Source organism: Streptomyces sp. LMG1-1-1.1 (assembly GCF_040815545.1).
GTDB lineage: Bacteria > Actinomycetota > Actinomycetes > Streptomycetales > Streptomycetaceae > Streptomyces.
Genome location: NZ_JBFPNH010000032.1, coordinates 288,358 through 344,943, shown reverse-complemented (window position 1 = coordinate 344,943; position 56,586 = coordinate 288,358). Strand labels below are relative to the sequence as shown.

The following is a 56,586-nucleotide window of genomic DNA, read 5'->3' as shown; positions in this document are numbered from 1 at the left end:
GGCCCTGGCGCTGCGGTCGGATCGTCTGGACCGCCTCCTCGCGCGGGGCCTCGCCGCACACGAGGGGTCCGGGGCGATCCTCGCCGACTTCCTGAAGACGCTGCTCTCGTACGGCCCGGGCTGTCGTCCGGAGGAGCTGAACGGGATGGGTTCCGTCGCGCTCGAACTGGCCACCGCGTTCCTCGCGCGGCAGCTCGGTGACCCCGGCGAGGCGCCTGGCGAGGCCCGTGCGCAGGAGGCAATGCAGCGGATCCACCGCTTCATCGAGAACAATCTCGGCGACCCCGGACTGACTCCCCAGATGATCGCCGACCGGCACAACATGTCCCTGCGGCATCTGTACAACCTCTACGCCGACCAGCCTCTGACCATCGCGGCCCACATCCGCCGAAGGCGGCTGGAGCGCGCCCATGCCGACCTCGCCTGCGGAGAGCTGAGCAGCCGGCCCGTTCAAGTGATCGCGGCTCGCTGGGGTTTCCCCAGCCCCACCGGTTTCAGCCGGGCGTTCCGCGAGGTCTACGGGATCACCCCTACCGAACACCGCACGCTCTCCCTGGCGGAGCAGCCGCACGCAGGGGACGGAAACCCTGCACGCCACGCACACCACCACGGACTGCGCGGGCCTACATTCTCCGCTGGAGACGGCGTCACAGTGTGAACGGAGCCACGGGACGACAATCCGGCAAGGCGCGTCGATCTCTCCGCGCGCCATCGGCAGTGGCAGCGGCCTGTGACAGCCGAGTCTCCATGCCTCCCGCCTTCCGCGAGGAGGTATCCGAGATCCGTCCTGATGGGGGATGTATGAGCTTGCGCAAGAAGGTTGCCACCACGGTCGGGGCCGCCGCCCTGGCCTTCGCCGGTGTGATGGGTTCCGCGGGTCAGTCGGTCGCCGCGTCGAACGGCCAGCAGATCCACTTCCACGACACCAGCACCGTCGTCTACTCCATCCGCATCGAGGGCTACAACCAGAACGGCGCCTCGGTGTCGGGCTGCTTCGTCACGCCGAGCAGGGACACCTGGATCAGCGGCTGGTGGTGGAAGGGGGAGGTCAGAGTCACCTTCTACAGGAACAACTCCTGCTCCTTCGCCACGTATTACGACGACGCGATCGTGTGGGTCCCCACCGAGCAGAGCGGCGACTGGACGAGCGTCTACTCCTGACCGCCCCGTAGCGCGGCCGCGCCGAGCGGGTGGGCACGGGGGAGGTATCGGGGGAACCCGCCGACCCGGCCGTACGGGGCCCGGCGCGGGCGTGCGGCCTGGCTGTCGGTTTCGCCGGGACGGCGTAGGCATACCGTACCGACGCAGGAGGTCGCGGACGGGTCCGTTGCTCACGGGCCTTGTCCGCGGCGACCCTCTCGGACTTCCGGCGGTCTGCCCGGCCCGAGATCCCCCGTGAACGCGGCTACGCACCGGGTGGAGAATCTCGTCGATCGATGTGCCGGGGGTGACGCTCCCTCTGGCACCCCACCCGTCGAATCGGTCAGCCAGAAGCGTCGCGCGGCGGCTTGAGGCTGCTGAACGCGGCCCCGGCGACCAGGACCGCGACGCCGGCCAGGAGGGCGGCCGTGCTGGCTGCCGGGTGCAGGACGACAGCCCACGGCTGCGCGATGCCGCCGCCGCTCTTCCATCCTCCGACGGCGAGGACCAGCGGCACGGCGGTGACGGCCGGGGCTGCGATCCGCGCTCCGGTGAGCGGGTTGAGGATGAGTGCCAGGCCGAGGTAGAAGGCGGTGTTCCGGCCGATCGACAGGGCCACCGGCTCGGCGCCCGCGAAGTGTCCGAGGGCGGCCATGCTCAGCGCGAGGGTCGCGCAGCCGACGGCGAGGGTGGTGTCGAAGCGGTGGACCGCCCGCACGGCGACCGATTCGGTGGCGCCCCGGGCACGGCCGGTGAAGGCGAGCCACGTCACGGCGGGGACGACGGTGATCAGCGCCGCGAGAAGGAAGTGCCCGGCCCCGCCCACCATCGCGGGTACAGGGATGAGGCTCTGTCCGAATGCCAGGCCCGCGCCGGCCGTCACAGCGGTGACGGCGGCGAGGGTGGGCACGGCACGGGATACGGCCCACCAGTTCACCGGCCCGCTCCTTCAGGGTTCAGGGTCGGCTTCTGGTCGCAGCCGGTGAGTGCGGCGCGGTTCTTGTCGTACCAGGCACGCTGACGATCCGAGGGCAGCGTGAGGACCATCCCGGCGAGTCTGGCGTCGTCGGGGGAGACCCGGCCAGGGACCGGTGCCGGAGGGGTATGGGTGGCGATGCCGGTCAGCCATGCGGTGAGCGGTCCCCGTGCGGGGAACGCCGGGTACCTGTGACTGATTCGGGCGCACGTGGGGATGGGGGGCAGCAGGGTGTTGGCGAGGTTGACGGAGATGTCCTGCTCGCGGACCTGCCCCCTGCCTCCGAAGCCGGCCTGTCCGGGCCTGAGGACACGGTTCTGGGTGAGGGAGGACGGCACGGGAAGGCCGGCGTCCTTCAGTCGTCCGCTGTAGGTGCGGGTGGTCGCGGCGATCCGGGCGCGTCCCGGAGTCTCGGGCCACAGGCACACTTCCGGGACGCCGGCGCCGTCGCAGACCAAAGCGTCGGGGTCCCGGTCGAGGACCGGGTCGTAGTCCATGTGCACGACCAGGAAGCCCGAGGCGACGGACGCGGCGACCAGGACGGTCACGGGCTTCCAGAGGCTGGACCGGGCGATCGCGAGGAGGCACGCGGTGATGATCCCGCCGGCGAACAGGAGCGGGGCCCACACGGCCATGGGGTCGATGACAGAGCCGACCGAGCAGCAGCTGTCGTAGGCGCCGGCCACGAGGTGGCGGGGCCACGGGGTGTCCCAGGATCCGGGGAACGCGGTCAGGGCGAACCCGGCGACCATCGCCAACGGTGCGGCCGCGAGCTGCGGAAGACGCCCGCCCAGGAGGTACCCGGCCAGCGTGGCGGCCGCCATCAGCAGCGCGTACACCACGAACATGCCCAGGTGGGAGAACGACGGAAGCGTTCCCGCGGCCGAGACCGCGACACCGACCGCGAGGAGCATCCCGACGACGCCCATGGCCCACACCGGGACCAGAAGCGGCAGCGCGATGGCGAGGCGGCCGCGGGAGGGAGCCTGCCCGAAGATGTCGCCCCGGCGGAGGCGTGCGCTCTCCCACGCGCCGCTCGCCGCGCACGCGGCCGCGGCGAACGGGATCGTGTAGGAGGCGTTGCCGAGGACGGACGGGCCGTAACCGGGGACGGTGCCCATGGTGATCGGCTCCGACAGGAGCAGCAGGACGTAGGCGGCGAGGAAGACGAGCATGAGTCCGGCGGACGACGACCGCAGGAGGGTGGTGGTACGCATCGGTCAGATCTCCCGTCCGACGAGTGTCGCGTAGGCGGCTTCGGCCTGCTCGCGCCCGCCTGTGGTGGACGGTGCGAGGGCGTGGAAGTCGGCGGGGCTGCCCTGGAACGAGATCTCGCCGTGGGCGAGGACGGCCACCTGCGTGTACAGGTCGGCGAGGTCTTCGGTCTGGTGCGTGGAGACGACCACCTGCACGCTGCCGGCGAGGTCGTCGACGAGCTTTCGGAACACCAGGCGCTGCGTGGGGTCGAGGCCGGCGGTCGGCTCGTCCATCAAGATCAGTTCACTGCGGTGGGTCAGAGCCCCCGCGATTCCCATGCGGCGGAGCTGCCCGCCGGACACCTGGTTGCTCTTTCGCCCGGCGAGGCGGGTGAGGTCGACGCGGCGCAGCGCGTCCTCGGACGCTCTCCACGCCGCGTCTTTCGGCATGCCCTTGAGCCAACCCGTGTAGGCGACCTGCTCGCGCACGGTCAACCCGGGCATGGGATCGATCCGTTGGGGGATCCACGCCACGCGTGCGCGGTAGGCGGCCTGACGGCGGCCCTTCGCCGTGGCTCCGTCGAAGGTGACCGAACCGGAGGCGGGGGTCAGGTGCGAGGCGGCGATGCCCATCAGCGTGGACTTGCCGGCTCCGTTCGGCCCGAGGAGGACCGTGGCCTGCTCGTCGATCCGGAGACTGAACTCCTGGAAAACGGGTGTCTTGCGCCGGTATCGGAACGAAACGTGATCAAAAACCAGAGTCATGGACGGATGCGCAATCCGCCACCCCCCTGCCGGCGGGATGGCTTTGGTCGTGGGACAGTGGACGGGAGAGGGTCCCGGTGCTGAATCCACCGGGACCCTCGTACTGCTAGTTCGACGACCGCACTACCAGGCGACCTTCACGTAGTCGACGGAGATGAACGTGCCGCTGGACACGTCCGTCAGCGCGAAGTAGTAGTTGCCCGCGTCGTCCGGGTCGCCGTAGTCCACCCACCCGCAGTAGTTCGTCCGGGTCCCCTTGGAGCGGTCCGGGGCGCCGGAGACGTCCTTCCACAGCTGCAGCGACGCGAAGTTGAACCCGTCACCGCCGTCCGCCTCGCAGCCCTGGAAGTAGATGCCGGTGTAGTCCCAGGTGTTGTTGTTGTCCCACCAGCGACGCGACTCGTTACCGGCCCGCCAGGAGTTGATGTACGACTCGAACTGGCCCTCTGCCGCGTGCGCCGGAACCACCGACACCGTACCCAGCAGCGCGGCGCCTGCCATCGCGCCGGCCCATGCCTTCAAACCGATCTTCACTTGATTCCTCTTCTTTGTGTGGTGCCACCCCCACCGGGCGGCACTCTCGTGGGTCGGAAGCCGACCCCTGATCCGGCCTGCGACTACCAGGCGACCTTGACGTAGTCGATGTTGATGTAGTCGCCGTTACCGACGTCCGCCAGCGCGAAGTAGTAGTTGCCCGGGTCGTCCGGGTCGCCGTAGTCGACCCACCCGCAGTAGTTGTCACGGGTGCCCTTGCTGCGGTCCGGAGCGCCGGAGACGTCCTTCCACAGGCGCAGCGACGCGTAGTCGTAGCCCCGGTAGTCGTCGTCCGACCGGCAGCCCTGGAAGTAGATGCCGGTGTAGTCCCAGGTGTCGTTGTTGTCCCACCAGCGCCGGGACTCCGTCGGAGCCGTCCACCACGAGATGTGGGACTCGAACTGGCCTTCCGCGGTGACGCCCGCGTCCGCCGGCGTGATGCCGCCGATCCCGAGGAGCGCGACCCCTGCCATCAGGCCGGCCGCTTTCTTGCGTCGGGTGCTCATCAGATCCTCCTTTCCCTGCTCGTCCGCCCCGAGTGAGGGCATTCCGGAGGGTGGAGACGTTGTGCCTTGCCTCCCCCCTGAGGCGCCCCGAACGCTAACTGTCGAGCACCCCGTTTTGTAAAGGGGATTCTTCTCTGGCTCAAATGAAACCCTCCCTTTCCCTCCCCGCTCGAGACAGATCGTTTCCACAGTCCACCGCCCGGTTCACCGCTCGCCGACTCGCCGCAGTGTTGGCCGAGAACCGTCGCTTCACCGGGGAGAGTCCGCAATCAGCGGCGCTTGCCGAAAGGATGCGTGACGGCCACAGAGTGGGCTTGACCAGCGGATAGGTGAGAACCTGGACAGCTGGTACGGCGCGCTGGGGGGGTGTACGGAGGGCGGGTCGAACCCTGCACGGAATATGGAGTGGTCGTGCATTGGTCGCACATTGCGGCCACCTGCCGAGGGTGTCTAATCGAGTTCCGGCCCGTCAGAAGCGGTGCGCCACGCCCAGGACCGCATTCCTGCAATCAGGTCTGCTTCCGGTCCACGCAATCGGCGCCTTGGTGAGGCGATCGACATCTCACCCATGCGCCCGATGCGGGTGAAAAGCAAGTTCGATCGTCCATATGAGGAGAACCTTCGTGCGCCTGAACGCCGTCAAATCCGTCCGCCGCGTGCTGAGTGCCGCCGGCGGTGCCCTGCTCATCTCGATGGCCCTGCCCGCCTCACCCGCCACCGCCGCCGACCTGTCCGAGTGGTACTGGCTGGCCAACTGGAACAGCGCCAAGTGCCTGGAGGTGGGCGGCTGGTCCACCGCCAACGGAGCCGGCGTCAACCAGTGGGCCTGCCACGACGGAAACAACCAGAAGTGGCTCGGGGTCCCCCACGGCGAGGGGAGACTGATCTACAACGCCCACAGCGGCAAGTGCCTTGAGGTCAAGGGCTGGTCCACCGCCAACGGCGCCCAGATCGGCCAGTGGGACTGCCACGGCGGCGCCAACCAGCAGTGGAAGACCGACGTCCTGGGCGAAGGCGTCCTCCGCCTGATCAACGTGAACAGTGGCAAGTGCCTGGAGATCGGCGGCTGGCGCACCGACGACGGCGCCCCGGCCACCCAGTGGGACTGCCACGGCGGCGACAACCAGGTCTGGGCCTGATCGGCTAGACACCCCCCCTAGCCCACCAGCATCCAGGAGAACACCATGCGACCCCTCACAGCCAAGACCCTCCGCCGTGTCCTGAGCGCCGCCGGTGGAGCCCTGCTCGTCTCCCTCGCCCTGCCCGCGTCCCCCGCCTCCGCCGTGGACCTGTCCCAGTGGGGCAGGATGGTCAACCTCAACAGCAACGCGTGCCTGGAAGTGGGTGGCTGGTCCACCGACAACGGCGCCGGTGTCAACCAGTGGGCCTGCCACGACGGGAACAACCAACTGTGGGCCGTGGTCCCGTACGGCGCGGGGAACCTCGTCTACAACGCCCACAGCGGCAAGTGCCTTGAGGTCAAGGGCTGGTCCACCGCCAACGGCGCCCAGATCGGCCAGTGGGACTGCCACGGCGGCGCCAACCAGCAGTGGACCGTGTCCACGAGCAACCACCACTTCTCCCTGGTCAACGTGAACAGCGGCAAGTGCCTGGAGATCGGCGGCTGGCGCACCGACAACGGCGCCCCCGCAACCCAGTGGGACTGCCACTGGGGCGAGAACCAGCGCTGGTCCTAGGGGAGAACATCGTGCGATTCATGACAGCCAAGACCCTCCGCCGCGCCTTGAGCGCCGCCGGTGGAGCCCTGCTCATCTCCCTCGCCCTGCCCGCGTCCCCCGCTGCGGCCGTCGACCTGTCCCGGTGGGCCCCGATATCCAGCCTCGACAGCGGCAAGTGCCTGGAAGTGGGCGGCTGGTCCACCGCGAACGGCGCGGGCGTCAACCAGTGGGACTGCCACCCGGGTGCCAACCAGGAATGGACCGGGACCCCGTACGGGAGCGGATACCTCATCTACAACCGGCACAGCGGAAAGTGCCTCGAGGTCAAGGGTTGGTCCAGAGATAACGGCGCCGCCATCGGTCAGTGGGACTGCCATGGCGGTGTGAACCAGCAGTGGATGGTGCGCTACCCGGGAGAGAACTGGGTGACCCTGGTCAACGTGAACAGCGGCAAGTGCCTGGAGATCGGCGACTGACGCAAGGACAACGGCGCCCCTGCCACCCAGTGGGACTGCCACGGGGGCGAAAACCAGTACTGGCACTGACCAGCTCGTGCACGGCGAACGGTGAGATGTTGAGGACCCCGGCGGCCCGGTGCTGACCCGCAGCGGGCCGCCGGACCCGGTTCTCGCTCAGCCCACCGCGGTCTTCGACCGGCCCAGCACCCCCGGCTCTCCGTCCCGCCGTACACGAGCGCCGTCGGCCCGTCGGCCCGTCGGCCTCGGTCCTGGTGGCCGCCGTCGCCGGGAACTATCCCGGCGCTGCCGGCGGCCGGGGCGCCGCCTGCAGACGCCTTTCGTTCCGCCTGAGTTCTCTTCGATCTTGACTGACATTTCAGTCAGGTGTCACAGTGTGCCGCACACCCGCTTCCGGCACACCGGAGAAAGGAAGGGACACCATGCGTGTGACCAGGCCCGCGTGTCAGGGGGCGGCATGCCTCTGACGCCCACGGAGCGCGACCGGCTGCTGCTCTTCACGGCGGCCCAGCTCGCGCGGACACGCCTGGAGCGTGGGCTGCGGCTCAATGTGCCGGAGGCGACCGCGCTGATCGCCGACACGGTGTGCGAGGCCGCGCGCGACGGCCTCCACCTCGCGGAGGCGCTCGACCGCGGCCGTGGTGTCCTGGGCCCGGACGACGTGCTCCCCGGCGTCACCGACATCGTGACCGAGATCCAGGTCGAGGCCGTGTTCGAGGACGGCACCCGGCTTGCGGTCATCAGCGCGCCGTTCGGCGACGTGGAGCACGATGACGGCGCCCCCGGGGCCGTCCTGCCCCACACCGACGTGCTGCCGGAGCCGGAGCCGGAGGTCAGGCTGTGGGTCCGCAACGCGGCCGCGGTGCCGGTGAGCGTGACCTCGCACTTCCACTTCTTCGAGGCGAACCCCCGCCTCGACTTCGACCGCGCCGCCGCTTACGGCATGCGGCTCGCGGCCCCGGCCGGGTCGTCCACCCGGTTCGACCCCGGCGCCGTCGTCGAGGTCGGGCTCGTCCCGATGGGCGGGAACCGGATCGCGATCGGTTTCGCGGGCCTGGTCGACGGGCCGCTGGACGCGCCCGGCGCGAAGTCCGAAGCCCTGCGGCGCGCCGCCGCCTGCGGCTACCTGGGAGCGAAGGGGGCGGAGCGATGAGCAAGCCCACGAGACACGGTGACCACTGCGCGCCCGGCGAGAGCCGGCACATCGACCCGCAGGAGTACGCCACCGTGCACGGCCCCCGCGCGGGGGACCGGGTCCGCCTCGGCGACTCCGGGCTCGTCGTCCGGGTGGAGTCGGACTCGCAGGCGTACGGGGACGAGTTCCTGGCCGGGTTCGGCAAGACGGCCCGCGACGGCATGCACCTGAAGGCCGCGGCCGTCCGCGAGACCTGCGACGTCGTGATCACGAACGCCCTGGTGATCGACGCCGTGCTCGGCATCCGCAAGGTGTCCATCGGTATCCGCGAGGGCCGCATCCACGCGATCGGACGGGCCGGCAACCCCGACACCCTCGACGGCGTCGACGTCGTCGTCGGCACCGGCACCACGATGATCCCGGGCGAGGGCCTCATCGCCACCGCCGGCGCGATCGACACCCACGTCCACCTCCTGTCGCCGCGGATCATGGAGGCCTCGCTCGCCAGCGGCGTCACCACGATCATCGGCCAGGAGATCGGCCCGAGCTGGGGCGTCGGCGTGAACTCGCCCTGGGCCCTGAAGCTCGGCTTCAACGCCTTCGACGCCTGGCCGGTGAACATCGGCTTCCTGGCCCGCGGCTCCGCCTCCGACGAGGCACCCCTGGTCGAGGCCCTCACCGAGGGCGGCGCCTGCGGTTTCAAGGTCCACGAGGACATGGGCGCCCACACCCGGGCCCTCGACACCGCCCTGCGGGTCGCCGAGGAGCACGACGTGCAGGTCGCCCTGCACAGCGACGGCCTGAACGAGTGCCTGTCGGTCGAGGACACCCTGCGCGTCCTGGAAGGCCGTACGATCCACGCCTTCCACATCGAGGGCTGCGGTGGCGGGCACGTCCCCAACGTCCTGAAGATGGCGGGTGTGCCGAACGTCATCGGCTCCTCCACCAACCCCACGCTCCCCTTCGGCCGCGACGCCATCGCCGAGCACTACGGGATGATCGTCTCCGTCCACGCGCTCAAGACGGACCTGCCCGGCGACGCCGCCATGGCGCGCGACCGGATCAGGGCCGGGACGATGGGTGCGGAGGACGTCCTGCACGACCTCGGCGCGATCGGGATCACCTCGTCCGACGCCCAGGGCATGGGAAGGGCCGGCGAGACCGTACGCCGGACCTTCGCCATGGCCGGGAAGATGAAGGCCGAGCTCGGGCCCCTGGAGGGCGACGGAGAGCACGACGACAACGCGCGCGTGCTGCGCTACATCGCCAAGCTCACCATCAACCCCGCCATCGCCCACGGCCTCGCCCACGAGATCGGCTCGATCGAGATCGGCAAGCTCGCGGACATCGTCCTGTGGCGCCCGCCGTTCTTCGGCGCCAAGCCGCAGATGGTCCTCAAGGCGGGCTTCCCGGCCTACGGCGTCACGGGCGATCCGAACGCCGCCACCGACACCTGCGAGCCCCTGGTCCTCGGCCCCCTCTTCGGTGCCCACGGCGCCGCTCCGGCCGATCTCTCGGTGGCCTTCGTCAGTCGCGCGGTGGCCGAGTCCGCTTCCTTCGGGGCGCCGCACGACAACCTGGCCACCCGGCGCAGGCGGGTCGCCGTGCGGGGGACCCGTGGCATCGGCCCGGCCGACATGCTGCACAACGCCCGCCTGGGGCAGGTCGACGTCGACCCGCGCAGCGGTCTCGTGACCCTCGACGGCGATCCGATGCGCTCCGAACCGGCGCAGCAGGTGTCACTGAGCAGGCTGTACTTCCTCTGATCCGGCCGGTCGGCCGAATCCGCAAAGCCGTGTCTGTCCTCTTGACTGAATTTTCAGTCGAGAGGAGGATGCTGTTCACACCGCGTACCCGTCCCGCGCTTCCGCCAGGCAGAGCCGGCCACCGCCGACGGGTACTTCTGGCGAAACGAAGAGAGACCCGTGATGACTGCATTCCGTATGCCTGCCGAGTGGTCCGCGCACGAGGGGTGCCTGATGGCCTGGCCCGTACGGGAGGACCTGTGGGACAGCGTCCTGGAGGAGGTCAAGGAGGAGTACGCGAACGTCGCCCGCGCGATCAACGCGTTCGAGACCGTCACCATGGTCGCCCCGCCCGGCCACGGCGACGAGGGCCGGGCGAAGTGCGGTGACGGGATCACCGTCGTGGAGATCCCGCAGGACGACTCCTGGTTCCGCGACTCCGCCCCGATCTTCGTGCTCGACGCGGACGGCAACCGCGCCGGAGTGGACTTCCGCTTCAACGCCTGGGGGCGCAAGCACAGCCCGTACGACTCCGACGACCGGATCAGCGCCCTGATCCTGGAGCACCTCGGCGTCGAGCGCATCGCCTCCGACATGATCCTTGAGGGCGGGGCGATCACGGTCGACGGCGAGGGCACCCTGATCACCACCGAGCAGTGCCTGCTCCACCCCAACCGGAACCCCGGGATGAACCGGGACGAGATCGAGACGGAACTGAAATCCCAGCTCGGCGTCGAGAAGGTTGTCTGGCTTCCGTACGGCGGTCTGCTCGACACCGAGACCGACGGGCACGTCGACGGCGTCTGCGCCTTCGCCGCTCCCGGCAAGGTCGTGGTCTCGCTGCCCGACGACCCCGCGCACGCCGACTACGCCCGGATGCGAGCCAACCGCGCGGTGCTCGAGGCCTCCACCGACGCGCAGGGACGGCCGTTCGAGATCGTCGACGTCCCGCAGACGGTGTTCGTCGACATCGCCGGCGGCGAGGTCGAGGTGTCGTACCTCAACTACTACGTGGCCAACGGCGGCGTCGTCGTGCCCGTGGCAGGCCTGCCCCGGGACGACGAGGCCCTCGCGGTCATCGCAGCGGCGTACCCCGGCCGGAAGGTCGTCGGGGTGCGGGCGCCCGGCATCGCCTACGGCGGCGGCGGGGTCCACTGCATCACGCAGCAGATCCCCGCGGTCCACACCACCGCCTGACGAGAACGGAACGCCCCCGGAGGGCCGCACCGGCGGCCCTCCGGCCCCCGCACCCCTGACGGACATCACGGAAAGAGAGCGCGACGATGACCCCATCCCTGCCCTTCGGCAGCAGACGCCCCCGCAGCAGGCGCGGACGGATCGCCGTGACGACGGCCGCCCTCACCTCCCTCCTGGCCCTCGCGGCCTGCTCCGGCCCCCCGAAGGACACGGGCGTCACCGGAGGCGAGGTCAAGCTCTCCGCCTCGACACCCCCGGCCCGCGGCGAGATCGACTCCTTCAGCTGGGCCGTCTACGCCGAGCCGCCCACCCTCGACTACACGCTCGCGTTCGACTACCCGCAGAACACGATCCTGTCGAACGTGTGCGAGAGCCTGATGCGCTGGACGCCGGGCCTCACCCTGGAGCCCGGTCTCGCCGAGAAGGCGTCGAACCCGGACCCCACCACCTGGGTCTACGACCTGCGCTCCGGCGTGCGCTTCCACGACGGCAGGACGATGTCCGCCGACGACGTGGTCTACAGCTTCGGCCGGCAGACGGATCCGAACAACGCCGCCGCCTGGGCGCAGACCTTCCAGAACGTCGCCTCCCTACGCAAGACCGGCCCCCTCCAGGTCACCGTCAAGCTCAAGAAGCCCGACTCCCAGTTCCCCCAGTACATGGCGACCGCCGCGGGCGTCGTCGCCTCCAAGGCGGGCGTCGAGGCGGCCGGCAAGAACTACGGCACCACCGGCGACCTCGCCTGCACCGGCCCGTACAAGCTCGGCACCTGGAGCAAGGGCCAGTCGATCGAACTCGACCGCTTCGACGGCTACTGGGGCACCAGGGCCAAGGCGAAGAAGGCCGTCTTCCGGGTCCTCACCGACCCCTCGGCCCGCACCAACGCCATGCTCAGCGGCGACGTCGACGGCGGCTACCTGATCCCCACCGAGAGCTACGGCCGCCTCCGCGACAGCGGCGTCGGCACCCTCTTCTTCGGCGAGGGCCTCAGCACGGTCAACGTCAACATCACCGACATGAAGGGCCCGCTCGGCGACCTCCGGGTCCGCAAGGCCCTGTCCCTCGCCCTCGACCGGTCCGGGTTCGTCAAGGCCGGACTCGGCGGCGCCGGCACCGCCACCTCCTCGCTCACCACCCGCGCCGCCTGGGCCGGAGCCTCCGAGCCGACCCTCAAGACCGCCTTCGACACGCTGCCGCCCACCGCCCAGGACATCGAGAAGGCCAAGGCCCTGATCAAGGAGGCCGGCGCCACCGGCAGGACTCTGACGGTCGCCACCAGCTCCATCGGCCAGGACGTCTCCCTCCTCGCGACCGCCGTCCAGGCCGCCGGGACCCAGATCGGGCTGAAGATCAACCTCAAGACCGTCGCGCCCAACGCGTTCACGGCGCTCTTCACCGACCCCGAGGCGCGCGAGGGCATCGACATGTTCCCGCTCACCTACTACGACTCGATCACCGACCCGCTGGACCTGCTGCAGAACTTCAAGACCGGCGCCTACATGAACTTCGCCGGCTACAGCGACAAGGAGTACGACTCCCTCGTCGAGCGGGCCACCGCCGTCTACCCGCACGACGAGCGGCTGAAGATCGAGGCCGAACTGCAGAAGCGGGCGGCCGAGCAGCTGCTCTGGATCCCGGTCGCCGAGTGGCCCACCGCGGTCTTCCTCAACAAGAAGATCACCGGAGCCCCCACCACCATCGCGTACATGTACTACCCGTGGGCCGCCGACGTCGGCGCGGCCGAGGCCGGAGCCACGCGGTGAACTTCCTGAGATTCGCCGCACGCCGGGTGGCGGAGATGGCCGCCACCCTGCTCGCAGCGTCGTTCGTCGTCTTCGGCGCCATGTACCTGGCGCCGGGCAACCCGGCCAGCTTCCTGCTCTCCGGACGCTCCGCCTCGCCTGAGGCCCTCGCCGCGATCAACGCCCAGTACCACCTGAACGACCCGTTCTTCGTCCGGTACCTCAGCTGGCTCGGCGACATCCTGCAGGGCGACTTCGGGCGCTCCCTCACCTACCGCACCGACGTCTCCCGGATCCTGGCCGACCGCCTCCCGACCACACTCCTGCTCGTCGTGATGGCGCTGGTCGTGGTCGTCGTGATCGGCCTGGTCCTGGGCTGGGTCGCCGCCGTCCGCGGCGGCGGCACCGACTCCACCATCCTCGTCGGGACCACGTTCGCCGTCGGCACCCCGTCCTTCGTCGCGGCCGTCCTCCTCCAGGGTCTCTTCGCCGTCAACCTCGGCTGGTTCCCCAGCAGCGGCTCCGGCGACGGCTTCCTCGACAAGGTCTGGCACCTCACCCTCCCGGCCATCGCCCTCGCGCTCTACCTGATCGGCATGCTCGCCCGGGTCACCCGGTCCGCCATGCTCGAAGCCCTCGACAGCGAGCACGTCACCGTCGCCCGCAGCCGGGGCGTCCCCGAGCGCCAGGTCATCAGCCGCCACGTGTTCCGCAACTCGCTGGGCACCGTCCTCACCACCGGCGGACTGATCGTCTCCACCCTCCTGGTCTGCACGATCCTCGTGGAGACCGCCTTCAGCATCGGCGGCGTCGGCCAGCTCCTCGAGCTGTCCACCACGACCAAGGACTTCCCGACCGTCCAGGCCATCTCCTTGATCATCGTCGCTCTCTTCATGACCGTGAACCTGATCGTCGACCTGGTGCTGCCCCTGGTCGACCCGCGGATCACCCTCGGATCGAGGAGTTCCTCCGTATGACCGCCGTCCTGACCCGCCGGCCCGGACTCGCGAAGATCCGCACCGCCCGGTCCCCGCTGTACCTGGTCTGCCTCGGCCTCGTCGCGCTCGTCACCGTCGCCGCGCTCCTCGCGCCGTGGCTGGTGCCGTACGACCCCAACGCGATCGACCTCGGCAACGCCCTGGCCGCCCCCTCCCCGGAGCACCTCCTCGGTGTGGACGCCGCCGGCCGCGACACGCTGTCCCGGCTCCTCCTCGGCGCCCGCACCTCGCTCCTCGGCCCCCTCGGGGTCGTGGTCTTCTCGACCGTCGCCGGCGTCGCGGTCGGCATGGCCGCGGGCTGGCGGGGCGGCTGGCTCGACTCGGTCCTGTCCCGCAGCACCGAACTGGTCTTCGCCTTCCCCGGCATGCTCCTCGCCATCCTGATCATCTCGATCTACGGCGAAGGACTCCTCGCCCCCGTCATCGCCCTCTCGCTCGCGTACCTGCCGTACGTCAGCCGTCTCACCCGCTCCCTCGTACTGGCCGAGCGCAAGCGCCCCTACGTCAGCGCCTACCAGGTCCAGGGACACTCCGCCCTCCAGATCTGCCTGCGCCATGTCCTGCCCAACATCGCCCCCGTCGTCCTCGCCCAGTCCACCATCAACTTCGGCTACGCACTGATGGACCTCGCCGGCCTGTCGTTCCTCGGCCTCGGCGTACCCGCGCTCACCCCCGACTGGGGCCGCATGGTCTTCGACGGCCAGACGGCCATCCAGCACGGCTACCCGCTGTCCGCGATCCTGCCCTGCGTCTTCATCGTGCTCACCGTCGTCGCCTTCAACGTGGTCGGAGAACGCTGGGCCGACCGCGTCGCCAGGAGAGATCGATGAACCAACCGCACACGCTCGACGTCCAAGGGCTGCGCATCACCCTGCCCGGCACGGCCCGCCCCGTCCTCGACGGCGTCGACCTCCACGTCGGCGCCGGCGAGACCGTCGCCCTCGTCGGCGAATCCGGGTCCGGCAAGACCCTCACCTCCCGCAGCGCCCTGAACCTGCTGCCGCCCGGCGCCGTCGTCGAAGGCGCCGTCAGGGTGCGCGGCGAGGACGTGCTCACCATGAACGCCGACCAGTTGCGCGCCCTGCGCACCGGGACGGTGTCCATGATCTTCCAGGACCCCCGGGCGGCCCTCAACCCGCTGCGCCGCATCGGCGACTTCCTCGTCGAGAGCGTGACCCTGACCGGCGGCATGAGCCGGGCGGACGCCTCCGCACGCGCCGTCGAACTCCTCAGGGCCGTCGGTCTCGACGAGTCCGCCCTGCGCAAGTACCCCGGCCAGGTCTCCGGCGGCATGCTGCAGCGCGTCATGATCGCCGCCGGCCTGATGGGCGACCCGGCCCTCGTCCTCGCCGACGAACCCACCACGGCGCTCGACGTCACCACCCAGGCCGAGGTCATCGCCCTGCTGGCCGAACTCCGCGCACGCTTCGGCACCGGCCTGCTCTTCGTCACCCACGACCTCGACCTCGCCGCCGCCATCAGCGACCGCGTCTACGTCATGTACGCCGGCCGGATCGCGGAGAGCGGCCCCGCCGAGGCCCTCTTCGCGCGGCCCCGGCACCCGTACACCTCGGCCCTGCTCGCCTCCACCCCCCGGCTGGAAGCCCCGCGGGGGAGGCTCGCCGCCATCGACGGCCGGCCCCCGGACCTCCGGCAGGAACTCGTCGGCTGCCCGTTCGCCGCCCGCTGCCACCTGGCCACCGAGATCTGCGACCAGCAGGCCCCCGAGCCGCGTCCCGCACCCGGCCGACCGCACCACCAGGCCGCCTGTCACCACAGCGACCGCCTCGAAGGGAGCACCGTCGATGCCTGACAACGTCCTGGAAGCCGTCGGCCTCCACCGCGCCTACGGGAGCGTCCGCGCCGTCGACGACGTGTCCTTCACCCTCCCCGAGGGCGGATCCCTGGGCATCGTCGGCGAATCCGGATCCGGCAAGACCACCACCGCCCGGATCATCGTCGGCCTCGAACGGGCCGACACCGGAGACGTCCTCGTCCGCGGACAGGCCCGCGGCGCCCGCGGCCGCGGCCGCGCCCGCCGCCTGGCACGCGCGCGCGAGGTCCAGATGGTCTTCCAGGACCCGTACCTCTCCCTCGACCCGCGGACCAGCGTCGAGCAGGTCCTGCGCGAGACCCTGCGCCTGCACTTCCCCGACGCCGACCACGACCGGCGCGTCCGCGAGCTCCTCGACCAGGTCGGCCTGGGCACCCGCGCCGCCGACGCGCGGCCCCGCCAGCTCTCCGGCGGCCAGCGCCAGCGCGTCGCCATCGCCCGCGCCCTCGCCGTGGAACCTGCCGTCCTCGTCCTCGACGAGGCCGTCGCCGCGCTCGACGTCTCCGTGCAGGCCCAGATCCTCAACCTCCTCGCCGACATCCGCGAGGAGACCCGCATCGGCTACCTCTTCATCACGCACGACCTCGGCGTGGTCCGCTGCGTCACCGACGACGTCATCGTCATGCGCCAGGGCCGCGTCGTCGAGGCCGGCCGCACGGCCGAGGTGCTCGCCGCGCCCCAGCACCCCTACACCCGACTCCTCCTGGAGTCCGTGCCCCGCCCCGGCTGGGACCCCGAGGCCATCGCCGCCGCCCGCCGGGCGCTCTGACCACGACACGCCTCCCGCCGCGACGCGCCGCACCTCCCGTGCGCCGCACCCGCGGCGCACCGTCCCCGCGAGGGACCGCGCCCCGACGCACAGCCCTCGCGGCGCACCACCCTCTCGCGGCGCACCGCGCCCCCACGCACGGCGTTCGCGGAGGACCGCCCTCGCACCGAACTCGGCGGCGGGGACCGGGCGGCACCGACCGCGCCCGCACCACACCCCGCCTCCGCCGCCGACACCCCCACCGCGCACGTACGTTGACACAGGAGGTCAACCATGAACCATCATGTCGCCCGCCATGCGGGCCCCGGTCTGAACAGGCGCCGGTTCCTGGCGGCGGCCGGTCTGACCGCCGCCGCCGGCGCCGCCATCACGACGGCCGTCCAGAGCCGCGCCGGGGCCGCGCCGTCCGCCCGCTCCTTCCGGGTCCCGGTGGAGGACGTCCGCCACACCCGTACGTGGATGGCGTTCCCGGACAGCACCTCGATCTGGGGCGGCAAGCTGAGCGGCGTACAGGCCGACATCGCCCTGATCGCCCGCACCATCGCCCGGTACGAGCCGGTCGTCCTCTGCGCCAACCCCGGCAGCGCCGCCAAGGCGCGCACGATGTGCGGCCCCACCGTCACCGTCATCAACTCGATCCCGGTCGACGACTGCTGGATGCGCGACACGGGCCCGGTCTTCCGCCGGGACGGCTACGGCGGCCTCGACACCGTCGGCCTCAACTTCAACGGCTGGGGCGGCAAGCAGGCCCACTCCAGGGACGCCCTGGTGGCCGAGCGGATCGCCGCGCACGTGGGCGTGCCGTTCACCTACGCCGACCTGGTCGGCGAGGGCGGTGCCATCGAACAGGACGGCGCCGGCACCCTGATGGCCACCCGCAGCAGCCTCGTGAACCGCAACCGGAACCCCGGGATGTCGGAGCGCGACCTGGAGCGGGCGATGTGCGACGCGTACGGCGCGTCCAAGGTCATCTGGTTCGACGGCGTCTACGGCCAGGACATCACCGACGACCACGTCGACGCGACCTCGCGCTTCCTCTCGCCCGGCGAGGCCCTCGTCCAGATGCCCGTCGCCGGCGACAACGACGCCTACGCCCGCGACGCCCGGAAGCAGTACGACAGGCTCTCGGTCTCGACGACCGCCTCCGGTCGCACGATGGACGTGATGCGCCTCCAGGGCCCGGACTACAACAAGATCCGCTCCACCAACCGGGACTTCCTCGCCTCGTACGCGAACTTCTACCTCTGCAACGACGCGGTGATCTCGGCCCAGTTCGGCGACAAGAGGGCCGACGAGGCCGCGCGGGCGACCCTGTCCCGCCTGTACCCCGACCGGTACATCGAGCAGATCAACATCGACCGTCTCGGCACGGGCGGCGGGGGCATCCACTGCGTCACCCAGCAGCAGCCCGTCGCCTGAGCCGACATGACTGAAAGTTTCGTCAGTGAGTTCCGTCTCGGCCATTGACTGAAATTTGAGTCAGTCCCTAATGTGAGCGCACCGTACAGCGCCTGCGGTCACCGCGGGCGCTGTGCCGATTCATGGACGCATCCCTGAACAGGAGCCCACATGGGGCCAGTTGTCTCGCAGACGCATGATTCCGCCTCGCACGCGGGCATCGAACAGCACTCGATCGACTGGGTGCCCCTCTCTGAACGGCACGGCAAACCGTCCAGCGTCGGGGCCATCTGGTTCGTCGGCAACCTCAACCTCACGGGCCTGGCGACCGGCGTCGTGACACTCTCCATGGGGGCCTCGCTCGTCTGGACGGTGGTCGCCACCGTCCTCGGCTCGCTCTTCGGGACGTTCTTCATGGCGTTCCACTCCGCCCAGGGCCCCCAGCTGGGCCTGCCCCAACTGGTCCAATCCCGACCGCAGTTCGGCTACCTGGGTGCCGCCCTCACCGTGTGGATCTTCGCCCTCGTCAACTACGTGGCCTTCAACACCTCCGACGCCCTGCTTTCGGGCCAGGCCATGAACCTGCTCACCGGCATACCCAACGGCATCGGCTATCTGCTGGCCGCCGCGGTGGCGACGGTGATCGCCCTCTTCGGGTACGAGTGGATCCACCGGATCAACAAGTGGCTCACCTGGCCGTTCGTCGTGGTCACCGCGGCGATCACCGCGGCCGCCCTGTTCGGCGGCGGCCTGCCGGACGGCGTCTGGACGGCCGGCCCGTTCGAACTCGCTCCCTTCATGCTGGTGTTCGTCTTCGTCGCCGGCTTCCAGCTGGGCTGGGCGCCGTACGTCTCGGACTACTCGCGCTACCTGAGACCCGACGTCCCCGTCCGCAGCACCTTCTGGTGGACCTACCTGCCGAGCGCGATCTCCGGCATCTGGGTGTTCGTCCTCGGAGCCGTGGTCTCGGCCGGCGCCCCCGAGGGCACCGACCCGGTGACCGCCCTGAAGCTGGCGGCCGACCGGCTGTTCGACGGCTTCGGCACGATCGCGGTGATCGTCCTCCTCGTGGGACTGCTCTCCATCATGGCGATCAACCAGTACGGCGGCAGCCTCACCATGATCTCGATCGTCGACTCGTTCCGCCCGGTCAAGCCGACGCGCTCGATCCGCGTCGCCACCATCGGCATCATGCTGGTGGCCGTCGGGACGGTCTCCACCCTCGTCGGCATCGACCAGTTCAACTGGTTCTTCGCGAACGTCGTCGTGGTCCTGACCTACCTGTTCATCCCGTGGACGGCCATCAACCTGGTCGACTTCTTCTTCGTGCGACGCGGCCAGTACGTCGTCAAGGAGATCTTCAACCCGAACGGCATCTACGGCCGATGGGGCTGGCGCGGAAACCTCGCCTACGTGATCGGCCTGGCCTGCATGGCCCCGTTCATGGTCATCACGGGCCTCTTCGTCGGACCCGTGGCCAAGATCCTCGGCGGCGTCGACTGCTCGGTCTTCGTCGGCCTGCCGGTGGCGGGCGCCCTCTACTGGGCCTTCGCCCGAAGCCTCGATCTGACCACCGAACGCCGGATGGTCCGGGAGGAGGGGCTGCTGGACCGCCTGCACTGAGCACACGCGCCTGCACGTACAGAACCTTTGCGAGAAGGAGCACCACGTGAACACAGAGCACGACGGCGAACGCCCCGGCATCAGCCGCAGATCCCTCCTGGCCCGGACCGGAGCGGCAGCCGCCGCCCTGGCGGTGGGACCCGTCCTCGGCGGCATCCAGCCGGCCATGGCCGCCTCCTGGCGCGTCCCGGGCGAGGACGCCCCGCACAAGCGGACCTGGATGGCCTGGCCGTCCAGCTACACGATCTGGGGCAACCTGCTGTCCAAGATCCAGGCCGACATCGCCAAGCTGGCCAAGGAGGTCGCCAAGTACGAACCGGTGATCATGTGCGCGGACGGCTCCTCGGCCGCCTCGCAGGCCAGGACGGCGTGCGGATCCACCGTCACCGTGATCAGCTCCATCCCGGTGTCGGACTGCTGGATGCGGGACACCGGCCCGCTGTTCCGCGTCGACGGGGCCGGCGGCCTCGACTCCATCGGCCTGAACTTCAACGCCTGGGGCGAGAACGCCACCACCTTCTACGGCCTCCCCTACTCCGCCTACGACAAGGACCGCCTCGTGGCCGGACGGGTCGCCTCCTACGCGGGCGTCCCCTTCGCCAAGGCGTCCGTGATCGGCGAGGGCGGCGGCGTCGAGTACGACGGCGACGGCACGCTGATGGCGACCGAGAGCTGCTGGGTGAACAGCAACCGCAATCCCGGCAAGACGCGCAGCCAGATCGAGGCCGAACTGCTCGCCCGCTTCGGCGCCCAGAAGATGATCTGGCTGCCCGGCGTGAAGGGGCAGGACGTCACCGACGGCCACATCGACGGCACCGCCCGCTACATCAAGCCCGGTGTGGTGATGGTGCAGCTGGCCGGCGCCGTACGCCCCGACGTGTGGACCGCCAACGCCCAGGCCATGTACAACACCCTGGTCAACGCGACCGACGCCAAGGGCCGCCGCCTCCAGGTCCTGACCATCGAGGGCCCCGACACCCTGCCCCGCATCTCCGCGGGCAAGCAGGCGGACTTCCTCAGCTCCTACATGAACTGGACGGTGACCAACTCGGCCATCATCACCACGCAGTTCGGCGACACCGCCAAGGACGCCGCGGCCAAGGCGGCCATCTCCGCCGCCTACGGCCGACCCGTCGTCCAGCTCAACCTCGACAACCTCTACGGCAACGGCGGCGGCGGAGCCCACTGCGTGACCATGCAGGAGCCCAATCGCTGACCTGACGCGCCAGTCATCCCCTGAGTGACCGGCCCGGGCCTCGTGCGTCGAGGCCCGGGCCGTTCCAGGGGAGGCGTACCGCCGGGCCGGCCCGGAACTGCTCCCGCCCTCAAGCCGGGTTGATCCACACCGCGTCGAAGTCCCTCGCGGTGAACAGTGACGTGAAGCCCTTCCAGTACACGCCGGTCGTCAGGGGGTAGTCGCTGTCCACGGCGAGAGTGACAGGATCGGCGCGCACGTACTGGTCGCCCTTGAAGATGTATGCCTTCCCGTTGGGAAGACGGACGGCGTCGTCTATGTCGGATCCGAATCCCGCGTCGGCGAGGCTCGGTACGAGGGTCGAGATCTTGTCCGGACCCTTGATGATCCCGGCCGGGACGGAAAGCCGCAGGCATTCGCTGTCGTGGAAGAACCAACACGTTCCGTCCCCCACGTCGAGGGCGCCGTCGATGTAGTTCTCGAACCCGGTACCCGTGAGGTCGGTCGTCCATCCGTGGGTGATGGGCCACGGGTAAGGGGGCTCGCCCGCCAGGTCGACGATGTTGTTCGCCGCGATGCTGTAGCGGACGTATTTCCCTCCCTTGTAGAAGTAGACGAATCCCGAGCCGTCGTTCACGGCGGCATCGAGCCCATCGGCGAAACCACGCGCGGCCATGCTGCCCCAGTTCGTCGCGATGGGCTTCACGTACTCGACGGTGCCGGGGTCCGGGTCCAGCTTGTAGCGTGCGTAATGGCCGGCCTTGATGAAATAGACCTTCGCTCCCATGGTGCGCCTCCTCGAAGGCGTCAACTCCTTTGCACTGCCTGCAATCCATGCTCCTCGCCGAGGACCTGACAGGCAAACGTGACTACCGTCCGTATCCGGATTCCGATGGTTGACGGGGCATCTACCGATCGGTCATCTGCCCGCTGGCAGGCCCTTGCTGACGATGAAATACTGAAAAGAGGGGGATGCATCGCCCGGCGAGGTTCCACAGATCGCAGATCAGATGATCACGGGAGCTGGTGCCGATGTGCGCCGCGACCTCGGGGACACCGATGGACGGAAGCCCCGTCACCCTCCTCCGTCGTGAGGACATGGTCGTCCTGGACTTCACCTTCTCCAACATCTCCCGCTCGGGTACGGCGGGCGCCGTCGTCCTCGGACCCACTACGCCCGGCACCGCGGGAACGATCACCGCCCACTTCCCGCCGCAGTCCGTCCTGGAGCAGGCCACCCTCCTGTCGGCGGCGACGGAAAGCACCAAGCGGGTGCGGTACTCCGGCGAGAGCACCGTCGCCCTGCGCGTCCTTCCGGGGACGACCGTGCCGTTCACCGCGGAGGGGCTGCTGTCCTGGGCCGCGCTCCAGGCCGCTCAGGCGGGCACCGTCCTCGAATGCGTGTGGGGTCTCTTCCTCGGGCCCGCCACCGCCGACCTGGCGTGGCGGCATGCGACCGCCCCCGTCACGGGCAGTTCCGGGGCCACCGGCATCTGGCACACCCGGATCGCCCCCGCGGCCGCACGGCCGTACGAGGGCGGCCCCGTGGACCTGGTGGGCGTCGCGTCCCCCCGGGTCGGGCAGCCCTTCGCCAGTTCCCTCTCCGACGCCCACCGGGACCAGATCCACAAAGCCAGCAAGCTCCGCTCCGTGACCGCCAACGGGCTCGTCCTCTCCGCGCTCGGCGCCCACGTCGACCTCGCCGGGGACTGGGACGGGCCGGGCATCACGATGTACCGCCACCGCTCGACGGGCGGCCGTGACATCTTCGTCAACGTCGTCGAACGCGGGTTCCTGCTGCCGTTCGGGTTCCCCGTCCAGATCACCACCCGCACCGAACGACGGCTCGACCTCGGACTCGTCCAGGACATCCGGCTGACCGTCCTGAAGCCCGAGATCAGCTACGAAGGCGTCGCCGCCCTCCCCAACGGCGGCCGGGCGTTCCCCTTCGTCCGGGTCCGGATCGACCGGCCGACCGACACGAAGACCGCCAAAGGGGCCGACGTGCCCACGCTCGGCTACTGGTTGAACCGCGCCGACGACCCCGCCTCGGAGCTGCTCTTCGCCCTGAGCGCCGACGACCGGCTCGGCCACCGCGTCCACTTCACCGCACCTCTTCTCTTCATCCGGGGCGATTCCGCCTACGGCGACCTGACCGCCGCCGTCGCCGCGTGCGAGAGCAAGGCCAACACCCTGACCCTGAACGCCACGGGCCGCCTCGAACTCGCCCCCGGCAGCGGCACGACCGAGGAGAAGTCCACGCTCGACATCGCCGAACTACGGGTCGGCGCCCAGCGGTCGCAGGCATCCCCCGCCCAGCTCAAGGAGGCAGGCCGGCCGGCCGCACACCCCCGGCTGGTGTCCGTCGGCGCCCGGGTCCCGGCCCTCGACGCGCTCGCGCCACCGCCGGCCGCCGGCGTCAGCGCCGCCGCGCCGGGCGCCGTCACCGGCACCGTCCACCAGCTCAAGCTGTACGACGCGTACGTGACCGGCGGCCTCGCCGCCTCCCACCAGGTGTACGCGAGCATCCTGCCGAAGCCCACCGACTTCAAACCACCCCCCGCCAGCTCCGGAGCCGTCGCCGCCCTCGCGCTGCCGGTGAGCGGGCTCTCCACCGCATCCGGTCTCGTCGGTGGGAAACTGGACACCGCCGCTGCCGGGAAGTTCGACCCGAGCGCGTACTTCAGCCCTCCCGCCGGCCCCGGAGATCTGCCCACCCGACTGCTCGGAGTGATCGATCTGACGAAGCTGATCGAACCCGGAGGCGTCGGCACGGGCGACGGCACCGGCGCTCCGACGATCATCACCATCGTCGATCACGCCGGTGGCGGGTCGCCGACCGCCGTCCGGACCGAGATGACCTGGCGCCCCAAGATCAGGGTGATGACCCTCGGTCCGCTGACGACGACGCGGTCCGACAGCCTCGACATCAGGTCCGTCAGTGTCGCCCGCTACGACGGCTCCCCGGCGACGGCCGAAGTCCGGGGCGAGTTGCGGGACTTCAAGCTGAGCTTCGCGAAGATCCTCTCCGTCGGGTTCCGGCGGATCGCCTTCACCGGCAAACCGGGCACCACCCCCGACCTCGACGTCAAGATCGGCGACGTGGGCTTCGACGGAGACCTCCGCTTCCTGAACAAGCTCCGCGAATTCCTGCCGTCACCCGCCAACGGGCCCCGCGTCACCGTGGACCCGAAAGGAGTCGAGGTCGGCTACGGACTCGCCGTACCGACCGTCAGTGCCGGGGTGTTCCTGCTCCAGAACCTCGCTCTGTCCGTCACCGTACGGCTCCCGTTCGACGGAGCACCCGTCCGCACCACGTTCACCGTCTCCTCCCGCGACCACCCCTTCCTCGTCACGGTCTCCCTCCTCGGCGGCGGCGGATCCTTCTCCCTCACCGTCGAATCCGGCCGGGTCACCGTCCTGGAAGCCCAGCTGGAGTTCGGCGCCGCCGCCGCCCTCGACCTGGGCGTCGCCAGCGGCTCGGTCGCCATCACCGCCGGGGTGTATCTCAAGCTCGAGGACGGCGCGAGCCTGCTGAAGGGCTTCATGCGAGCCGTCGGCGCCCTCGACATCCTCGGCATCATCACCGTCTCCGTCGAGTTCTACCTCACGCTGGAGACCGCCGAAGTCCCCAAGAACCCGGCGATCCAGAACGGCCCGACACGCACGGACATCGTCGGCTCCGCAAGCGTCACCGTCCGCGTACGCGTCGCCTTCTTCTCCCAGTCCGTCAGCATGTCGCTGGAGCGCCGGTTCGGCGGTGGTGGAGACCCCCTCTACAGCGATGCCTTCCCCACCCAGAGCGCATGGAGCGAGAGGTGCGCCGCCTTCGCCGCCCTTGAGGACGTGTCATGACCAAGCAGACGCTGGTGTGGACCCTGCTGCCCGACCCGGCCGCTCCCCAGACCGCACCAGGGACGACCCAGCTGTCCCTCGTCCTCAGCATCCGGCTTTCGAACGACGAGGGCAATCCGCCCGGCAGCGCCGTCCTCCCGCTCTCCCGCTACGCCGAGATCGCCGCCTTCCCCACCTTCTCCTTCCATCCGTTGAGGGTGATCGTCATGAAAGACGACCACACCTCCAGCAGCCCCGAAGCCACGCCCCTCGACGGCGCCCCGAACGCCACGCTCTGGAAGGCGCTGTTCCCCGGGTCGCTCCTCGTCCAACCCTTCGTGTTCGCCGAGCACGCGATGACAGACCCCGTCAGGTCCTACCCCGCCGCGAGAGTGGGAGCCGCCCTCGCCGACGTGTACGTCCGCTGGCTCGCCGGTTCAGTCGACGCCGCCCGGCACCGTGACCACAATCCGTACGCCCCCGCGGAAGGGCCCGGCCGATCCGAGTGGGACACCGTCGAACGGCTCGTCCAGCGGGTCGGAGCCCCCGACGGCCCGGACCCCGACATGGAGGCACTCCGCCGCGAACTGCTGCGTACCGGCGCCGTCGAGGACGCCGACCCCCACGACCCGGAAGGCTGGGCCCGGCTCGCGGAGTTCCACAGCCCCATGGCGCCGACCACCCGCGACCTCGCCCGCAGGGGAACCGGCACGCCCAACCTGCACGAATTCCACGCCCTGCTCGCCGCGCTCGCCGACCATCCGACGCTGATGATCCCCCTCGGACTCGTCCGCCGCTACACCATCACGCTGCCCACGCACCTGAACGCGCCCGTCACCATCCAGGCGTCACCGACCACCATCGACTTCATCCACCACTACCGTCCACTGACCCGGTGTGTCGCCCGCAACGGGAAGCTCACCCTCGCCCGACCCGACAAGACCGCGGCCTCCCCCTTCCTGCCGCTGAACGACACCAGCGTCTACACACCGATCGACGTGGATCTCGACGCGGGCGGACTCGCCCTGCAGAACTACGCCCAGGCCCTGGGGTCCTTGCCCCGAGACGAACCAGCGCCGGAGACCAAGCCCCCCGCACTGCGATCCGCAGGCATCTTCGTCGCCGAGGCGAACCGCCAGGTCACCTTCCAGAACATCTGCGCCACCGTCGCGGACATCGACAAGGACCTCATGGAGGGCGGCCAGGGCGACAAGAAGACCTTGAACGCGTCCACCGTCCAGCAGGGCATCCGGGTGGACGTCTACGACGCGGGATCGAAACGCTGGTTCCCCCTGTGCAGCCGCAAGGGGACGTACAGCGTCGTCGGCTACGGGACCGTTCCCATCGCGGACGAGGGCTCCGTCACCGACGCCGTCACCCTGGGCGCCGACCTGAGGGGCAACGAGACGGGATGCCTCACCCAGGCCATCTTCCGCTGGAACAACTGGAGCCTGGTCACAGAACCCCCCGGAAAGACCATCGGCGTCGACAGCAAGCTGACCGACCCCGGCCCCCAGACCGACACCGCCCTGCCCTTCACCGCCGACGTCGACAGCCCCGCCGGCACCCTGCCGCCCCTCCGCTTCGGCCGCACCTACCGCTTCCGCGCCCGCCTGGTCGACCTCGCGGGCCGCAGCACCCCCTTCACCGTCGCCCCCGTGGCCGGCGAACCGGCCACCGTTCCCCTGAGGTTCTCCCGCTACGACCCCGTGCCCGCGCCCGTCCTGGTGCTCCGCCGTCCCGTCACCGCAGGCGAATCCCCGGTCGACCTCGTCGTCCGGACCGACAACGCCAATCCGGCCGCCATCGTCACCGGACCCACCTGCGAACGGCATCTGCTCCCGCCGAAGGCCTCCGTGGAACTGGCGGAACGGCACGGGGTGCTCGACCTCGCGGCCGGACACCGTCCCGACCCGGCCGTCCACGCGCTGCTGACGAAGTACGACGGCGGGAAGGTCACCGGCACCCCGGACCCGGGAGCGGGCGGCAGCCCGTACCAGGACACCAACACGGTCGAACGACCCTGGCTGCCGGACCCGTTGGGCCGGGGCCCGGCCCTGCGAGGCGTACCCGGCACCCCCGAGCTGGTCGCCACCTGGCCCTCCGAAGGCGCCGGCTGGTACCAGCGGCTGCCGATGCGGCTGATCGTCGAGGCCGGACCGATCGCGAGCACCCAGTCCACGGCCGTCGTCGACACCGTCGCCCGGACGATCCGGGTGAAGCTGCACCCTGCCGCGTCCTTCCCCGCCTCACTGAGCTCGGTGCTGGCACCGGGCGACGAGGACCTGCTGGGCCAGTGGCGGTGGTACGCCGAGCGGGCGAGGGCGGCCGAAGCACCGGAAGGCGACCCGGAAGCCGACGCGGACGACCGCCCGGACAGCGGAGACGGCGCGGGATACGCCACCGCCGACGCCACCGGGACCGGAGCGGTCGGACGTGCCCTCGACGAAGGCCCCGAATCCGATGTCCACGACCTGCTCGCGGACGCGGCGAGCACCGCAACCGACCGGTTCGGGCTCGCCGGGAGCAGCGAGCGGGACGACACGATCTCCGCCCTGTCGCCCACCGACTACCAGGCCGCCCTCAACGCCGTCCTCGCGGGACGGATCGGGCAGCTCACTCCGGCGACGGGGCTGACCCTGGTCCACGCCGTCCGATGCCCCGTCACCCCGCCGACCTTCGCGGGGCCGAGGGTCATCCGGCAGCCCGCACAGACCGTGTACGCCTTCGACGAGGCGGCGATGGCCGTCCACGGCGCCTCCACCCTCGCCGTGCACACCGTGGCGTCGTGGACGGAGTACTCCGACCTGACCGGCGACGGTCCGGTGACCTCGCCGGCGTCGGCCGTGCTCCGCCCGGAGACCGACTCCCTCGGAGCCCCAGGCGGCCCCGTGCTGACGAAGATGCCGTTCCGGAGCCGCCACGACCCCGGGGACACCCGCCACCGGGTCGTCACGTACACGCCCATCGGCGCGTCGCGCTTCGTGCCGTACTTCACGCAGCGTCGTACGGTCCCCCTCAGCGGCGAGAACCGCGAGAAGATCGCCCAGGCCTTCGTCCCGGGCACGGTCGTCGTCCGGGCCGCCCTCGCCCAGGAGCTCAATGCGGACGGGACCCCGAAGGGGACCGGGACCACATACCGCGTCGGCACGGACGTGACCGTGTACGACGGCACGGGCGAGGTCGCCAGGATCGCCGGCGGCGCGATCGCCAACGGAGGGAAGGTCGAGGTCTCGTACGTCGTGCCCCCCGTCACCCGCGCCGGTCCGCCGGTCACGCTCCACGTGCCGTCGACCGTACGGGCTCCGGCGCCCGTGGTGCACTCGGTGCTGCCCGCCTTCACCTGGCAGCGGACCACCACGGGCAACATCACGACCAGCGTCCGCAAGGAGGGCACGGTCCGCATCCACCTCAAGCGGCCCTGGTACCTCACCGGGGAGGGCGAACTCCTCGGGGTCCGGGTCGTCGACCCCACGACCGACATCGACCTGTCCGGCGCACGGGACTGGGCCACCGCCTGGGGCCGTGACCCGATCAGGGACAGCGCGGGCGCGCCCGCCATGGCGTACCCCACCCCGGAGTACCTCGACGAACGCGCGGTCGACGTACGCCTCGCCCAGGGCCATGCCCTCGGCTTCCCCGTCGAGTACGACCGACAGCGGCGCTTGTGGTACGCGGACGTCCGGTTCAAGGCGGACACCCTCTACCAGCCCTTCGTCCATCTGATGGTGGTCCGGCTCCAGCCCGACTCGCTGACGACCCCCGAGGACCTGCGGGCGTCCCCCGTCGTCGACGCGGGCTGGGTCCAGCTCCCCGCGTACCGGCGGGCCAGGATCGAGGTCGGCGGCACGGCGGAGGGTTCGCCGGTGAAGGTGTCGGTCGTGGCAGCGGCTCCGCCGACCGGACTGGACGGCCTGTCGTCCGAGTTCAAGGTGAGCGTGCAGTTCCGCACCCCGCTGCTGCCCGACGACGCCGGCTGGATGGAAGTCGAAGCCACGCCGCCGGTGCGGATGAACCGCGAGCCGGGGAGCGGGCCGGTCGCCGTATGGACACAGAAGGTCAAGCTTCCGGTGGCCGTCGGGGTCCGGCCGATGCGCGTGGTGGTACGGGAGTACGACGTGCTCCCCGACAGCCCGGAACCCGGCAAGACGACGAGCCGCATCTCGTACCTCGACACGATCCCCGTCTGACATCGGCTCCCCTCTGACATCGGCCGCAGCCGGCTCGGCGTCGGATCCGACACCGGCGTCAGCCGGCATGCGCCTTCATCCGAAGCCTGCCATCCGACGCTTGCTTCATCCGACGTCTGCTTCACGCAGTACGTCGTACGCGTACGCCGCGTCGAGCAGGGGAGGGACCACCGACATACGGCGGGCCGGGGGCCGGGGCCTGGTGATCGAGTCCCGTACCGCTTCCGCGGAGGCCCCCGGGAAGAGGGACCACAGCAGCGCCACGGCTCCGGTGACGACGGGCGCGGCGGCACTGGTGCCGGTGAGTGCGCGGACGGCGCCACCGTTGGCGGTGAAGCCGCGGGGGAGTGCCGGTGCCGTCAGACCGCGGCGGCCGATCGCCCGGCCCAGCGTCGATGTCGGCAGGAGCCGCCCCGCGTCGTCGCACGCGACCACCGGGATCACCCAGGGGTGGCGGACCAGCGGGGAGCCGCCGATCTCGCCGTCGTTGCCCGCCGCGGCCACCACCAGAACCCCACGGCGACAGGCCAGTTCGACGGCGTCGAGCAGCACGCGGACACCGGGGTCGTCCGCGGTGCCCGCGGACGGGAGCCGTTCGAGCGCCACACTCAGATTGACCACCCGGGCACCGGCGGCGACGACGTCCACCAGCGCGCCGGCCAGGTCGGCGGGCGTGGCGGGAGGGACGTCCAGCCCCGGGACGGGACGTACGACGAAGGAACAGCCCGGGCAGAGGCCGGACGTGGTCGCGGTGGGCCGGGCGCCGAGCGCGGACACGACGAGGGTCCCGTGACCCGCGAAGGCGCCCGGGTCCCCGGCGGGGACCCGGGCGCCGACCAACCGCAGGGGCTGGAGTGCCAGATCCGGGTGGCCGGGGTCGACGACTCCGTCGACCACACCGACCACGATGTCGGGGCGTCCGGTGGTGCGTGCCGTGAGGGCGGACAGACGGGCCGGATCCACCAGGGCGCCGGTCAAGGGCATGTGGGCTTGATCGTCACCGGAGCCGATGTCGTCTTGTTCCCCTCGCAGTCCGTGCAGGTCTCGACCGCCTTGGTCGTTCCGTAGTCGTCGCAGTACGTCCTCGTGGTGCACGTCGGAGTGCACTGGCAGACCCTCATGCAGCGGTTCTTGCACTTCTGCCAGCACTGGCGGTCCGAGGAGTGCTTGCACGCTCTGGTGCAGTCGTGCCCGCACTCGAACGAGCAGGTGGCGTAGTCGCCCTGGGCGGGGAAGACCCCGTAGGCGCCGCGCACACTCGATTCGGCGGTGAATCCGGGAATCGTCACCGCGCTCACCTCACCTCACAGGCTCGGCGTGAGCCGGGTCAGCAGATAGGGGTTCATGTACTGGGTGGAGACCTGGACGGAGTAGCGCTCCGTGAGGTCGGTGGTGCGACTGGTGTAGGTCAGGGTGAAGGACATGACGCCCTCGTCACCGCCGACCGCCGCCGGGCGGACGGTGATCGCCGTCAGCGCGTAGTCGGAGGCGAACGCCTCGAAGGTCCTCAGGTACACGGCCGCGTACCGGCAGGCCACGAAGTTCGCGGCGCGGTCCGCGGGAGTGCCGCCCGAGTTCTCCGTGATCTGGAGGATCTTGGTCAGCACCTCGTCGGCGACCGCCCGGAAGCGTTTGGTCGACATGCCGTCCGGCTTCTTTATCGCTTTGAACAGCGACCGGCGGTCGAATGAGTAGAGCTGGTGGAACTCCACGACCGGCAGGACGAGCCCGGTGCACGATGATCCCTCCGCATGGCCGCGCACCCCGACCACCACATCGAGATCGAGCGCGGTGGGGACGGACCGGAGGGCCTCGACCAGCTTGTCGTAGTCGCCCGAGTAGCTCGGTACGACGTCGTAGGTGTCCACGCCCTGGATCGTGAGGACGTACTGCATCTGCCGGGCCAGATAACGGTTTTCGGGCCGGGCGAGCACATCCCGGAGGACCTCGTCCGTCGTGAGTCCGGTGGTGTCCGTCGCCGACACGACCTGGTTGAACTCCTGCTCGACTCCGGGGTCGCGGAACCGGGCGTGGATCTGCCCGATGGCGAAGACGAAGGAAGGGCGGTGTTCGTGGGGCGTTTCGGCGGCCGGTAGCGCTGCCGTCGCCGCCTCGGGCATGACGGTGTCGTCGCTCATGAGTGGCTCCCGGTGTCCCGTCGTCGGCGGGCCGCGTGCGTCAGCGGTGCCGCTTGGAGAAGGTGACCCATTCGTTCATCCGCCGGGCCCGGCGGGCACATCCGCCGCACGGGCTCACGCCCGCGGCGCTCGTGGCCCGGCTCACCAGGTCGCCGAGGCCGATCTCGTCCTCTCGGACGAATCCGGGGAGACGGACGTCGTGTCGCGCCCGCCCCTCGCGCTTACGCTGTTCGTCGCGCTCCCGGCCCATGTCGGGTGCTCCTGACGTCGATCCCCCTTGCCCTCTCATTGTCCGCCGCGCCCCAACGCCGCGCATCCGGAAGGCACCACGCGTGTCACGGCGCGCGGAGCGGGTAGTCGCGGCAACGCGACGAGAGGAGGCGCGCCATGTCACGTGGGGAGCGGAGGCCCGACGACGCGGCCGGGCCGGAGCGTTCGGCCGAGGACCGCGAGCGCGCCCTGATGGACTCGATCGCCGTCGAGGAGCTCGACGACATGCTGGACCAGGGGTACGCGTCCCCCGGCCGGCCGCCGGCCGTCGAGACCGAGGAAGTGGCGTCGGCCGAGGCGGGCGAGCGCCCGACAGGGAAGGCGGAGCAAGGGGGTTCCGGCGGCCGGACGCCCTTGGAATCTCCCCCCGACTGAGTGACCCAGGGACGCGCGACGCTTTCGCGGGCGTCGAGGTCGTGCTCGGCGGCCCGCTTGCTGCCGGCGTCGTCGGCCGTACGCTCGTACTCGGGGAAACGGCGTTTCGGCCCGGCACCACGCGGCGCGGCGGTGTCAGACCCCCTTGCGGAGAGCGCGGGTGATCTCCAGGCCCTCGGCGGCGGTGAGCCGCTCCTCGCAGGGGATGCCGAGAGCCGTGGCGAGATCGCGGCCGTGGAGGTCCACGGCCGACTCGACGAGATCGGCGAACTCGTCTACGGCCAAGCGGCCTTGGCGCCATGCCGACGCCCACATGACGGCGGCGATCACGAACGCGGGCCACCACCAGAGGGCGGGCAGCACGTACAGCAGGCCCCAGCCCGCGCGGCGTGCGGCCGTGGTCAGGGCGGCCCGCGCGGACCGGATTTCGGCATGGGTCGTGTCGGGGAGAAGGAGCCACAGCCTGGGCCAGGCGGTGGTCAGGTCGATCCGGTAGGCCTGGTGGACGCGGGTGTCGACGGCGACCAGCCGGTCGCCCATCCAGGTGGGGCGGGTCGGGCGGGTGAGGGCGATGCGGTTGCGCTCCTCGTTGAGGCCGATCGTGTCGCTGTCGCTGTCGCTGTCGCTGTCGCTGTGGCTGTCGCTGTCGCCGTCGGCGTGGTCCTGGCGGGGGCTCGGCGCCGGTCCGTCGAGGGTGAGGAGGCCCACCGCGGCCCCGTCCGAGGTGTCCGGGACGTGATCGTCGGCCGTGGCGGCGGCGACGCGCAGGACCCTGGCGGTCAGCGCCCGCCGGTACCGGGCGTCGGCGGCGCTCCAGCGTCGCGCGCGGCGCCGGGTGAGGGCGCGGGCGGCCGGACGCAGCGGGAAGGGCCAGTCGCCGAGCCAGAGCCGTTCGACGCCGCCGGCGAGGGCGGCGGCCAGGCGGCTGACGCCGGCGGAGGCCACCAGGACGAGCGTCGCGATGAGGACCACGGAGCCGGGGGAGTGGGCCGTCGGGCCCTCGGCGAGGGCGTCGACGCGGTCGACGATCCGGGTGTGGTCGGTGGCGTGCCCGTGTCCGAGGATCGAGCCCGCGGACGCCACGGCGAGGTAGAGCAGGCCGGGCAGTACGAGCAACGAGAGCCAGGCGTCGGCGAGTTTGCCGCCCAGAGTCGTGAGGAAGGCGGACATCGCTCACAGCCTCACGAGCCGCAGCGGCGCGGCGAACACGTCGCACGTGCCGTCGCCTTCGAGGAGCACCCGGTCGCACCGGCCGGTCGGACACACCAGGGCCTCCTGCACGGGATGCCCGCCGCCGAGACGGGGGAGGACGCTCCCGCCGGGCGAGCGGTGCTCCCCGAGGCCCCGGGCGACACCCCAGGTGCGAAGCAACTCGTCCGTACGGGCGACGAGTCGGCCGGCTTCGCCGCTCGCCCGGAAGTCCGCGAGCGCGGCATCCAGATCCGCCGACGCTCCGCGGTGGTCCGCGACGCGCCGTATCACGGTGAGCTGCTCGCACAGTCGCGCGAGCCGTACGGATTCGTCCCCCGTCATCCCGCCGCCCCCTCGATCGACGCCGAAGCCCTCAGTACGGTAACTCCTGTGACCCCAGTGAGGCGGGACGTTCTGGTGCGGGCCCTGGCCGCTCGCGTGCTCCTGTACCGGTCGACGATGGACCGTGCGGCGGTTCTCGATCCCCAGGCGATGAGGTGGACACGGGAGTTGATGGCCCTGGTGGCCGACCCCTCGGCCGATCCGGAGGCCGTACGGGCCATCGCCGACCTGCACCGCTGCCGGAGTCTCGTGCTGGGGCCGGAGGCGGGGCGCGAGGACGCGGCCGTCGCGGCGGCCCTGGACCGGATCGCCGGCCCCGAGGCGCCGACGGACACCGTGGACGCACAGGAGGACGGGCGGGTGGCCACCGTGTACCGGGAGGCCTCCGACCGCGTCGCCGCGGCCCAACGCGACCAGGACCCGGCGCTGTTGGAGCAGGCGATCCAGGCGTCCGAGGTCGCGGTCGACGTCATCCCGGAGCGGCTCCGCCCGCTGCGGGCGACCGCCCTCGCCCTGCGGGGAGTGTCCCTGCGCCTGCGGTACGTACGCGAGGGGAGCCCGCGGGACCTCGACGACGCCGTCACCGCACTGCGCGAGGCCGAGTCCACGGCGGGCGGCGGACACCCCGACCGCGCGTGGATCCTCTCGACCCTCGCCGCGGCCCTGCGCGAGCGCCACGACCACGGGGGAGGCCTCGACGACGTACTCGAAGCGGTACGGGTGGCGCGCGCGGCCGTCGAGGCCGGCGGCGAGGTCGACCGCGCGGGCAGGCTGTACAACCTGGGTCTCGCCCTGCGGCGTCGCCACGAACGCACCCGTGACCCGGCGGACCTCGAAGAGGCCGTCGCCGTGCACCGGGAGGCCGTCGCCCTCACGCCGGCGGACCACCACGACCACGGCCTCTTCCAGCAGGGTCTGGCGAACGCCCTGCGAGCCCGGTACGAACTCGGCGGCCGTGAAGCGGACTTCGAGGCACGAGTCGAGGCGCTGGAGGTCGCGGCCTCCCTCCCTACCGGGGACCCGCCGGAGGGAGACGACGGGTCCCGGACGGCCGCTCTGCTCAACCTGGCCTCCGCCCTCACCGAACGGCACGAACGGACGGGCGAGGACGGCGACGCGCGGCGCGCGGAAAGCCTCCTGCGCGCCGCCTCCGCCGCGCTGCCGCCCGAGCACGTCCAGCAGGCCTTCGTCCGGTACCAGCTCGGCCTGCTGCTCGGCCCCCGCGACCGGACGGCCGCCGCGGCCGAACTGCGCACCGCGGCCTTCCATCCCGCTGCCCCTCCCCGTCTGCGCCTGCGGGCGGCCCATGCCTGGGCACGCGGGGCCATGGAGGCGGGATCCCCGGAGGAGGCCTCGACCGCGTACGGACAGGCCGTCGCCCAGCTGCCCGCCCTCGTCCCCCGCCACCTGGCGCCCGCCGACGCCGAGCAGGCGCTCGCCGACACCCAGGGCCTGGCGAGCGACGCCGCCGCCTGCGCCCTGACCGCCGGCGACGCGGGCGGCGCGCTCGCCCTGCTGGAGCTGGGGCGCGGAGTCCTGCTCGGCCAGGGCCTGAAGCACCACGACGAACTCGCCCGACTCCGCGCCCACGCACCGGAGTCCGCCGACCGCCTCGCGTGGCTGCGCGCCCGGCTCGACGCGGACCCGGAGGCGTCGCCGTCCGACCGGCGGCACGAGTGGGCGGCGGAATGGGACCGGCTCGTGGGGCACGTCCGCGCACGGGGCGGCTTCGAGGACTTCATGCGCCCCCCGCACCCGGCGCGACTGCTGCCGCAGGCCGCGGACGGTCCCGTCGTCCTCGTCAACGTCAGCCGCTTCCGCTGCGACGCGCTGGCCCTCACCGCCGACGGCCTGCGGGTCGTCCCGCTTCCCGATCTCACCCTGCCCGACGTGCTCGCCCGGACGACGTCCTTCCTCGCCGTCCTCGACCGGCTCCAGAACCCCGACGACACCGACCTCATGGCCCGGCTGTCCGGAGAGGAGGAACTCGACGGGCACCTCGCCTGGCTGTGGGACACCGTGACCGGCCCCGTACTCGACGCCCTGGGCCTCACCGGCCCGGCCGGAGCCCGCCCGCCGCGCGTCTGGTGGATCCCCACCGGACCGCTGGCCTTCCTCCCGCTGCACGCCGCCGGACACCACGGCGAAGGCGCCGGGCGCACGGTGCTCGACCGGACCGTCTCGTCCTACGCCCCCACCGTTCGCGCGCTCGCGCAGAGCCGTCGCCCGGCGGACACGCCACCCGCCCCGTCGTTCCTGGTCGTCGCCGTACCCGAGGCGCCCGCGGCGCGGCCCCTCCCCGGGGCGGCCGAGGAGGCGACCGCGGTCGCCGGAATGCTGACCGGCGCCCGCCTGATCGCCGGAGCGGACGCCACCCGCGACGCCGTGGTCACGGCCCTCGGCGACCACACCTGGCTCCACTTCTGCGGACACGGCGCCGCCGAACCCGCCACGGCCTCCGGCAGCCGGCTGCTCGTGCACGACCACCTCGACCACCCCCTCACCGTGGCCGCCCTGGCCCGCCTCGACCTGCCGTCGGCCGAGCTGGCCTACCTGTCCGCCTGCACGACCGCCAGGAGCGGCTTCACCGCCATGGACGAGGCGCTCCACCTCGCGGGCGGCCTCCACCTCGCCGGATTCCGCCATGTCCTCGGCTCCCTGTGGGAGATCGACGACACCGTGTCCCTCCGGATCGCCGCGCGCGTGTACGCCGGCCTCGGCGCACCCCACCCCGTGGCCGCCCGCGCCGCCCACGCCCTCCACGACGCGGTCCGGGAGACACGCGACCGGTATCCCGCCACTCCTTCGCTGTGGGCGGCGTACATTCACGTAGGGCCGTAACTCCCTTAGGGGAAATGTGAGTTACGGGCGCGCCCGCCCGCCCGCCGGGCGGTCAAGGAAGCTTCGCTCCGCCGGAGGGGGAGTCGTATGAGCAGGTGGTGGAGGAGAAGGGGCAAGGCCGGGGACGGCAACGGCAGGGCGGCACGCGCAGGTGTCGATCCGACCAGGGCCGCACTGGTCGAGGCCGCCTACTCGCGAGGACTCGGGATCCCGGAGGACCTGGCGAGGGAGGCCGCGGAGGCGGGCGACATCCACGCGATGACCGTCTACGGCATCGGCCTCGGCAACCGCGGAGCCCTGACCGAAGCCGAGGCGTGGCTCCAGCGCGCCCGTGCGGCCGGCGACCCGATGGCCTCGGTGGTCCTGGGCACGATACGCCTGGACCGGGGCGACTACGCCGAGGCCGAGCGCTACTTCCGTCCCGTCGCCGATACCGGCAACGCCATGGCCCGCCAGGCGCTGGAGGAAGCACGAGCCCTGCGTGCGGCGGCGGAACGCGCACCGGCCCCGCCGACCCCGCCCCCGGCTCCCGGACCCGCCTCACCCCCGCCGCCGTCGAGCGCCGTCGAGTGGGCGGGCCGTCAGCTCCTCCTCCACCTCGACGACGACCACCCGCACGTCCGCATGGCCATGGCCGTGCTGCACGCCCACGAGGGCGACCTGGAGCGCGCCCGGGCGTACTTCGCCGAGGCCGTGGACTCGGGCGACCCCGAGGTCCTCTTTTGGATCGCCCGGACGCACCTCGCCCGGGACGGCTTCGAAGGGGCACGCCCCCACCTCCAGCGCGCCGCCGACGCCGGACACCCGCCGGCCCGCCACACCCTGGCCGTCCTCCTGGCCGAGGCCGGCGAGACGGCGGAGGCGGAGCACCACTACCGGCTCGCCGTCGCCGCGGGGCACGTCGACTCGTACGTCAACCTCGGCGTCCTGCTCCGGCAGCGCGGTGACCTCGACGGAGCGGAGACGTACTACCGCAAGGCCGTCGAGGCGGGAGACAGCGGTGGCATGAACAATCTCGGGAACCTGCTGCACCAGCGCGGCGACATGGCCGGAGCCGAGCAGTGGTGGCGCAGGGCCGCCGACGAGGGCGACACCGACGCGACCGTCAGCTGCGGCGCGGTCCTCGCGGAGCGCGGCGACTGGGACGGAGCCGAACTCCTCTGGCGCCGCGCCGCCGAGCAGGGCCACGCCGCCGCGAAGCTCAACCTGGCGACGGCGCTGATGCGCAAGGGCCGCGGCGACGAGGCCGAACGCTGGCTGCGGACCGTCGACGCGTCGCCCGAGCCCGCCGGACCACAGGCCGCGTCCCCGTCCCCCGCTCCGTCACAGCCCGACGGGCCCGACCTCGCCGCGGTGGCCGACTGGCTCGGCGGCCCCGCCCAAGTGGGGGACGCCGACGCCCGCGCCGCCCTGGACCTCCTCGACGGGACACGACCGAAGCCCTCCGACGGGTGACGGGCCGGAGGCGCTGACGGCCGAAGCCCTGCGACGGGTGACGGGCCGGAGCCGCCGACGGCTGACCCACCCGTTCCCCCCGAGCGTCCGACGGCTGCCCTCCGTTCCCCAAAGCGTCCGACGGCTGACGCCCCCGTTCCCCCGTACGGCCCCGGCGGACTCGCCAGGCGGGGGCGGGTCGCTTCCAATGGGCTGGATCGGTCGGGCGGGGGTCGGGAGGCGGGATGTCGTGGGCGACCCGGGTGCGGAGCATCCGGACCGGGGCCGAGAACCGCTTTCCGGTGCTCGTGGAGGTGACCACCAGGCTGGTGAGCGGGAATCTGCTGGACGCGGCCACCCGGCTGGCCGCGCAGGCGTTCCTGGCCGCCGTGCCCCTGCTGTTCGCGCTGGCGGCGTTCGCCCCGCTCGGCGTGCGCGACCAACTGGGCGAGTCCCTCCGCGCCATGTTCGGGCTGAACGGTCCGTCCGACGAGGAACTCCAGAAGGTCCTGGACGGGTCCACCGCCGAGGCGCTGCGCGAGACCACCGGAGCCGTCGGCGCGTTCGTGGCCCTGGTGTCGGCGACGAGTTTCAGCCGCGCCATGGCCCGGGTGTGCGAGCGGGCCTGGCGCCTGCCCAAGGCCGGGACCAGGATCGCCGCCTGGCGGTGGGCGGTGTGGTTGCTCGCACTCGTCCTCGTGGTGCTCCTCCAGGCCCCCATCCGCAACGGCTTCGGTGTCGGCGCGTGGCTGGGCGTGCCCGTCTACTTCCTGGTGAGCACCGGTGTCTGGCTGTGGACCCAGCACCTCCTGCTCGCCAAACGGGTCGCCTGGCTGCCCCTCCTGCCCGGCGCCGTCCTGGCCGGCATGGCCACGACCGTCCTCGGCGTCACCGCCCGCCTCTACATGCCCGGAGCCATGAACCGGGCCCTGGACGAGTACGGCTCGCTGGGCCTGGTCCTCACCCTGCTGTCCTGGCTCATCGCGGTGTGCGCCGCGGTCACCTTCGCCGTCACCATCGGCGCCGTGCTCGCCCAGGAACCCCCGCTGAGCCACCACCTCGGAACGGACCGCCCGACGGCCGACGCGGGCTCCTCCCCGCCGGAACGTCCGGAGGCGTGACGCCCAGGTCCGCCCGGTCGGCCCGACATGCTCACCGGCGGACGGCCCCCGCGGCCCCCGCGGCCCCACGGCCTCACGGCCGGAAGAGGACCTTCACCGCGCCGTCCTGCTTGCTCTGGAACATGGCGTAGGCGTCCGGTGCCGCGGAGAGCGGGAGGTGATGGGTGGCGAAGCCTTCGACGCCCAGCGGGTCGTCGTCCGTGAGGAGCGGAAGCAGGTCGCTGATCCAGCGCAGGACGTTCGCCTGGCCCATGTGGAGCCGTAGCTGCTTGTCGAACATGACGAGGAGGGGCATCGGGTCGGCGGCTCCGCCGTAGACACCGGAGAGCGACACCGTCCCGCCACGGCGCACGAGTTCGACGGCCAGGTGCAGAGCGGACAGGCGGTCCACGCCGAACCGGAGCATCATACGCCGGGCGAGCGCGTCGGGGAGGAGGGCGACGAGCGAGTGCAGACCGCGGGCGATCGGTGCCCCGTGGGCTTCCATGCCGACCGCGTCGACCACCGAGTCGGGGCCGCGTCCGTCCGTCAGGTCACGGACCCGGTCGACGACCTCTCCGGCGTCGTCGGACGGATCCAGCGTCAGTACGCCACGCGCCGAAGCGCGATCGCGTCGTTCCGGCACCGGATCGATGCCGATGACCAGACCGGCGCCCCGCAGGAGCGCGATCCGGCAGGCCATGTCGCCGATCGGGCCGAGGCCGAGGACCGCGACCGATCCGCCGGGCGGCACGTCCGCGTACGCCACGGCCTGCCACGCCGTGGGCAGGACGTCGGAGAGGTACACGAAACGCTCGTCCGGCGGCCCCTCGGGCAGGGGGATCGGCAGCGTGTTCCCGAACGGCACGCGGAGGTACTCGGCCTGCGCGCCGGGCACCTGCCCGTACAGCTTGGTGTACCCGAACAGCGCCGCCCCGGTGCCGTACGCGCGCACCTGCGTCGTCTCGCACTGCGAGTGCAGCCCGCTCGCGCACATCACGCACGTGCCGCACGAGACGTTGAAGGGGACGACGACGCGGTCGCCGGGCGCGAGACGCCGCACGTCGGACCCCACCTCCTCGACCACCCCCATCGGCTCGTGCCCGAGGACGTCACCCGGGTCGAGGAACGGTCCGAGCACCTCGTAGAGATGGAGGTCGGAACCGCACAGCCCGGTCGACGTGATCCGTACGATCACGTCGGTGGGTTCCTGGATCACGGGGTCCGGCACGGTGTCCCACGAGACCTTCCGCCGGCCCTGCCACGTCACGGCCTTCATCACCGCCACCTTTCCGCCGATGCCCGGAGCACCGGTCGCGCATGGGTGCCGTACGACCGGGCAGCCGCCCGGTGCCGCCGTCCGGACGCTTCCCCTCCCTGCCGGGCGGCGGCGCCGACACGGGCGCCGGCCCCGGGAATGCCCCGCGCACGGGCGCCGGGCGCGGGAATGCCCCGCCGGTCCGACGGGTGCCGTGACGGCCACGGCTTCTCCTCCCACGGCGTCTGACCCCTGGAGGGGCCGCGCATGCGCCCGGCGGCGGGCTTTCAGCGGAGAGGGATGTATCTCAGCGGAGATGGATGTCGAGAGCGCAGATGTCGTCCCGGTTCCCGGGGGCCATCGCGGCGAGCGGGCGGGCGAGCATGGCGTCGCTGCTCCCCCGCAGGAGGCTCAGGGCGCGGGAGGCGAGGCGGTCGAGCCCCTCCGAGAGGTTCTCGCCCGGCTCCTCCACGAGGCCGTCCGTGTACAGGAGCAGGTGATCGCCGGGGAGGAGCGTGATCTCGGACTCCCCGTACCGCGCGTCGGGGGCGGCACCCAGGAGGTACCCGTCGGGCTGCGCCAGGAAGACCGCCTCGCCGTTCCGGACGAGCAGGGGCGGCAGGTGACCGGCACGCACCCAGGTCAGCCGGTGGTCCCAGGGACGGTAGCGCCCCATGACCATCGTGGCGGTGCCGCCCCGCTCGTCGGTCGACGTGTGGAGGAGGAGGGTGTTGAGCCCGGCGAGGACGTCAGGGAGGGCCAATCCGGTGATGGCCATGCCCTTGGCGGTGAACCGGAGCTGCGCCATGGTGCCCACGGCCGCCAGACCGTGACCGGCGACGTCTCCGACGACGAACAGCGCGCTGCGGTCCGGGAGCTCGATCGCGGAGTACCAGTCGCCTCCGACGTTGAGGCCCCGGTCGGCGGGGACGTAGGCGACGTCGACGCGCAGCCCGGCGAGTTCGAGCGACTGCTCGGGGATCGGCAGCAAGGTGTCCTGGAGACGGGCGCCGAGGGCTCGTTCGGCCTTGAGCATGCCGCGCTGGACGAGATTGTGCCGCTCGCTCTCGCGCAGGGCCAGCTCCGCGTCCCGCTGCGCGCTGAGGTCCTGGAAGAAACCGTGCACCTCGATGGGGGAGCCGCCCGCGTCCCGCCGCGCCTCCGCGACGATGCGCAGGTGCCGCACGCCGCGCGCGGTGGTGATGCGGAAGGGCTGGTCGACGGGCCGGCCCTCGCCGAGCAGCCGCTGCACGGCGGTGCCGAGCCGCGGCAGGTCCTCGGCGACGAGATGCCGGGGCAGCTCCTCCAGACGCATGGGCCCGAGGGCGGGATCGCGGTCGAAGACGACGTACACCTGGTCGGACCAGGTGATGGTGTCGGTGACCAGGTTCCAGGCCGCCCAGCCGAGGTTCCCCAGGCGCTGCATGTCGGCGAGCCGGCGGGTCTCTCGCACGCTGATGTCGTGGCGGATCCAGGACACCACGAGGCGCCCGCCGAGCCGGGAGGCACGGACCGAGTACACGGACTCCTCCTGCACGCCCGCGCCCACGTCCACGTACGTGAAGGGATCGCCTTCGTAGACCTCCCCAGTGACCAGCGTCTCCAGGTATCCGTCCCACAGGGCGCTGCCCGCGACCGTGGGATACGTCTCCAGGATCCGTCGGCCCACCAGCTCCTTGCTCCGCCGCCCGGCCACGTCGACCGCCTCGGGCGTCGCCGCGTCGATCCGGTAGTCCTCCACGTCACCGCTCTCGGACCGCAGCGGCGTGAGCAGGACCGCGGGCCCCGGCAATGCGTCGAACACCGTCTGGAGGGACGCGACGTCCTCGTGGGGCGAGCCGGCTCCGCGCGGCCGCCGGTCGTCCCGCAGGAGATCGGCGCAGAGCCTGACGGCGCGCCGCAGCTGGGTCCGGGTCCGCGGTTCGATGGGGCCGGGGACGTTCCGGAAGAAGCCGACGGCCGTCGTCATCGGCCCGTCGTCGGGCACCGGGAGCCAGGCCCGCGTAGGCCAGCGCCCGGGCGAGTCCCCGATCAGCAGATGGCGTTCCGCCTCCCGCTCCGGCTCTTCGAGCCACACCGCGTCCCGTGATTCCAGAGCCTCCAACGGGGCCACTCCGCTCAGCGGAGGGACGTGGCACCACTGCTCGGCCAGACCGTCGTCGATGCCGGCACTGCCGACCAGCTCCAGGCTGCGGCCCGCCGTCACCGTGTAGATCATCACGGCGTCCACGCCCTCCGTGTCGACGAACGCCGACCGGAGCAGCTCCGCCACGTCGTCCGGGAGCCGCGCTGCCGCCAGCCCCCGGGCCAGCCGGGCCAGCGTCGAAGTCCGGTTCCCGTCCGCACGGGGGCCGCCGGTGACGTAGCGATCCATGTCGAACTGCGAAGGGCTCTCCTCGCGCGGCCCGCCGGGCGCCGACACCGCGGGCGCCGGTCCCGGCGCTCCTCCGACGCGCCCCAAGGTGATCCAGCACTCCTCCAGGAGCGTCCTGCGGTACTGCTCGGCGCGGTCGAGCAGCAGCCGATTGGCGGCGTCCGCCGACAGGCCTGTCCGCGCCATGACGGCGCCCTTGGCCCGCTCCAGGACGGCCGACATCGACGCGCCACTCTCCAGGTCCACGACCTCGGCACGCAGCCGGGACACGACCTTTGCCAGCGCCAGGACTTCGGGTGCCGCGCCGTCACCCGCGTCGGGCGCCAAGGAATCGCCCTCCATACATCCGAGCATGCCACTCCACGCCCGGCCCGCATCCCCGCCCGCCGCTGGATCGTGGAAGGTTGAACCAGCAGGCCGCGACGCTCACCCACTGTGGGCCGCGTGTTCAGCGGCTTCGCGAGCCGGGTCACGTACGGGATGCGGCGGGCTGCGGATGGTTGCGGCCGGGTGGGGCTCCACCCCTCTCGGGTCGAGCCCGATGAACTCCTTTTGCGGTGCGTATCCGGACGGTGCCCAGTCGGCTTCGTCGGCTCCGTCGGTTCTGGCGGCCTGCCGGTTCTGGCGCCTCTGGTGGCCCGCCGGTTCCGTCGGCTCAGCCAGTTGTGTCGGCTCCGTCGGTTCTGCGAGTTGCGTCGGCCCGACCGTGCGACAGGGCGTGGCCTGACCGTGCGACAGGGGGCGGCCTGACATGCGCGTCCGTCAGCGGTGGACCTTCAGGGGGCACTTGTTGGCGCTGCGCTCGCCCGCCGGATCGGAGCAGGAGCGCCGTCCGCGCCGGAAGCCTCGTCCGCGCCGCAGGCCTCACCCGCACCGGACGCCTCGCGCGCACAGGACGACGCACCGGACGAGAACGAAAGGACCGGCGGCCGATCGTCGGCAGAGGGCGTCTACGAGGGGCGCGGAAGCAGGAGTTGGCCGTCCTCAACCCGGAGCCCGGCCGGCCCGCGGTGATGGAGTTCGCCTTGGCCCACGGCACGGAAGCGCCAGGACCCGTCGCGGCGGTAGAACTCGCCGAGCACCAGCGCGGTCTCCTCGCCGGCGTCGATGACCGGCATCCTGGCACCGGCAGCCCTGGACGATGCCGTATCGGTTGCGGCGCCCGTCGTCCGCGCGGCTGCGGACCAGGTATCCGGCCTCTTCGAGGTCCGTGGGGCAATCACCTGATGTCATTTTCAGGTAAATATTGGCGTATAACGCTCAGTAGGCAATAGTGGAGACATAAGACTTCCCTCGTTCAGGAGGTCTCGTGACTCCCTTCCCCGAAGCCCCCGGCCCCGCTTCCGTGCCGGACGGAGCGGACGACGGAGGCATCGCCGTGTCCCGGCGGTCGAACGGCGGCGGCGCCGTCGTCAGCATCGGCGGAGAGCTCGACATGGTCAGCGCCCCGAAGCTGAGGGGAGCCCTCGCCGAGGCCCTGGAGGACTGCGAGGACGGCGGCGGACTGGTCCTGGACCTGACCGGGGTCACGTTCTGTGACTCCACCGGACTGAACACCCTGCTGCGCGCGCGGCGGCGGGCCCTCAGCGATCACCGCTTCGTGGTCATCCGGGCCGCCAGTCCTCAGGTGACGCACCTGCTGGAGATCACCGGGGCCGCCCACCTCTTCGCCGACACGACGTGACGGTCCTGCCGACGCCGCCGGCCTCGGGCGCGGAGCACCGAGGCCGGCGGAGGTTCATCAGGTGAGGGTCACCACGTCACCGTGCGGCCGCCGAAGGCGGTGACCAGGCGTCCGTCCGTGGCGAAGGACCAGGTCAGGGCGCCGGCGTACGAGCTGCAGCGGGAGCCGTTCGTGCCGGACCAGAACTGGTTCGAGGCGTCGACGTCGCCGAGCGTGCGGTCGTTGGTGCCGGTGGAGGTGCCGCGGCATGAGGTGTTGCCGCGGAACACCGAAGTGCCCGCGTCGAAGGAGAAGTTGCGCTGGGCGTTGTCGACGCTGATGTTGTTCGAGATCGTCATCTTGCCCGGGTTGCTGTTGTACGTGAACCCGTGCTTGCCGTTATGGAAGGCGATGGTGCGCCGGACGACGTGGTCGACCGCGATGTCCTCGCCGCCGAGCTTGAAGCCGTTGCGGTCGCCGGCTCCGGCCTGCGAACCGTCGCTGAGGGTGCCGTTGTCGTAGGCGAGGGAGTCCTCGATGGTGACGGTGCCGATGGGGCCGGTGTCGGGCTTGGTGTAGAGGTCCCAGCCGTCGTCGATGTTGTGGTGGGACACGGCGTACCGGAAGACGTTCCCGCTGCCGACGGTGAGCTTCGCGGCGAACCCGTCGGCGTCCTCGCCGTCGGAGTCGGCGTTGTCGTGCGACTCCGCGCTCAGTACGAGGTTGTCGGACGGCCACTGGTCCTTCGGCGTGCTGGAGGCGATGCGGCCGAGCTGGAGGCCGGTGTCCCGGTTGAACCGGGTGACCGTGCGCTCGATCACGTTGTGGCTCCCGCCGACGTAGATGCCGTTGTCGCCGGCCCGCTGGACGACGACGCCGTTCACGTGCCAGTACGAACCGTTCAGCGCCAGGCCGCGGTTGGCCGGATCCTCGGTCATCGCCGAGAAGTCGAGCACCGGGGTCTCGCCGGGGTAGGCGGAGAGCTTCTTCAGGGCGCCCGACGTGCCGTTGTTGCCGGCCGGGACGGTGATCGTCGTGGCGTGGCGGTAGGTGCCGCCGCGGAGGTAGATCGTCCCGCCCGCGCCGACGCGGCCGATCGCCGAGGTGAGCGTCGTCGGGTCGGACTGCGTCCCGGCCGCGCCGTCCGTGCCGCCTGGCGCGACGTACAGTGCGCCGCCCGTGGGCGGCGGCGCGTCGGCCGTCGTCACGTTCAGGGAGTCGATGTTGGGCAGCCCGGCGGCGGTGGTGGGGGAGAACCGGACGGTGTTGGCGCCCGCGTTCACCGGCACGGTCACGGTCTTCGTGACCCACGTCGACCAGGCGCCCGTGGCCTCGAACGACGGCGTCTGCACGGTGACCCCGTTGACGACCAGACCGGCCGGCCGCGCCGCGGTCGTCCCGTTGGCGAACCGTACGGAGAGCGTCGCCGTACCTGCGGCGGAGGCGTTCACCGTGAACTGCGCATGCGCGCCCACGGCGTTGGTGCCGTTGCAGAACCCGCTGCCCGAGTATCCGGACCAGTCGGAGTCGATGGTGCCGGTACACACGGCGGGCGAGGCCTCGGCCTCGTACAGCGTCGACGCTGCGTGCGCCGTGTTCACGGACAGGGCGACGAGCGTGCCTGCCAGCAGGCCGACGCAGGCGGTGACGGATCGCAGATGCATCTGGAGGCTCCAGGAGGGGGATGGGACGGCGTTCCGGGACTGGACGAGAAAGCGCTTTCCTCGGAAGCTAGACGCGTCGCCGTGGACGCGTCAACGGTCATGCACGTAGATGCTGTTCATATGGATGAACATTTACGGTCAGGCTTCCCGTGCCCCCGCACGTCTGGAGGTGACCTCGGGGTGAAGCTCGTGAAGACCCGTTCGATATATGTGGAGAACTCCGGGTCGCCCGGTGAGATTTCGGTCGGCGAATTCCTCGCGGACGCGGCGGATTAGACGTCCTCCCCTCTTTCGGGTCGCCTGCAACTGGCCTCTGACCTGCGTAAATGATCCGAAAGGAGAGGTCGAGGTCTGCGTTCTTCGAATTCGGGAAGGCGGGGTATGGTCGGCCCCGCTCACCCGGTCGGTATGTGTCGAGCGCCGTGGTCCCCACGGAAATCCGGGCACATTCGGACCCCGTGTGCGAACCCGACCAAAGACGTTCGAGGCGAGGCAGACCGATGGAAGCTCCGACCACCCCGTCGGCCGCCGGCGACGGCTCCCGTGCCGCCGCTGAGGGGCGGAGCGGAGGGTGGTTCGGGACCGGTCCGGGTGGTTCGGGCGGTTCCGGAGCACCGGGCGGTCAGGGCGGTCAGGGCGGTCAGGGTGGACCGGGCGGTCAGGGTGGACCGGGCGTCCCGTGGCAGCCCATGGGCCCGGACGAGGCGGGGAGGCGCCCGGATCCGGTTGGGACGCAACCGGGCACGGCTGGGACACGACCGGATACGGCTGGGACGCGACCGGACTCGGCTGGGACGCGACCGGACTCGGCTGGGACGCAACCGGGTTCGGCTGGGACGCAACCGGGTTCGTCGGCGATGGCCTCGGGCAGCGCCCGGCCCCACCCGAACCCCGATGGAGCGCACCAGGGCTCCGCTGGGCCCCGGCCGGACCCTGCGGGTGCACATCAGGGCTCCGGCGGGCCACGGCCGGACCCTGCGAGGACACATCAGGGTTCGGGGATGCCCCGGCCGAGCCCCGCCGCCCCGAACCCAGCCGGGCCCAGCCCGTTCTCAGCTGGGACACACCAGGGCTCCGCCGGGGCACCCCCGAACCCCGCCGGGCCCCGCCCGAACCCCGCCACGAGGGCCTCGGATCCCGTGCGGCCGTATGTGGCGGGGGCGGGGGCAGGGGCGGCACCGGCGGCCGGGCGGCCGGCCGAGCGGCACCGGGCGCCGGCGGCGGAGGTCCCGTCCGGGTCGGCGGGGCAGCACCGGGGGCGGGGGCCGGCGCCGGAGGCGCCGTCCGAGGCGCGGCGGTCGGCCGGGCAGCACCGGGCGCCGACGGCGGAGGTCCCGTCCGCCGCGGAGTTGTTGCGCCGGACGATGGCGGAGATCGAGCCGATCGCCGACCGGGTGACCTCGTACTTCTACGCGCTGCTCTTCCTCCGTCACCCCGGCCTGAGGGAGCTCTTCCCCGCGGCGATGGACACCCAACGCGACCGGCTGTTCAAGGCGTTGCTGACGGCCGCCGCCCACGCCGAGGACCCCGCCACCCTGACCGCGTACCTGACGGGTCTGGGGCGGGGGCACCGGAAGTACGGCACTCTCCCGGAGCACTACCCGGCCGTCGGCGAGGCGCTGCTCGGCGCGCTCGCCCGGCACGCCCCGGGGAGTTGGGGGCCGCGGACCGAGGCCGCCTGGGTGGAGGCGTACACGACGATCTCCCAGATCATGATCGACGCGGCGGCAGCGGACGGGCTGAGCGCGCCCGCCTGGTGGCAGGCGGAAGTGGTCGCCCACGACATGCGGACGCGGGACATCGCCGTCGTCACGGTCCGGCCCGACGGGCCGTACCCCTTCCGGGCCGGGCAGTACACGGCCTTGGAGACACCGTGGTGGCCGCGGGTCTGGCGGCACTACTCCTTCGCCTCCGCGCCGCGCTCCGACGGACTGCTGTCGTTCCACGTCAAGGCCGTGCCCGCCGGCTGGGTCTCCACCGCGCTCGTCCACCGCGCCCGCCCCGGGGACGTCATCCGGCTCGGACCGCCCGCCGGTTCCATGACCGTGGACCACACCACCGGCAACGGGTTGCTGTGCCTCGGCGGCGGTACGGGCATCGCACCCATCAAGGCCCTGGTGGAGGACGTGGCCCAGCACGGCCGGCGGCGACCCGTCGACGTCTTCTACGGCGCGCGCGGGAACCACGGCCTGTACGACATCGACACGATGCTCCGGCTGCAGCGGTCGCACCCCTGGCTCTCGGTGCGTCCCGTCGTCGACGACCAGTCCGGCGGCCCGCTGTCCGGTGGACTCCCGGAAGCCGTACGCGAGTACGGCCCGTGGCACACCCACGACGCGTACCTGTCGGGACCGGCGGGGATGATCCGCCGCGGCGTCGACACCCTGGTGGGCATCGGCATCCCGGCCCACCGCATACGGCACGACTCCATCGAGGAACTGGTCGGAGCGACGAGTTGAGTACCTTCCCACCGGCCGCGCGGCGGCCGACGGACCCGCCGCGCGCCACCCGCCCGGGGAGCGACGGCGAACACCGGGTGCAGAGGCGCCTGGGCACCACCGAGCGCGCGGACCGCTTCTACGGAGAACAGGTCCTCGACCGGCTGAACCACCGAATGCGCGAGTTCGTGGCGCGGCAGGAGATGTTCTTCCTCGCGACCGCCGACCGGCACGGCGCCTGCGACAACACCTTCCGCGCCGGCCCGCCCGGCTTCCTCCACGTCCTGGACGACGCCACACTCGCCTACCCCGAGTACCGGGGCAACGGCGTCCACGCCAGCCTGGGCAACATCGAGGAGAACCCGCACGTCGGCATCCTCATGGTCGACTTCCTCCGCGACCGCATCGGACTCCACGTCAACGGCCGCGCCAGGAGCGTCGCCGACGACGCCATGCGCCGCGCCCACCCCCGCCTCCCCGTCGACCCTGTCCCCGGCCGGCGAGCCCTGCTCTGGGTGGTCGTCGACGTCGAGGAGGCATACATCCACTGCGCCAAACACATCCCCCACCTCCAAAAAGCCCCCGCCCGCGGCACCGGCCGCCCCTGGGGAACCGACGACGCCAAGCGCAAAGGCGGCGACTTCTTCGCCGCCGCCGCCGAAGCACCCGCCCGCGCCTCCTTCCCCCCTCCGCCCCGCGCAGACGCCACCACCTGGCGCGCGGAGGCAGAGAAGGCACTGGCCAGGGCCCGACGTCCCGCTCCCACCACGACCGCCCCGACCGGCACGACCGTCGGCACCGAGACGGCGACCGGCCCCGAGGCCTTCAGCGGCTGGTTCCACCGAGACACCCAGGCCTGAACGCCGCCGCCGCCCTCTTCCCTCCTTGACCAAACCGGTCGCCGCCGGTCGACCGTGATCGCACTGCCCCTCCTCATCGTCGTGCTCCAGGCGGTCCGCTGGGCGGTCAGACCCTGAACACCGTTCGTTCCAGCGTCCGTTCGCGAACCGCACGGGACCCTCGGGCTTGGTCAGATCGACCGCCGCCCCCGTGACCTTCCTGTCGGTCGTCGTCCTCGCGGTGGCGGTCTCCCTGTTCGGAGGCCGTACATCGTTGCCGTAGTGCGAGCGGCACAGATCCAGAGTGGTTCGAAGCAGTCCTCGCGCGACCGCTGGTTCGCTGCGAATGGCATCACGAGGGAAGGATGTACGCGGTCCGTTACGAGTACGCAGACACGGGGCGAGGCCTCAGCGAGGGCTTCGAAGACTCACTGGCACCCGACGCACTGCGGAAAAGTCTGGCCGCAGACGGCGTGATCCGAGGCCGAGGCCGGACCAACCGTGCCGGCCTGGGCCAACCAGGCGTGATCGCACATGTCCGAGGAGTACGCCCCGATCATTAGTTGCGGGACACCTCTCAGCTCCCCACCAAGGTCACCCGCGGTGCCGGAAGCCCCGCCGCGATGCCGGCGCTAGTCCTCAAGCGCGGCGAGTCCACCCAGGATCGCTGGCGCGCGATCACCGGCGCCCCCTCGATGCCCTCGTCCGCTCCGGCGCTAGATTCGAGAACGACGTACTGGTCGAACGCGTGGAGGTGGCAGCGGCTTGACCGGTCCCCTCGATTCCGACAGCCAGGTGGTCGAGATGGAACTGGCGATCGATCAGGTCACCGTCGTTGACCCGGCCGAGGCCACCGCCGCCGTGCGCTGCATGGTCGGGCCGGTTCGCCGCGGCGCCCGCTTTGACCGCCTCCACGACTCGGCAGAAGCCATCGACCTGGAACTGGTGCAGATCCTCGCCTATCGGCGTTCCGTCGAGGAACTCGACGCCGTCCACACCGCGCTCGTGGCCCTTCGAGGCGCAGGAGTCCAACTCCTGACGTCAGCCACACCGTGCACCCGCTGGCAGGCCATCCGGGGAACCAACCCGCCACCGCCACCATGATCAAGCCATCCACAGATATTGATCATGGCTCCTCGGATCGACCGCCACCCAGCTCACCCGCTCCTTCACCGAGGCCATCTGGGAGACACGCGTACGCCTTCTCCCGACCCGACCCGACCCGCCCCGACGCAATCGCGACTGCCCAGGCGCAATCAAGAAGCCGAACCGCTGGCCTGTGCTGAGGACCCGAGCCATGCGAGGATGCCGAGCATGACTTGCATCCGAAGGGGCCGTGCCTCGTAGAACACCAGCCTCACTTCGGCCGCGGGAACGCGGCTGGGGTAGATCCTGGGTGCGATATCGCGATGTCCCAGGCCTGTCGGGAGCGGCTAATGCCGCTGTCCGCGTGCTCGAACGGGAGCGACTGTCTCCGGGCATCGTGGCGGTGGCGCTGAGCGTGTGGTCCGTGCGCGTCCACGGCACGAGGCGCCGATGGAGGCAAGGGGAGGCGGAGTACACCTGCCCCTGCTGCGGCGAGGGTTGGGCCCGGGACAAACTGCAAGATGCTCTGTTCATGCTTCCGCCAAGGGCTGCCACTGAACTTCGAGGGCAGGTCGAGCACCTGGACGCGGTGCTCCTCGGGCGAACGCATCACGAGCCGATGAATGAGCCGGAGTTGGCGTGGTGGCATCGCAGGTGCTGACCGACCCATGTCGCCCACTGGTTCGTCGGCTCTTGCGTGACCAGTCGGGGGGACGGGCTGCAGTGGCGTCACCTGCCTGCATGCTACGGGCCGTGGAAGACCATCTACGAGCGTCACCGGCGCAGGTGGGCCGACGGAACTGGGGCCGGCTCCTCCAGCAGGCGCATGCCCAGGCCCACGCCGATGACCAAGACCCACCTGAGCGTCACCGTCGCAGCAATCATCATCTGGCTCCGGACATGATCGGCGGGGCAGAACCTAACCGCCTGCGTTCGCCTTTGGCGCCCCTGCCGTTCGGCGGCGCCCCCGTCCCGTCAGCCCTGGCCTCTGACCCGCGCTCCCCATAGGCCGCGCAATCCACATCGTTCGGGGGGATCATGAACTTCACGCGCTATCGCAGACCGTCGGCCTTCCTGCTGCTGGCAGTCACGGTCGTCCTCGGCGCCGCGGCCGTGGCCGGGCTCGGTTCGGGAGGTGAGGGCGCGCTGGTCCTGCTGATCGAGCTCCGTGAGTACGTCCCTCTGCTGGGTTGGCTTGCCCTGGTCGCGATGACCGGGGCGGTCCTGTTGGGGCTGAAGGAGTCTTTGCTGCGCTCGCCCGTGGTCACCACATTGCTCGTTGTCGGCGTCCCGATGTTGCTCATCGGTGGCTTCGTCTCCGCAGCGTTCGGTGATGACGAGGAGGTGGAGACGGAGGCGGCGGCTCCCGGCCGTGGCGACCGCCGGTTCGTGGTGACGTTGGGCGGCTATGCCCCAACCTCGAAGCGGCCATCGGACAGGCGGGACGCCTGCCCGAGGATGTGAACGTCAACCTCGACCGGGGCTACGACAACAACAAGCCCCTACTCTGCTGGGGGAGTTGGGCTTCACCGGTGAGATCGCCCGCAAGGGTGTACCCGCCCCGATCCAGGCTGGCAAGCGGTGGACCGGGGAACGGACGCACTCGTGGATGAACGGCTACGGCAAGTTCCGGCGCTGCACCGAGAGAAACGGCGCGGTCGTCGAGTTCTGCCTCCACCTCGCCGCGACTCCCGTCACGCTCCGCATGCTCATCCGACGCTCGACGAGCCGCTGCCGCTGGGACGGTCGCCCCACCACCCGGCGCCTCAACTGATCCATCTGCCCTCGGTCTTAATCGAGTGCGAGCCTCCCGGTCCGGGTGATACAAGGTCTGCGTGACTGATCATCTCTACTTCCCCAACCTGCTGCGGATGATTGACGAGCGTTCCGCTGCGTTTCGCGCCGCCGTTGCCGCGGCCCCCAGCCTTGACGCCGACGTGCCGTCCTGCCCGGGCTGGACGCTGTACGACCTGGCGAACCACCTCAGTGAAGGGGACCGCTTCTGGGCCTACATCGTGCTGAACACCGCGCCGGGCGACGAGCGGCCGAGCAAGGACGGGCTGGCGGCGCCCAGGGAGCGCGAGGCCCTCATAGCGTGGCTGGCCGACTCGACGGAGCAGCTGCTCGCTGCTCTGCGCGAGGCCGGCCCGGACCGGGGCTGCTGGGCCTGGTGGGAGCCGCTGGCCTCGCCGCACACGGTGGCCGCGGTGGCCCGCCGTCGCGTCCCGGAGTCGCTGATCCACACCTACGACGCCCAGTTGGCCTCCGGTACCCCGCAGGAGCTGCCGACGACCGAGGCGGGCGACGCCATCGAGGAGTTCCTCGCCACCGTCTGCACCGGCACGGTCCCGTGGCCGGGCGAGCCCGCCACCATGGACTACCACGCAGCCGAGGTCGGCTCCTGGCGCCAGACGGTGGACGCCGCCGGCTCCCGCTTCACCCGCCTCACCGCGGCGGAGGCCGCCGAGAGCAAGCCCACCGCCGCCATCTACGGCACGGCGAGCGAGATGGCCCTGCTCATGTACATGCGCATCCCGGCCGGCTCGCTGCGGATCGAGGGCGACGCCGACCTGCTCCAGCAGCTGCAGGACTGGGGCTGAGGCCGACCGGCAGATGGATCACTTGAGGCGTCGGGTGGTGGGGCGGCCGTCCCAGCGGCAGCGGCTCGTCGAGCGTCGGACGAGCATGCGGAGCCTGACGAGACTGGCGGCGAGGTAGAGATGGAAGTCCACGACGCGTAGCCGGAGCCGGAGCCGTGGACCAGTGCGAGCACGATGTACTCGAAGACGGTCCGGTCTGGAATCCGTCGCCTGCGGCAGCCCAGCGGGTGGCTCTCGGCGTATCCGTTCCGCACGGCAGCAGAGCGGCGAAGTGGTCCCTCAGGGGTTCCGAAAGGCATTCTGGGACCGCAGGCACGAGCCCTCCGGGTGATCACAGAGCGTCAAGAACTCCATGATCACCACTCAGGCTCGTGCCGGCCTTGCGCTCGGGGCCGCCTGGGCAGCCCCACCCACCATGTGCCGGTCGGTCTGAGCCCAGGAGTCTCCGGCTCAGGCCACAGCTAGGCAGGGACGCCAGTGGCGCATTCGTCAAGGCAACTGCAGTGGCCTGCCGCGACCCCCGGTAAGCCCCGCGCTTCCCGCGGCCGCGCCGCGTCGTAGGCTGAAGGCCGTACGTGACGGACAGGAGGGCTGCGGTGGCCGAGACGGCGTTGGCCGAGGTGATGGCCGAGCTGGCGGACCTTGAGGATCCGAAGGTGCGCGCCGTGAATGAGCGGCACGGCGACGACCATGGTGTGAACCTTGGCAAGCTGCGGGCGCTTGCGAAACGGCTGAAGACGCAGCAGGAACTCGCCTGCCGGCTGTGGGACACGGGCGACACGGCGGCGCGGCTGCTCGCCCTGCTCGTCTGCCGCCCGAAGGCCTTCGAGCGCGACCGGCTGGACGCGATGCTGCGCGAGGCCCGTACCCCCAAGGTCCACGACTGGCTCGTAAACTACGTGGTGAAAAAGAACCCGCACGCCGAGGAACTGCGCGTCGCGTGGACCGCCGACCCCGACCCCGTGGTCGCGAGTGCCGGCTGGGCGCTCACCACCGAGCGCGTGGCCGGGAAGGCCGACGGCCTCGATCTCACGGGCCTGCTCGACGTCATCGAAGCCGACATGAAAGACGCGCCCGACCGCCTGCAGTGGGCGATGAACCACTGCCTGGCCCGGATCGGCATCGACCACGCCGCATACCGCTCCCGTGCCATCGACATCGGCGAGCGTCTTGAGGTCCTCAAGGACTATCCGACCTCGCCCGGCTGCACCTCGCCCTTCGCGCCTGTCTGGATCATCGAGATGGTTCGCCGACAGCACGACGCGTAGCCCTGCGCCCGGCCCGCCGAGTTGGCGGCCGAGTCGGCGGCGGGGTCGACGGTCGGACCTGGCGGCCCCGGACCTGGCGGCCCCGGACCCGACGGCCGGACGTGACGACTGGGGCCCGCCCTCCGGGGGCCGACGACCCGGGCCACCCGGGACCGGCCCCCGCTTCCGATGACCGGCGAATATTCGGTGCCGTACGGGCCCCCGGGCGGGCACACTCGCCCCATGGCACACATGACGGCGTTCCAGGACGAGATCAGCGGCTGGGCGGCCGGCGGCTCCGGCGACATCGCGAGGGACCTGGCCTCGCGTCTGGACTTGCGTACGGCCGTGCTCCTGGAGGGCCCGAGCGATCTTGCGGCCGTGGAGACGCTTGCCCGGCGGCGGGGTCGCGACCTCGCCGGCGAAGGCGTTGCTGTCGTCTCCATGGGCGGTGCCATGAACGTCGCCCACTACGCCGGCCTCCTCGGCCCGCCCGGCCTCGGCCTGCGCCTCACCGGACTCTGCGACGCCCGGGAACAGCCCTACTACGACCGTGGCCTCCGGCGGGCAGGGGCGCCCCACGACGACATCTTCGTGTGCGTGGCCGATCTGGAGGACGAGCTCATCCGCACGCTCGGGCCGGCCGCCGTCGAGGAGATCATCCGCCTGGAGGGCGACCTCCGCCCCTGGCAGACCTTCCTCCACCAGCCCGCCCAGCACGGTCGCCCCCGTCACCAGCAGCTCCGCCGCTTCCTCGGCACGAAGAAGGGGCGCAAGATCCGTTACGGCACCCTCCTCGTGGAGGCCCTCGACCCGGCCCGGGCGCCCGCACCGCTCGACGACCTCCTGAACAGTCTCTGACGGCCGCGCCACGCGGAGAGACGGCCCTGGACTCCGGGACGGCGCCCGAAAGGCACCGCCCGGGCATGCGAGAAGCACCTCCCGGCCCGCGGAAGACGTCGCCCGGCACGCGGAAGTCGTCGCCTGGCGAGCGGACGGCACCGCCCGACACAAGGAAGGCACTGCCCAGCGCGTTGAAGGCACCCCCTGATTCGCTCACATGTTCGGTTATTGGATTACGCTGGATCCATGACCGCAGCACGACCCACCCTGCCCGGACTCCAAGGCTCCCTGTTCGACCAGGGTGACGAGATCAGGTGCGGTCTGCTGGACGGGCTTCGGCGGACCGAGCTGGACGGGGGCGCGTGGATCGACCATCTGCCCGGCTGGCTGTGCGGGGCCGACGCGCTGTTCGAGGAGCTGGTCGGGCGGGTGCCGTGGCGGGCCGAGGAGCGGGCGATGTACGACAGTGTGGTGGCCGTACCCAGGCTCCTGGCGCACTACGGAGAGGGCGCCGTACTGCCGCATCCGGCGCTTGCCGAGGCGCGGCAGATGCTGGATGCCCACTACGCGGACGAGTTGGGGGAGCCGTTCGTGACTGCGGGCCTCTGCCTCTACCGGGACGGTCGGGACAGCGTCGCCTGGCACGGCGACCGGACCGGCCGGTCCGCCACCCACGACACGATGGTCGCCATCCTGTCCCTCGGTGACCCCCGCGATCTCGCCTTCCGCCCGCGCTCCGGCGGCCCGACCGCGCTCCGTCTCCCGCTCGGCCACGGTGACCTCGTGGTGATGGGCGGCTCCTGCCAGCGCACTTGGGAACACGCCGTTCCCAAGACGAGCCGCGCCGTCGGGCCCCGGATCAGCGTCCAGTTCCGCCCCCGGGGAGTGCGCTGAGGTTCCGTACGGGATCAGGGTCGTGCTGTCGGCCCTCGTGAGCGGTGGGCCCGGCATCCTCAGCCGGCGGCGCCGCCCCGTCCTCACCAGCCGGGCCCGGCATTCTCATCAGGTGGCGCTGCCCCATCCTCAGCAGGCGGGCCCGGCATTCTCATCAGGTGGCGCTGCCCCGTCCTCAGCAGGCGGGCCCGGCGTCCTCAGCAGGTGGTGCCGGTGGGGACGGTTCGGAGGTCGATCAGGTAGGAGTCGACGTGGCCGGTGACGCAGGAGTTGCTGCGGCCGTACGCGGTGTGGCCGAAGCCCTCGTACGTCAGGAGCCGGCCGCCGGGGAACTGGGAGGCCAGGCTCGCCGCCTCCTCGTACGGGGTGGCAGCGTCGCCGGTGGTGCCGACGACGAGGACGGGAGGGACGCCGTCAGCGCTGACGCGGTGCGGCTTCCGGGTGGTCGTGGGCCAGTCCTTGCAGGTGAGGGCGGAGGTCACGCTCGACGTGCCGTAGCGGCCTGCGGCCTTGTCGGCGACGGGGAGGGCCTTCCAGTACGCCTGGGCGTCACGCGGGTGCGGGACGTCGAAGCAGTTGACGGCCTGGAGTGCAGCGTCACTGTTGTCGGACGGAGCCGACGTGCCGGGCGTGGCGGGCGTGCCGGTGTCATCGGAAGCGTCCGGGGCGGGGGCGGTCCCGGAGGTCCCGTCGGTCTCGGAGTCGTCGGTCTCCGTCTCCGGGGCGGGTTCCTCGGAGTGCGCCAACCGGGCCAGCTTCGTGCCGTCGCCGCGCTCCGCGTCGGCCAGGGCCTCCGACAGGTCCTTCCACTGGGCCTCCGGGGTGTACATGGACGTGGTGAGCGCGCCGAGCAGCGTGTTCGCGTCGGCGCCGTACTCGTCCCCGTCGACGGGCAGGGGTTCGCGCGCGGTCTTCTCGAACAGACCCTCGACGAGGCCGCGTATCTCCTCGGGGGTGTCGCCGGGGCAGCTGTCTCCGGCGACCTCGGCACACGAGGCGATGTAGTCCTCGACCGCCCGCCGGAACCCGACGCCCTGGCTCACGGCACGCCGGGACC

48 protein-coding genes and 4 pseudogenes (2 of these 52 cut by a window edge) are annotated in these 56,586 nt (G+C 71.4%); 34 read left to right on the top strand and 18 right to left on the bottom strand.

What is annotated here, in order from left to right; genetic code table 11:
• Both MRBLMG1_RS19710 and MRBLMG1_RS19705 read left to right on the top strand, forming a co-directional pair.
• Window positions 1–658, top strand: the 3' portion of a protein-coding gene (locus MRBLMG1_RS19710; protein WP_367825382.1) for a helix-turn-helix domain-containing protein. The gene continues 398 nt to the left of window position 1, outside the view; 658 of the gene's 1,056 nt are visible here — the last part of the coding sequence; its start codon lies off the left edge, out of view; it ends in the stop codon at window positions 656–658.
• A gap of 149 nt (window positions 659–807) precedes the next feature.
• Entirely contained in the window at window positions 808–1,161 is a 354-nt protein-coding gene (locus tag MRBLMG1_RS19705; RefSeq protein ID WP_367825381.1) for a hypothetical protein, read from the top strand.
• A gap of 322 nt (window positions 1,162–1,483) precedes the next feature.
• On the opposite strand, the gene MRBLMG1_RS19700 is transcribed toward MRBLMG1_RS19705, so the two are convergent.
• From MRBLMG1_RS19700 to MRBLMG1_RS19680, 5 genes are all read right to left on the bottom strand, one after another.
• Window positions 1,484–2,077, bottom strand: coding sequence for a hypothetical protein (locus MRBLMG1_RS19700; protein ID WP_367825380.1), 594 nt, complete (start codon window positions 2,075–2,077; stop codon window positions 1,484–1,486).
• On the bottom strand, window positions 2,074–3,333 hold the full coding sequence (locus MRBLMG1_RS19695; protein ID WP_367825379.1) for a DUF7224 domain-containing protein: 1,260 nt from the start codon (window positions 3,331–3,333) through the stop codon (window positions 2,074–2,076). Before MRBLMG1_RS19695 ends, MRBLMG1_RS19700 begins: the two co-directional genes overlap by 4 nt.
• A 3-nt stretch (window positions 3,334–3,336) precedes the next feature.
• Entirely contained in the window at window positions 3,337–4,077 is a 741-nt protein-coding gene (locus MRBLMG1_RS19690) for an ATP-binding cassette domain-containing protein (protein WP_367825378.1), read from the bottom strand.
• 123 nt (window positions 4,078–4,200) lie between these two features.
• Window positions 4,201–4,611 (bottom strand): hypothetical protein, encoded by a 411-nt coding sequence (locus tag MRBLMG1_RS19685; protein WP_367825377.1) that lies wholly within the window; start codon window positions 4,609–4,611, stop codon window positions 4,201–4,203.
• Between the two features lie 83 nt (window positions 4,612–4,694).
• Window positions 4,695–5,117, bottom strand: coding sequence for a hypothetical protein (locus MRBLMG1_RS19680; protein WP_367825376.1), 423 nt, complete (start codon window positions 5,115–5,117; stop codon window positions 4,695–4,697).
• Between the two features lie 623 nt (window positions 5,118–5,740).
• Between MRBLMG1_RS19680 and MRBLMG1_RS19675 the strand changes: the two genes are divergently transcribed.
• From MRBLMG1_RS19675 to MRBLMG1_RS19610, 14 genes are all read left to right on the top strand, one after another.
• Entirely contained in the window at window positions 5,741–6,256 is a 516-nt protein-coding gene (locus MRBLMG1_RS19675) for an RICIN domain-containing protein (protein WP_367825375.1), read from the top strand.
• Between the two features lie 45 nt (window positions 6,257–6,301).
• Entirely contained in the window at window positions 6,302–6,814 is a 513-nt protein-coding gene (locus tag MRBLMG1_RS19670) for an RICIN domain-containing protein (RefSeq protein WP_367825374.1), read from the top strand.
• 20 nt (window positions 6,815–6,834) lie between these two features.
• Window positions 6,835–7,272 (top strand): RICIN domain-containing protein, encoded by a 438-nt coding sequence (locus MRBLMG1_RS19665; protein WP_367825373.1) that lies wholly within the window; start codon window positions 6,835–6,837, stop codon window positions 7,270–7,272.
• Window positions 7,273–7,729: 457 nt separating this feature from the next.
• On the top strand, window positions 7,730–8,425 hold the full coding sequence (gene ureA / locus MRBLMG1_RS19660) for an urease subunit gamma (RefSeq protein WP_367825372.1): 696 nt from the start codon (window positions 7,730–7,732) through the stop codon (window positions 8,423–8,425).
• Window positions 8,422–10,173: an urease subunit alpha gene (locus MRBLMG1_RS19655; protein ID WP_367825371.1), complete on the top strand. Its 1,752-nt coding sequence runs from the start codon at window positions 8,422–8,424 to the stop codon at window positions 10,171–10,173. Before ureA ends, MRBLMG1_RS19655 begins: the two co-directional genes overlap by 4 nt.
• A gap of 162 nt (window positions 10,174–10,335) precedes the next feature.
• Window positions 10,336–11,349, top strand: coding sequence for an agmatine deiminase family protein (locus tag MRBLMG1_RS19650; RefSeq protein ID WP_367825370.1), 1,014 nt, complete (start codon window positions 10,336–10,338; stop codon window positions 11,347–11,349).
• Between the two features lie 86 nt (window positions 11,350–11,435).
• Window positions 11,436–13,112, top strand: coding sequence for an ABC transporter substrate-binding protein (locus MRBLMG1_RS19645; protein ID WP_367825369.1), 1,677 nt, complete (start codon window positions 11,436–11,438; stop codon window positions 13,110–13,112).
• A complete protein-coding gene (locus MRBLMG1_RS19640; protein ID WP_367825368.1) occupies window positions 13,109–14,068 on the top strand; it encodes an ABC transporter permease in 960 nt (319 codons plus the stop codon). The genes MRBLMG1_RS19645 and MRBLMG1_RS19640 overlap by 4 nt, the downstream gene beginning before the upstream one ends.
• Window positions 14,065–14,919 (top strand): ABC transporter permease, encoded by an 855-nt coding sequence (locus MRBLMG1_RS19635; protein ID WP_367825367.1) that lies wholly within the window; start codon window positions 14,065–14,067, stop codon window positions 14,917–14,919. The genes MRBLMG1_RS19640 and MRBLMG1_RS19635 overlap by 4 nt, the downstream gene beginning before the upstream one ends.
• Window positions 14,916–15,902 carry an ABC transporter ATP-binding protein gene (locus MRBLMG1_RS19630; protein ID WP_367825366.1) on the top strand — a complete coding sequence of 329 codons (987 nt, stop codon included), beginning with the start codon at window positions 14,916–14,918 and terminating at the stop codon, window positions 15,900–15,902. The genes MRBLMG1_RS19635 and MRBLMG1_RS19630 overlap by 4 nt, the downstream gene beginning before the upstream one ends.
• Window positions 15,895–16,692, top strand: coding sequence for an ABC transporter ATP-binding protein (locus tag MRBLMG1_RS19625; RefSeq protein ID WP_367825365.1), 798 nt, complete (start codon window positions 15,895–15,897; stop codon window positions 16,690–16,692). Before MRBLMG1_RS19630 ends, MRBLMG1_RS19625 begins: the two co-directional genes overlap by 8 nt.
• 273 nt (window positions 16,693–16,965) lie before the next feature.
• Window positions 16,966–18,111, top strand: coding sequence for an agmatine deiminase family protein (locus tag MRBLMG1_RS19620; protein ID WP_367825364.1), 1,146 nt, complete (start codon window positions 16,966–16,968; stop codon window positions 18,109–18,111).
• A gap of 150 nt (window positions 18,112–18,261) precedes the next feature.
• Window positions 18,262–19,713: a purine-cytosine permease family protein gene (locus tag MRBLMG1_RS19615; protein ID WP_367825363.1), complete on the top strand. Its 1,452-nt coding sequence runs from the start codon at window positions 18,262–18,264 to the stop codon at window positions 19,711–19,713.
• Window positions 19,714–19,759: 46 nt separating this feature from the next.
• A complete protein-coding gene (locus MRBLMG1_RS19610; RefSeq protein WP_367825362.1) occupies window positions 19,760–20,929 on the top strand; it encodes an agmatine deiminase family protein in 1,170 nt (389 codons plus the stop codon).
• Between the two features lie 109 nt (window positions 20,930–21,038).
• Here MRBLMG1_RS19610 and MRBLMG1_RS19605 read toward each other — a convergent pair whose 3' ends face one another.
• Window positions 21,039–21,695 (bottom strand): hemopexin repeat-containing protein, encoded by a 657-nt coding sequence (locus tag MRBLMG1_RS19605; protein ID WP_367825361.1) that lies wholly within the window; start codon window positions 21,693–21,695, stop codon window positions 21,039–21,041.
• Window positions 21,696–21,967: 272 nt separating this feature from the next.
• Between MRBLMG1_RS19605 and MRBLMG1_RS19600 the strand changes: the two genes are divergently transcribed.
• A complete protein-coding gene (locus MRBLMG1_RS19600; RefSeq protein ID WP_367825360.1) occupies window positions 21,968–24,763 on the top strand; it encodes a hypothetical protein in 2,796 nt (931 codons plus the stop codon).
• Window positions 24,760–28,932: a hypothetical protein gene (locus MRBLMG1_RS19595; RefSeq protein ID WP_367825359.1), complete on the top strand. Its 4,173-nt coding sequence runs from the start codon at window positions 24,760–24,762 to the stop codon at window positions 28,930–28,932. Before MRBLMG1_RS19600 ends, MRBLMG1_RS19595 begins: the two co-directional genes overlap by 4 nt.
• Window positions 28,933–29,037: 105 nt before the next feature.
• Here MRBLMG1_RS19595 and MRBLMG1_RS19590 read toward each other — a convergent pair whose 3' ends face one another.
• From MRBLMG1_RS19590 to MRBLMG1_RS19575, 4 genes are read right to left on the bottom strand one after another with little or no spacing between them, the layout of a single operon-like run.
• Window positions 29,038–29,916: a S8 family serine peptidase gene (locus MRBLMG1_RS19590; protein WP_367825358.1), complete on the bottom strand. Its 879-nt coding sequence runs from the start codon at window positions 29,914–29,916 to the stop codon at window positions 29,038–29,040.
• Entirely contained in the window at window positions 29,907–30,221 is a 315-nt protein-coding gene (locus tag MRBLMG1_RS19585; protein ID WP_367825357.1) for a hypothetical protein, read from the bottom strand. Before MRBLMG1_RS19585 ends, MRBLMG1_RS19590 begins: the two co-directional genes overlap by 10 nt.
• Before the next feature lie 15 nt (window positions 30,222–30,236).
• Window positions 30,237–31,070 (bottom strand): hypothetical protein, encoded by an 834-nt coding sequence (locus tag MRBLMG1_RS19580; protein ID WP_367825356.1) that lies wholly within the window; start codon window positions 31,068–31,070, stop codon window positions 30,237–30,239.
• Window positions 31,071–31,110: 40 nt separating this feature from the next.
• Window positions 31,111–31,320 (bottom strand): hypothetical protein, encoded by a 210-nt coding sequence (locus MRBLMG1_RS19575; RefSeq protein WP_367825355.1) that lies wholly within the window; start codon window positions 31,318–31,320, stop codon window positions 31,111–31,113.
• A gap of 137 nt (window positions 31,321–31,457) precedes the next feature.
• Between MRBLMG1_RS19575 and MRBLMG1_RS19570 the strand changes: the two genes are divergently transcribed.
• Window positions 31,458–31,715 (top strand): hypothetical protein, encoded by a 258-nt coding sequence (locus tag MRBLMG1_RS19570; RefSeq protein ID WP_367825354.1) that lies wholly within the window; start codon window positions 31,458–31,460, stop codon window positions 31,713–31,715.
• Between the two features lie 135 nt (window positions 31,716–31,850).
• On the opposite strand, the gene MRBLMG1_RS19565 is transcribed toward MRBLMG1_RS19570, so the two are convergent.
• Together MRBLMG1_RS19565 and MRBLMG1_RS19560 are read right to left on the bottom strand one after the other, a co-directional pair.
• Window positions 31,851–32,885 (bottom strand): hypothetical protein, encoded by a 1,035-nt coding sequence (locus tag MRBLMG1_RS19565; protein WP_367825353.1) that lies wholly within the window; start codon window positions 32,883–32,885, stop codon window positions 31,851–31,853.
• Between the two features lie 3 nt (window positions 32,886–32,888).
• A complete protein-coding gene (locus MRBLMG1_RS19560) occupies window positions 32,889–33,248 on the bottom strand; it encodes a hypothetical protein (protein WP_367825352.1) in 360 nt (119 codons plus the stop codon).
• 150 nt (window positions 33,249–33,398) lie between these two features.
• Here MRBLMG1_RS19560 and MRBLMG1_RS19555 point away from each other — a divergent pair, with 150 nt between their 5' ends.
• From MRBLMG1_RS19555 to MRBLMG1_RS19545, 3 genes are all read left to right on the top strand, one after another.
• Entirely contained in the window at window positions 33,399–36,089 is a 2,691-nt protein-coding gene (locus MRBLMG1_RS19555; protein ID WP_367825351.1) for a CHAT domain-containing tetratricopeptide repeat protein, read from the top strand.
• An 87-nt stretch (window positions 36,090–36,176) separates the two neighbouring features.
• Window positions 36,177–37,544, top strand: a complete 1,368-nt coding sequence (locus MRBLMG1_RS19550) for a tetratricopeptide repeat protein (protein ID WP_367825350.1) — start codon at window positions 36,177–36,179, stop codon at window positions 37,542–37,544.
• Window positions 37,545–37,768: 224 nt separating this feature from the next.
• Window positions 37,769–38,644 (top strand): YhjD/YihY/BrkB family envelope integrity protein, encoded by an 876-nt coding sequence (locus MRBLMG1_RS19545; protein ID WP_367825349.1) that lies wholly within the window; start codon window positions 37,769–37,771, stop codon window positions 38,642–38,644.
• Between the two features lie 73 nt (window positions 38,645–38,717).
• On the opposite strand, the gene MRBLMG1_RS19540 is transcribed toward MRBLMG1_RS19545, so the two are convergent.
• The 3 genes from MRBLMG1_RS19540 to MRBLMG1_RS19530 form a co-directional block, all read right to left on the bottom strand.
• Entirely contained in the window at window positions 38,718–39,902 is a 1,185-nt protein-coding gene (locus MRBLMG1_RS19540; RefSeq protein ID WP_367825348.1) for an alcohol dehydrogenase catalytic domain-containing protein, read from the bottom strand.
• A gap of 286 nt (window positions 39,903–40,188) precedes the next feature.
• Complete coding sequence (locus MRBLMG1_RS19535; RefSeq protein ID WP_367825347.1) at window positions 40,189–42,597, bottom strand: SpoIIE family protein phosphatase; 2,409 nt, start codon at window positions 42,595–42,597, stop codon at window positions 40,189–40,191.
• Between the two features lie 608 nt (window positions 42,598–43,205).
• On the bottom strand, window positions 43,206–43,373 hold the full coding sequence (locus MRBLMG1_RS19530) for a TerD family protein (protein WP_414721610.1): 168 nt from the start codon (window positions 43,371–43,373) through the stop codon (window positions 43,206–43,208).
• A gap of 191 nt (window positions 43,374–43,564) precedes the next feature.
• Here MRBLMG1_RS19530 and MRBLMG1_RS19525 point away from each other — a divergent pair, with 191 nt between their 5' ends.
• On the top strand, window positions 43,565–43,939 hold the full coding sequence (locus MRBLMG1_RS19525; RefSeq protein WP_367825346.1) for an STAS domain-containing protein: 375 nt from the start codon (window positions 43,565–43,567) through the stop codon (window positions 43,937–43,939).
• Window positions 43,940–44,007: 68 nt separating this feature from the next.
• Here MRBLMG1_RS19525 and MRBLMG1_RS19520 read toward each other — a convergent pair whose 3' ends face one another.
• Entirely contained in the window at window positions 44,008–45,582 is a 1,575-nt protein-coding gene (locus MRBLMG1_RS19520; RefSeq protein ID WP_367825345.1) for a carbohydrate-binding protein, read from the bottom strand.
• 857 nt (window positions 45,583–46,439) lie between these two features.
• Here MRBLMG1_RS19520 and MRBLMG1_RS19515 point away from each other — a divergent pair.
• The 8 genes and pseudogenes from MRBLMG1_RS19515 (at window position 46,440) to MRBLMG1_RS19485 (ending at window position 52,545) form a co-directional block, all read left to right on the top strand.
• Window positions 46,440–48,041, top strand: coding sequence for a globin domain-containing protein (locus MRBLMG1_RS19515; protein ID WP_414721609.1), 1,602 nt, complete (start codon window positions 46,440–46,442; stop codon window positions 48,039–48,041).
• The gene (locus tag MRBLMG1_RS19510) at window positions 48,038–48,880 is read left to right on the top strand and encodes a pyridoxamine 5'-phosphate oxidase family protein (protein ID WP_367825343.1); all 843 of its coding nucleotides are present in this window, start codon (window positions 48,038–48,040) and stop codon (window positions 48,878–48,880) included. The genes MRBLMG1_RS19515 and MRBLMG1_RS19510 overlap by 4 nt, the downstream gene beginning before the upstream one ends.
• A 551-nt stretch (window positions 48,881–49,431) precedes the next feature.
• Window positions 49,432–49,628, top strand: a pseudogene (locus MRBLMG1_RS37465) (IS256 family transposase); the annotation flags it as partial.
• Window positions 49,625–49,963, top strand: coding sequence for a hypothetical protein (locus MRBLMG1_RS19505; RefSeq protein WP_367825342.1), 339 nt, complete (start codon window positions 49,625–49,627; stop codon window positions 49,961–49,963). The pseudogene MRBLMG1_RS37465 and the gene MRBLMG1_RS19505, both read left to right, overlap by 4 nt.
• A gap of 697 nt (window positions 49,964–50,660) precedes the next feature.
• Window positions 50,661–50,791, top strand: a pseudogene (locus MRBLMG1_RS19500) (transposase); the annotation flags it as partial.
• A 192-nt stretch (window positions 50,792–50,983) separates the two neighbouring features.
• Window positions 50,984–51,409, top strand: a complete 426-nt coding sequence (locus MRBLMG1_RS19495) for a hypothetical protein (RefSeq protein WP_367825341.1) — start codon at window positions 50,984–50,986, stop codon at window positions 51,407–51,409.
• Window positions 51,334–51,719, top strand: a pseudogene (locus tag MRBLMG1_RS19490) (IS5/IS1182 family transposase); the annotation flags it as partial. The gene MRBLMG1_RS19495 and the pseudogene MRBLMG1_RS19490, both read left to right, overlap by 76 nt.
• A 61-nt stretch (window positions 51,720–51,780) precedes the next feature.
• Window positions 51,781–52,545: a maleylpyruvate isomerase family mycothiol-dependent enzyme gene (locus MRBLMG1_RS19485; protein WP_367825340.1), complete on the top strand. Its 765-nt coding sequence runs from the start codon at window positions 51,781–51,783 to the stop codon at window positions 52,543–52,545.
• A gap of 18 nt (window positions 52,546–52,563) precedes the next feature.
• On the opposite strand, the pseudogene MRBLMG1_RS37335 reads toward MRBLMG1_RS19485, so the two are convergent.
• Window positions 52,564–52,689, bottom strand: a pseudogene (locus MRBLMG1_RS37335) (IS5/IS1182 family transposase); the annotation flags it as partial.
• A 479-nt stretch (window positions 52,690–53,168) separates the two neighbouring features.
• On the opposite strand from MRBLMG1_RS37335, the gene MRBLMG1_RS19475 reads away from it, so the two are divergent.
• From MRBLMG1_RS19475 to MRBLMG1_RS19465, 3 genes are all read left to right on the top strand, one after another.
• Window positions 53,169–53,813 (top strand): DNA alkylation repair protein, encoded by a 645-nt coding sequence (locus MRBLMG1_RS19475; protein ID WP_367825417.1) that lies wholly within the window; start codon window positions 53,169–53,171, stop codon window positions 53,811–53,813.
• Window positions 53,814–54,035: 222 nt separating this feature from the next.
• On the top strand, window positions 54,036–54,653 hold the full coding sequence (locus tag MRBLMG1_RS19470) for a TOPRIM nucleotidyl transferase/hydrolase domain-containing protein (protein ID WP_367825339.1): 618 nt from the start codon (window positions 54,036–54,038) through the stop codon (window positions 54,651–54,653).
• 228 nt (window positions 54,654–54,881) lie between these two features.
• Window positions 54,882–55,529: an alpha-ketoglutarate-dependent dioxygenase AlkB gene (locus MRBLMG1_RS19465; protein ID WP_367825338.1), complete on the top strand. Its 648-nt coding sequence runs from the start codon at window positions 54,882–54,884 to the stop codon at window positions 55,527–55,529.
• Window positions 55,530–55,726: 197 nt separating this feature from the next.
• Here the strand turns inward: MRBLMG1_RS19465 and MRBLMG1_RS19460 are convergent, their stop codons facing one another.
• Window positions 55,727–56,586 carry the 3' portion of an alpha/beta fold hydrolase gene (locus MRBLMG1_RS19460; protein WP_367825337.1) on the bottom strand. The gene runs 1,009 nt beyond the window's last position, so the window shows 860 of its 1,869 coding nt (coding positions 1,010–1,869); the start codon falls outside the window, past its right edge — the gene reads right to left on this strand; its stop codon occupies window positions 55,727–55,729.

Excerpts from the sequence above, each read along its gene's own strand:
- MRBLMG1_RS19475 (WP_367825417.1), top strand. The coding sequence starts at position 53,169 with ATGGCCGAGCTGGCGGACCTTGAGGATCCGAAGGTGCGCGCCGTGAAT.
- MRBLMG1_RS19690 (WP_367825378.1), bottom strand. The coding sequence starts at position 4,077 with ATGACTCTGGTTTTTGATCACGTTTCGTTCCGATACCGGCGCAAGACA.
- MRBLMG1_RS19600 (WP_367825360.1), top strand. The coding sequence starts at position 21,968 with ATGGACGGAAGCCCCGTCACCCTCCTCCGTCGTGAGGACATGGTCGTC.
- MRBLMG1_RS19535 (WP_367825347.1), bottom strand. The coding sequence starts at position 42,597 with ATGGAGGGCGATTCCTTGGCGCCCGACGCGGGTGACGGCGCGGCACCC.
- MRBLMG1_RS19540 (WP_367825348.1), bottom strand. The coding sequence starts at position 39,902 with ATGAAGGCCGTGACGTGGCAGGGCCGGCGGAAGGTCTCGTGGGACACC.
- MRBLMG1_RS19555 (WP_367825351.1), top strand. The coding sequence starts at position 33,399 with ATGAGGTGGACACGGGAGTTGATGGCCCTGGTGGCCGACCCCTCGGCC.
- MRBLMG1_RS19620 (WP_367825364.1), top strand. The coding sequence starts at position 16,966 with ATGAACCATCATGTCGCCCGCCATGCGGGCCCCGGTCTGAACAGGCGC.
- MRBLMG1_RS19645 (WP_367825369.1), top strand. The coding sequence starts at position 11,436 with ATGACCCCATCCCTGCCCTTCGGCAGCAGACGCCCCCGCAGCAGGCGC.
- MRBLMG1_RS19615 (WP_367825363.1), top strand. The coding sequence starts at position 18,262 with ATGGGGCCAGTTGTCTCGCAGACGCATGATTCCGCCTCGCACGCGGGC.
- MRBLMG1_RS19605 (WP_367825361.1), bottom strand. The coding sequence starts at position 21,695 with ATGGGAGCGAAGGTCTATTTCATCAAGGCCGGCCATTACGCACGCTAC.
- MRBLMG1_RS19670 (WP_367825374.1), top strand. The coding sequence starts at position 6,302 with ATGCGACCCCTCACAGCCAAGACCCTCCGCCGTGTCCTGAGCGCCGCC.
- MRBLMG1_RS19650 (WP_367825370.1), top strand. The coding sequence starts at position 10,336 with ATGACTGCATTCCGTATGCCTGCCGAGTGGTCCGCGCACGAGGGGTGC.
- MRBLMG1_RS19545 (WP_367825349.1), top strand. The coding sequence starts at position 37,769 with ATGTCGTGGGCGACCCGGGTGCGGAGCATCCGGACCGGGGCCGAGAAC.
- MRBLMG1_RS19590 (WP_367825358.1), bottom strand. The coding sequence starts at position 29,916 with ATGCCCTTGACCGGCGCCCTGGTGGATCCGGCCCGTCTGTCCGCCCTC.
- MRBLMG1_RS19520 (WP_367825345.1), bottom strand. The coding sequence starts at position 45,582 with ATGCATCTGCGATCCGTCACCGCCTGCGTCGGCCTGCTGGCAGGCACG.
- MRBLMG1_RS19570 (WP_367825354.1), top strand. The coding sequence starts at position 31,458 with ATGTCACGTGGGGAGCGGAGGCCCGACGACGCGGCCGGGCCGGAGCGT.
- MRBLMG1_RS19580 (WP_367825356.1), bottom strand. The coding sequence starts at position 31,070 with ATGAGCGACGACACCGTCATGCCCGAGGCGGCGACGGCAGCGCTACCG.
- MRBLMG1_RS19655 (WP_367825371.1), top strand. The coding sequence starts at position 8,422 with ATGAGCAAGCCCACGAGACACGGTGACCACTGCGCGCCCGGCGAGAGC.
- MRBLMG1_RS19630 (WP_367825366.1), top strand. The coding sequence starts at position 14,916 with ATGAACCAACCGCACACGCTCGACGTCCAAGGGCTGCGCATCACCCTG.
- MRBLMG1_RS19515 (WP_414721609.1), top strand. The coding sequence starts at position 46,440 with ATGGCCTCGGGCAGCGCCCGGCCCCACCCGAACCCCGATGGAGCGCAC.
- MRBLMG1_RS19565 (WP_367825353.1), bottom strand. The coding sequence starts at position 32,885 with ATGTCCGCCTTCCTCACGACTCTGGGCGGCAAACTCGCCGACGCCTGG.
- MRBLMG1_RS19695 (WP_367825379.1), bottom strand. The coding sequence starts at position 3,333 with ATGCGTACCACCACCCTCCTGCGGTCGTCGTCCGCCGGACTCATGCTC.
- MRBLMG1_RS19625 (WP_367825365.1), top strand. The coding sequence starts at position 15,895 with ATGCCTGACAACGTCCTGGAAGCCGTCGGCCTCCACCGCGCCTACGGG.
- MRBLMG1_RS19550 (WP_367825350.1), top strand. The coding sequence starts at position 36,177 with ATGAGCAGGTGGTGGAGGAGAAGGGGCAAGGCCGGGGACGGCAACGGC.
- MRBLMG1_RS19470 (WP_367825339.1), top strand. The coding sequence starts at position 54,036 with ATGGCACACATGACGGCGTTCCAGGACGAGATCAGCGGCTGGGCGGCC.
- MRBLMG1_RS19495 (WP_367825341.1), top strand. The coding sequence starts at position 50,984 with ATGAACTTCACGCGCTATCGCAGACCGTCGGCCTTCCTGCTGCTGGCA.
- MRBLMG1_RS19595 (WP_367825359.1), top strand. The coding sequence starts at position 24,760 with ATGACCAAGCAGACGCTGGTGTGGACCCTGCTGCCCGACCCGGCCGCT.
- MRBLMG1_RS19560 (WP_367825352.1), bottom strand. The coding sequence starts at position 33,248 with ATGACGGGGGACGAATCCGTACGGCTCGCGCGACTGTGCGAGCAGCTC.
- MRBLMG1_RS19635 (WP_367825367.1), top strand. The coding sequence starts at position 14,065 with ATGACCGCCGTCCTGACCCGCCGGCCCGGACTCGCGAAGATCCGCACC.
- MRBLMG1_RS19575 (WP_367825355.1), bottom strand. The coding sequence starts at position 31,320 with ATGGGCCGGGAGCGCGACGAACAGCGTAAGCGCGAGGGGCGGGCGCGA.
- MRBLMG1_RS19665 (WP_367825373.1), top strand. The coding sequence starts at position 6,835 with ATGACAGCCAAGACCCTCCGCCGCGCCTTGAGCGCCGCCGGTGGAGCC.
- MRBLMG1_RS19465 (WP_367825338.1), top strand. The coding sequence starts at position 54,882 with ATGACCGCAGCACGACCCACCCTGCCCGGACTCCAAGGCTCCCTGTTC.
- MRBLMG1_RS19680 (WP_367825376.1), bottom strand. The coding sequence starts at position 5,117 with ATGAGCACCCGACGCAAGAAAGCGGCCGGCCTGATGGCAGGGGTCGCG.
- MRBLMG1_RS19530 (WP_414721610.1), bottom strand. The coding sequence starts at position 43,373 with ATGCCGGTCATCGACGCCGGCGAGGAGACCGCGCTGGTGCTCGGCGAG.
- ureA (WP_367825372.1), top strand. The coding sequence starts at position 7,730 with ATGCCTCTGACGCCCACGGAGCGCGACCGGCTGCTGCTCTTCACGGCG.